Raw genomic sequence first — 46488 nt, 5'->3', positions numbered from 1 at the left:
GCTCATGCCTCTTCTCCTACCGGCAGCCGCGCGGTCACGGTCGTGCCGTCAGGCGACGACACCACGTCGAGGGTGCCGCCCAGCTCGGCGGCGCGCTCCCGCATCGAGTGCATGCCGACCCCCGCTCCTGCCGCCGCCACGCCCGCCGATGTGCCCGCCGCGGCCGTGGTGGCGCGGCCGTCGTCGGTGACCGACACCAGCAGGTGCCCGCCGTCCAGCCGCAACCCTAACCGGGCCGTGGTGGCGCCGGCGTGGCGGCGGGCGTTGGCGAGGGCCTCGACCGCGATCATGTACGCGGCCACCTCCACCGCGGCGGGCAGCGCCGGCAGCTCCCGGGGCGCGTCGACGCCGACGGCCGGGCCGCCGGGCGGCCAGCCGGCGAGGTGCGCGGTCAGCGCGCCGCGCAGGCCGAGCGTGTCGAGGGCCGGCGGGCGCAGCCCCTCCACGAGGCGGCGCACGTCGGCGACGGCGGTCTCGGCGTCCCGGACGATCTCCTCCAGCAGGCCCGCCGCGGCCTCGCCGGCGCCCACCGCCAGGGCGGCCTCGGCGCGCATGGTGAGCCCGGCGAGGGTGGGGCCGAGCCCGTCGTGCAGGTCGCGGCGCAGCCGGCGGCGCTCCTCCTCGCGGGCCTGCACCAGCTGCTCACGGGAGCGCTGCAGGTCCGCGGCGAAGCGCCCGGCCTGCACCGCCGGGCCGATGTGCCGGGCGACGTCGGTGAGCAGCCGCAGGTCGCGGGGGCCGAGCGCGGACTCGCCGGGCCGCGGCCCGAGCAGCAGCGTCCCCACGGTGACGCCGCCGGCGACGAGCGGCAGCTCGACCGGGTGCGCGGGCCGGTGGCCGATCTCGTAGGAGCGGCCGCCGTCGGTGTCGATGCGCACGTAGGACAGCTGCAGCGCCTCGCGGACCGTGGCGGTGCTCGTGGCCAGCACCGCGAGGGGGTCCTGGACCTGCGCGAGCCGTTCGCCGAGCCGGGCGAGCACGGTGTACGGGTCGTCGCGCTCGCCGTACACGAGCAGGTTCACCCGGCGCTGCAGGTGGTGGCGGGCCGTGCCGAAGACGAGCGCGGCGGCGACCGCGGCCACGACGGACGAGGCGCCCAGGTAGCCGACGATGACGAGGTACGCGCAGCCGACCCCGCCGGTCAGCACGACGAACACGGCGGTGCGGCTGATCAGCAGGTCGATGTCGAACAGCCGGTGCCGCAGCACCGCGACGCCGATCGCGGCGGGGATGCCGGCGAGGGACACGCTGCCGGCGAGGTCCCACCAGAGGCTCCCGGACGGCCAGATCCGGTCCGGGTCGCGGTCGGTGAGCCCGGCGCCGAGCCGGCCGACGACGACCAGCGCGACCAGCCCGATCGAGTACGCCAGCCAGCGCGCCTGCGCGCGCCGGGCCCCGGTCGCGGTGGCCGCCTCGGCGACGACCCCGGCCGCGCCGGCCACGAACAGCAGCCCGGCGCCGGCGGTGAACACGGCCTCGGCCACCGGCGCGACGCCGTGCAGCGCGGCGACGCCGAGCGGGTTGGCCAGGCCGTCCGGGCCGACCTGGTCGTTGTGGCCGGGGCGCAGCGCGCCGGTGACCGCCGCGACCGCGCCGAGCCCGGTGACCACCCACAGCGCCCTGCTCATCCACCGGCCGGGCCGGCCGTCGGGGAAGAACGCGGGCAGCGCGGCGAGCGCGAGGTTCGCCGGCACCCACAGCCAGGTCTGCGGCCAGGCCGCCGCGGTCGCGCCCGGCAGGCCGCGGATGGCGTACTGGCCGAACGCCTCGAGCAGCACGAAGCACGCCGCGCCGAGCAGCAGCAGCCGGCCGAGGGGGTTGGCCGGCCGCTGCCGCAGCACCAGCCCGCCGGCAACCGCGCAGGCGGCGACGGCGAGCAGGTGGCTGACGCCGGCGGGCGGGGCGCCGTTGCCGATGGCCAGCCAGAACGCCACGCCCGCGGCGGCGAGGGTGGCCCAGGCTGCGCGGTGCATCGCCTCAGACCCTAACGATCACGGCGTCCCGCCGTCCCGGGACATTGTCCCGCGCAGGCCGAGCCCGAGCCCGGCGACGATCACCCATACGGCGCCCGGGTACAGCGCGCCGTACTGCGCGGGGAACGCCTGGGTCGCGGCGACGAGCAGGGCGAGCACGGCGCTGACCGCGGCGAGCCAGCGGGCGGCCGAGCCGTGCCGGAACCCGCCGGCGGCGACCGCGGCGGCGCTGAGCCCGGCGCCCGCCCACAGCCAGGCGATCGTGTTGTAGACCTCGATCATCGCCGCGATCGTGTCGGGGTCCCAGCGTTCGGGTTCGCCGAGTGCCCAGTACAGCTCGGTGCAGATGCCGCCGCCGATGAGCGTGGCCGCGGCGACGAGCCCGATCCCGGCGGCCGCGACCGCGGGCACGAGGCTGCCGGCGGGTTCCTGCACCGCGAGGTGCCGCCGCAGGCCGGCCGCGAACACGACCAGGCAGGCCGCCGCGATCACGCAGCTGACCTGGTACACCCAGACGAGGTCGCGGTGGGCGACGATCGCGGCGACCAGCTGGGCGTTGTCCTTGATGCCGTCGCCGACGTCGGCGGTGAGGTTCGCGCCGAAGCCGATGCCGAGGAGCCCGGCGAGCCCGCCGGCGGCGCCGGTGAGCGCCCAGCCGCGCCGCGGCCTGGTGCGGATCTGTGTGGTGACGTTGTCCATGCCGGTCAGCGTCGCGGCGCGGTGTCCCGGGCCGCATGAGGCGCCCGGCCCCGCCCGGCCGGGACATCGTCCGCGGCGGGCCGGCGTGGACGGCGGCCCGCCGGCCGTGGTGGGTCAGGGGGCGGCGTGGGCGGTGAGGAACTCGGTCACCGCCTTGGCCGCCTCCGGGGCGCCCTCGTCGGTGATCGTCAGCAGCGACGTGCCGTGCAGGCGGCCGGGCACGAGCGCGATGCGGCGGCGCTGGTCGGTGGTGGCGTCGTGCATCGTCTGGGCGGCCGCGGCGAACGCCGTCTCGCCGGTGGCGGCGACGTACAGGACGGGGACAGCGAGGCGGGGCGCGGCCGCGGCCGCGTCCTCGCCCGCGTAGGTGGCCGGGGCGGACAGGCTGATCACGGCGGTGACCGGCGGGCTGGCGGCGGCCGCCGCGACGAGGACCGCGGTGCCGCCGCGGGAGGCGCCGATCAGCACGACGCGCTCGACGCCGAGGGTGCGCGCGTACGCCACCGCCGACAGCACGTCGCCGGACGCCGGCCCGCCCTGGCCGCGCTGCGAGCGGCCCTCACCGGCGAAGTCGAGCGCGAGGACGCGGTACCCGGCGGCGGCCTCCTGCGTGGCCCAGGACCGCCAGGAGCAGGCGTCGGCGCTGGCCTGCGGGGCGAGGACGAGCACGGTCCGGCCGGTGCCGAACAGCAGGCCGGTGAGGAACCCACCGGTGCCGGGGAACGCCACCTGCTTGTCGTTGAGCTCGGGGTCGGCGCAGCGCCGGTCGGTCGGGCTGGGCGCCACCGGCGCCGCCGGGGATCCCGCCGCCGGTGACCCGGCGGCCTGCGGGGCGGCGGGGTCCCCGCCGCAGCCGGCGAGCACGAGCACGGCCAGCAGCGTCGCTCCGATGCGTCTCATGCTGATCTGACCCCCGGCACGCCGGGCCGGTTGCATCGGGCCACCGGACGGTCACCTGCGAATGTCACCCCCGCACCCGCCGTAGCGGCTAAATTACTCTTGGTAGGCATTTGTCCGGAAATATGCGTATCAAAGGGGTCGATAGCCGTGCTCACCAGATCCGCGCGCCGCGCCGTCAGGGCCGGTCTCGTGCTGGCCGTGGGGATCGCCGTCGTCGGGGCGACCGGCGGGACGGCGTTCGCGGGACCGGTGCAGTACTCCCGGCCGAGTCCGGACGGCGGCGCGAAGGTGCGGACCTTCGACATCCCGGCCCTCGACGGCGCGAGGAAGGCCAACGACCGCCAGGCCGGCCGGACCCCCGCCCAGCGCAAGGCCAACCCCGCCACGAAGACCAGATCCACCGCGGGATCCACCGCCAGGTCGACCGCAAAGATGAAGGCCAAGGCCAAGGCCCAAGCCAAGGCGAAGGCGAAGGCGAAGGCGAAGGTCGCGGCCGCCGCACCACTCGCCACCGCCGCGCCGCCCGCCGCGCCGCCCGCGGCCACCGCCGTGCCGGGCGGGGTCGCCACCGCGCCGGGCGGGGTCGCCACCGCGCCGGGCGGGGTCGCCACCGCGCCGGGCGGGGTCGCCGCCGTGGGCCCGCCCGGGGCGCCGGCCGGGGTCACGGTCACCGCCGTCGCCCCAACGGGCCTCGCGGTGTCGTGGACCGCCGACGTCCGTACGGCCGCGGTCGTCGACCACTTCGTGGTGACGGCCGTCGAGGACCCGGCGAGGACCTGCCGGACACCGTCGAACGCCACCACCAGCTGCGTGGTGCAGCCGCTGGCGGAGGGCGGGGCGTACACGTTCACGGTGCGCGCGATCGGGGTGCCCGGCGCCGGCGACTCGGCCCCGAGCGCCGCCTCGGCCCCCGCCACGGCCGGCGAGGTGAACGACGGCATGCTCGACACCACCGACGCCGCCGCGCAGCACGCCGCCGCCGCGCACCAGGCCGCCGCCGCGCAGCAAGAGCCCGCCACGCAGCACGACCCCACCGCGCAGCAAGAGCCCGCCACGCAGCACGACCCCACCGCGCAGCAAGAGCCCGCCACGCAGCACGACCCCGCCGCGCGGCAACCGGCCGGCGCCGTGCGGCAGGACAGCGGCAGCAAGGCCGGCTCGGTCCGGGTGGCCCAGCAGGCAGGTCGCGGTCGCAGCCTCGACAAGACCCGCGACACGCCCCGGCAGGCGGCGACAGGCGAGCCGCGCGCCCAGGCGTTCGGCGCGGCGACCGGCAGCCGGATGGGCCTGCCGCGCGGAACCGCCGGCCGGCCGGCCATGGCCGACGCCGGCCGGCGCAAGGACCGCGGGCCGACCGGCACACTCGTCCTGCTCGGCCTGGGCACCCTGTTCGCGGGCCTCGCCGCGTTCGGCGTCACCCTCGTCCGGCGCCGCTAGAGCCCTGGCCGCGGGTCACGGCAGAGCCCGGCCCACTTGTGATCTTGGCTGTTGATCGAAGTCGCGTCGTGGTCGCCTGGATGGCCACGACGCGACTTCGATCGTCACGTGGCGGGTGACGCCGGCCCCAGGGGGTTGCCGGCCGAGGGGTCAGCCGAAGACGCGCAGCTCGTAGATGCGGGTCGCGGTGTCGGTCGTCTGCGTCGGGGTGGTGACGTTCAGCCGCACGTACCGGCCGGACACCCCGCTGACCGGGTGGGTCGTGTTCGCGGCGGTGTTGCCGGTCACGGTGACCGGCGTGCTCCAGGTGCTGCCGTCGGTGGAGACCTGGATGGTGAACGCCTTCGTGTTGTAGTCGGCCGGCTCGCCGCCGGCCTGGGCGTGCGCCACCTCGAAGCGGCTGATCGCCTTGGTGGAGCCCAGGTCGACCTGCAGCCACGCGCCAGCGACGCCGGAGCAGAACTTGTCGGGGTTGCCGCCGGAGGTGCTGCCGTTGACCGCCTTCTCAGGGCCCTCGGTGGCGGCGCAGGCGGCGCTGCCGGTGGCGGGGCGGTTCAGCGCCAGGTTCACCGGTGCGGTGGCCGAGCCGTAGGCCTCCAGCTCGTAGACGCGCGTCGCGCCGTCGGCCGTCTGCGTCGGGGTGGTGACGTTGAGGCGCACGTACCGTGCCGTCGTCGACGCGAACTGGTGGATGGTGACGGGGTCGGCGTTGTTGCTCACCGTCGCCGGGGTCGTCCAGCTGCTGCCGTCGGTGGACAACTGGACGGTGAACGCTCTGGTGTTGAAGGCCGCCTGCTCGCCGCCGGCGCCGGCGTGCTTGACGACGACCTTGTTCACCGTCTGCGCGGCGCCGAGGTCGACCTGCAGGAACGCGCCGGCGGCGGGCGAGCAGAACTTGTCGGGGTTGCCGCCGGTGACGCTGCCGTTGACGGCCTTGGCGGGCGACTCGTCGGCCGCGCACGCGGCCGACCCGGAGGTTGCCCTGCCCTGGGCCAGATTCACCGAAGGGGCCGGCGGCGTGGTGTGGTTCGACGACGGCGGGGTGTCGCCGGCGCCGGTGCCCCATGTGCCGGGCGTGCCGGTCACCGTGTAGGCGAGGTTGCCGCCGTGCGCGATGTCGGCCTGCGACAGCCAGGTGCGGGTGAACGCGGTGCCGCCGAGGGACGCGGTGGCGATGTAGCGGTTGCTGTCGCTGACCGACGGTGCGGTGATGTTCAGCACGCCGCCCTGCTGGCTGCCGTACGTGCCGATGGTGACCTTCGCCGACGGGAACTGCGGGGTGCTGACGCCGTAGAAGTTGGCGCCGTTCATCAGCGGGTACAGGCCCAGCGACGAGAACACGTACCAGGCCGACATGGTGCCGAGGTCGTCGTTGCCGGTGACGCCGTTCGGGCCGTTGGTGAAGAGGGTGTACGCCGCCCGCAGCACCGTCGAGGTCTTGTACGGCTGCCCGGTCCACAGGTACGTGTACGGGGCGAGCAGGTCCGGCTCGTTGTTCGGGTTGTACGTGGTGAAGCTGTAGTAGTCGTAGGCGCCGTTGACCCACGTGTTGTGCGCGGTCCCGGACGGGTCGGTGAGCAGGTCGGCGTAGGCGAAGAACTGGTCGAGGCGGTTGTTCGCCGCGGTCCTGCCGCCCAGCAGGGAGACCAGGCCGTCGGGGTCCTGCGGGACGAGCCACTGGTACTGGTACGCGCCGGCCTCGTGGAACGTGTGCGAGCCGTCGGTCGGCGAGTACGGGGTACCCCAGACGCCGTTGGCGTTGCGGGGGCGGAAGAAGCCGATCGACGGGTCGAACAGGTTGCGGTAGTTCTGGCCGCGGGCCTCGAACATGGTCGCGTCGGCCGTGTTGCCCAGCGCCCGGGCCATGATGGCCAGGGAGGAGTCGGCGGCCGCGTACTCCAGGGTCGCCGAGCTCGGGAACTTGCAATCGTGGTCCATCGGCAGCACCGGGTTGCACGTCACGCCGGTCGGGACGTAGCCCAGCGCCGCGTAGTACGGGTTGCCGTTGCGCCCGTTGACGTTCGTCGGCACGCCCGTCGCGTTCTTGCGCAGCGCCGTGTACACCTGCGACTCGTACCCGTTGAGCAGCCCCCGCGCCCAGAGGTCGACGAGGAACGGGGTGACGGGGTCACCGGTCATGGTGTTGGTCTCGGTGTTGGCCAGCGACCACTTCGGCAGCCAGCCGAGCTCCCGGTCCACCGCGAGCAGCGACAGCCCGTAGTCGCGGGCCACCTGCGGCTCGAGCAGCGCGACGAGCTGGTTCTGCGCCCGGTACGTGTCCCACAGCGAGAAGGTCTGGTACGGCGTGTACCCCGACGCGGTGCGCACCACGTTGTCGAAGCCGCGGTACTGGCCGTTGACGTCGCCGGCGAGGTTGGGGTGCAGCAGCGAGTGGTACAGCGACGTGTAGAACGCGACCTGCCGGTCGGTGGTGCCGCCGTCGACCTCCGCCTTGTGCAGCTTGGCGTTCCAGGTGTCGCGGGCGGCGTTGCGGACCGTGTCGAAGTTGAACCCGGCGGCGCTGGTCTCCGCGGCGAGGTTGGCCTGGGCGCCGGCGATGCCGGTGTAGGACAGCCCGACCTTGGCCGTGACGACCCGGTCCGACGACGTGTCGAACCGCACCCAGCCGCCCTTGGCGCCGGTGCCGCTCGAGGCGCGGCTGCCGCCGGTGAACGTGGTGCCGGACCAGGTGCCGAACGACGCGAACGGCCGGCTGAACTTCGCCGAGAAGTACACCGTGTGCGCGGGCGCGTCGGAGCAGAACCCGGCCGTGGTCACCGACCCTTCGACGGTGTCGCTGCCGACGATCGAGATCGACGAGGACTGCGCCCCGGTGCCGCTGCCCCGCGCCTGCGCGGTGTTGAACAGCACGTTGGCCTGGGTGCTCGACGGGAAGGTGTACCGCTGCCACCCGCTGCGCAGCGTCGCGGTCAGCTCGGTGGTGACCCCGTTGGGCGTGGCCAGCCGGTAGTAGCCGGCGGTCGCCTGCTCCTGCGCGTGGTTGAGCGGCTGGCCGTAGGTGTTGGGGTCGGCGGAGTTGACCGCCCCGACCGTCGGCATCAGCGGCACCTCGCCCTGCACGGGGCAGCCGACGCCGGACAGGTGGGTGTTGGAGAAGCCCCACACCTTGCCGTGGTCGTAGTTGTACCCGGTGCCGTGCCCGGTGTCGGGGCTGACCTGCACCATCCCGAACGGCAGGGCGGCGCCCGGGAACGTGTTGCCTTCCTTCTGGGTGCCGATCATCGGGTTGACCAGCGTGGTCAGGTCCGCCGGCACGGCGGCGTGGGCCGGCGGCGCGGGCAGCCCGGCGACCGCCGCCGCGACCGCCACCAGCAGTGTGCTGAACCGCAGTCTTCTCACAAACGCTCCGATCAGGGTGCCACTCGGCGAGCCGCGCCCGCCGGCAGCACCGCTGGGCGCGCCGTGACGTGCGGCTGGTGTCGTGGGGTTGCCGTTGGGGGACGTGCGGGATCACCGGCACCGGACCCGGCGCGCCGCTCGCCGGAGCCGCCGCCGGCTCGCCGTGCCGGACGTGCTCATCGCATCTGGTGGAAGGTTGCGAGGCTTCCTTGCAGGGAAGACTGGTCGCTGTCGTGAGTTCTGTCAATACTTGACATTTACGACGGCCATCGATCCGACAGTGCGGGCACAGCAAAGGACCCGGCCGCCGTGGAGGCGGCCGGGTCCACCGGTCCGGTCGATGCGGCGCCACCCGGGCGGGTGACGCAGATCAGCTGATGACGGCGCGCAGCAGGATGATGGCGAGGAAGACGACGATGAACGCGAGGTCGATGCCGACGCCGCCGAGGCGCAGCGGCGGCAGGGCGCGACGGACCGGGGCGAGGATCGGCTCGGTCACGGCGAAGACCGCGGCGGTCAACCGGGACCGCACCGAGCCCTGCACGGACGGGCCCGCCAGGACGACCGACCAGTCCAGCACGGCGCGCGCGATCAGCAGCACCTGCAACAGCAGCAGCACCAGACTCACGATGCCGAGAACAAGACCCATGTGGTGCCTCCAAGTACGGTGCGTTACCTCAACTGTGCGTCACGAATCTGTGGACCGGCTGAGTGCCGGCTGAGATTTGGTTCATGACCGGGGCCGGCGTGCCGATGCCGCGTGTGTGAACAGGGTTGCTGGCTGGCGTCCGACGGGTGTGCTGCTGGCTGCCGGTGTGGTGCTCGTCCTGGCCGAGGCGTGGTTCATGGTGGGGTTGACCCGGCCGACGCCGCAGCTGGTGAGCTGGGTCGCGGCGCCACCGGCGGTGGGGCTGGCGGTCCGCGCGTGCTGGACCACGAGCACCGCCGCGCGGCTGGCGCCGGCAACGCGGCGATTCTGGCGGCACATCGGGCTCGGCATGGTCTTCATCGGCCTCGGCGGGGCCAGCAACGGCGTCGACATGATCCTGGGCCGGGTCGCGCCGCACCACGTCAGCGGGGTGACCGCGGTGGTGTACCTGGCGGGCCTGCTGATCATGCTGTGGGGGCTGCTGCGCATCCCCGGCGCCCAGCGCAGCCGGGGCGAGTGGCTGCGCTTCGGCCTGGACACCGCGACCGTGCTGGTGACGGTGATCACCTTCGCCTGGCACTTCATCTTCCGGCACTGGGAGCGCTGGTCGGGCGGCAACGCCACCGGGACATGGGCGGTGCTGGCGCTCGTCGCGACCGGGTCGGTGTGCGTGTTCGCGTTCATCAAGGTGGCCTTCACCGGCACCGGGCCGCTGGACCGGCGGGCACTGTACCTACTGGCGCTGTCCGGTGGCGGCGGCGCGACGGGCGGGGCGCTGACGCCGCTGCTGACGGACCGGCCGCACCTCAACGGCACCCCGGTGGTCCTGCCCCTCACCTGCTTCATCCTGTGCCTGGCGGCGGACCGGCAGCGGCGCGCGGCCGGGGTCGAGCCGCCCGCGGCGGTGCGCCGGCGGCGCCGGCCGTTGGTGCCGTACCTCGCGGTCTTCGCCACCGGGATGCTGCTGCTGGTCGACGCGGCCAACGACGGCGACGACGTGGTCGGGGTCGCCCTCGGCACGGTGGTGCTGGTCCTCCTCGTCGCCGGGCGGCAGGCCGCCGCGCTGCGCGACAACGCCGTGCTGCTGGACGCCCTCGACAGCCGGCTGCGGGAGCTGGAGGCGTACCAGCAGACCCTCGCCTGGCAGGCGACCCATGACGCGCTGACGGGCCTGGCGAACCGGCGGCTGCTCATGCAGTACACCGACGACGTGCTGCGCGCCGGGCAGGACACGGTGGCGGTCGCGCTCATCGACATCGACGACTTCAAGGGCATCAACGACGACCTCGGCCACGCCGTCGGCGACGCCCTGCTCAGCGCGGTCGCCACCCGGCTGTCGCAGCTGCGCCCCGCCGACGGCCTGGTCGCCCGGCTCGGCGGCGACGAGTACGCGCTGGTCTTCTGTGCCGACGGCGAGCAGCGGGCCCGGCAGGTCCTCGCCGGCCTCACCGCGGAGCTGCGCCGCCCCCTCGACGCCGGCGGGCACGCCCTCGTCGTCGAGGCCAGCATCGGCCTGGCCCTGTCGCCCGGCGGCCCTCAGGACGTCACCGGCGACGAGTTGCTGCGCCGCGCCGACGTCGCGATGTACGAGGCGAAGGCCCGGGGCAAGGGGCGCCGCGTCACGTACGAGCCGTCGATGGACCAGCACAGCGCCGAGCAGGCCCGCACCGCCGCCGACCTGCGCATCGCCCTGGACACCGGGCAGCTGCGGGTGTACTACCAGCCGATCGTGCGGCTGTCGGACGGGTGCACGGTCGCCGTGGAGGCGCTCGTCCGGTGGCAGCACCCGCAGCGCGGCATGATCCGGCCGGACCTGTTCATCCCGGCGGCGGAGCGCACCGGCCTCATCGTCCCCGTCGGCCAGTGGGTGCTGACCGAGGTGTGCCGGCAGGCCGCCCGGTGGCGCGACGAGCTCGGCGCCGACGCCCTGCAGTACGTCTCCGTCAACGTCTCCCCGCGGCAGCTGCGGGAGGCCGGCTTCGCCGCGCAGCTCCAGGCGACCCTCGACGGCGCCGGCCTGCAGCCGCACCACCTCACCGTGGAGGTCACCGAGACGGCCGTGTTCGACGGCGGGTCCGGGCTGGAGGAGCTGCACCAGCTCAAGCGCCTCGGCGTGCAGGTCGCCCTGGACGACTTCGGCACCGGTCACTCGTCGCTGGGCCTGCTGCGCACCTGCCCCGTGGACCTGCTGAAGGTAGACAAGTCGTTCATCGACAACATCACCGACCAGGGCGAGCACTCGGTGATCGCCGAGGCGCTCATCGGCATCAGCAACGGGCTGCGGCTGCGGGCGGTCGCCGAGGGCGTCGAGACGGAGGCGCAGGCGGAGGTGCTGCGGCGGCTCGGGTACCGCTACGCACAGGGTTACCACTTCGGCCGCCCGATGCCTGCGGAGCAGCTGCCGGCCCACATCTGCGGCACGGCGGCCGCCGTCAGCTGACCGGGTCGCGCGTGCCGGTCATCGGAATTCCGGCGCTGTGGTCGCGGGCTCTACGCTGCGGGTCATGGAGCTCGACGCGTACCTGCGGCAGTACCGGGCCGGTGGCTACCCGGTCGGCCGGGTCGAACACTCGGTCTGCGCGGCCTGCGGCGGGACCGAGTTCCGGCTGTGGGTGGACGACGCGGCCGGGTACGCGGCACGGCGGTGCGAGGCGTGCGAGGACGAGTTCGTGATGCTCGACTCCGCCGACGTCGCCGACGAGGAGGACGGGGACGAGGCCGGCTGCCCGTGCGGCGGGGAGACGTTCGAGATCGCCGTCGGCTACGCGCTGCGCAACGACGGCGACGTGCGCTGGGTGTCGGTCGGGATGCGGTGCCTGACCGACGGCGCGTGCGGCGTGTACACCGACTGGAAGATCAACTACTCGCCGGCCGGGCACCTGTTCGACCTCGCCTGACCGCGAGCGCTGCGGCCCGCGGCCGGGCACCTGTTCGACCTCGCCTGACCGCGAGCGCTGCGGCCCGCGGCCGGGCGCGCGAGGATGACGGGCATGACGCGCACCGTGCCGTTCCGGGTCGACGTCGCCGGCGAGGTCCTCGACGACCTGCGCCGGCGCCTGCACGCCACCCGCTGGCCGGAGCCGGAGACGGTGCCGGACTGGTCGCAGGGCGTGCCGCTGGACTACGTGCGGGAGCTGTGCGCGTACTGGGCCGACGGCTACGACTGGCGCGCCGCCGAGGCCAGGCTCAACGCGCTGCCGCAGTACCGCACGCTGGTCGACGGGGTGTGGATCCATCACCTGCACGTCCGCTCGCCCGACCCCGACGCTCTGCCGCTGGTGATGACGCACGGCTGGCCCGGGTCGATGGTGGAGTTCCTGAAAGTGGCCGGGCCGCTGACCGACCCTACGGCCGGCCCCGCGTTCCACGTGGTGTGCCCGTCGTTGCCCGGGTACGGCTTCAGCGACAAGCCGTCCGCCCCCGGCTGGGGCGTGGAACGCATCGCGCGCGCCTGGGTCGAGCTGATGGCGGGTCTCGGCTACGACCGGTTCGCCGCGCAGGGCCACGACTGGGGCACCAGCGTCAGCACCGCCATCGCGCAGCAGTCGCCGGCCCAGGTCGTCGGGCTGCATCTGGTACCGCCGCTCGCCGCGCCCGACCCGTCGACGCTGCACGACCTGACCGAGGCGGAACGGCGCAGCCTCGCGGACCTCGAGCGGGCCGCCGCCGTGGAGGACGGCTACTCGCTGGAGCAGTCGACCCGGCCGCAGACGATCGGGTACGGCCTGGTCGACTCCCCCGCCGCGCTGTGCGCCTGGATCGTGGAGAAGTTCCGGGCGTGGACCGACTGGGAGCACCGCACGTTCACCCGCGACGACCTGCTGGACAACCTGATGCTGTACTGGCTGCCCGGCACCGGCGCGTCCTCGGCCCGGCTGTACTGGGAGAGCTTCAAGGACGTGCAGCGGCGCTTCACCGGCGGGGCCACCGACCTCGTCACCGTCCCCGTGGGCGCCTCCGTGTTCCCGAAGGAGATCCCGCGGCCGTCGCGCCGGTGGGCACAGCGCCGGTTCACCGACATCCGGTACTGGAGCGAGCCGGAGCGGGGCGGGCACTTCGCCGCGTTCGAGCAGCCGGAGCTGTTCGTCGCCGAGGTGCGGGCCTGCTTCGCCGCGCTCACCGGCCGCCGCAGCACCTAGCCGTTACTGCCGCAGCGTCAGCACCTCGGCCGACGGGGCCTGCGTGCGGGCCAGGTACCAGGCCGCGCCGGACCGGCCGCGCCGCAGGTCGTCCAGCAGGCGCCGCAGCGCGGCGCCGTCGGGGCGGAGCAGGTCGCACACGCCGCACATACAGGCGCGGCGGCTCTGGTCGTACAGGTGGCGCTCCTGGCTTTTCAGCTCTTCCAGCGGCAGCTCGCGATCGTCGCCGGTCAGGGCGGCCGGGTCGGCGCTCCACAGCTGCCCGCGCAGCACCACGAACCGCTCCCGACGGCCGTCCCACGCCGGTCGCGGGGCGGTGATCGTGACGCCGTGGTCGCCGGCGAGGCGCAGGATCCGGTCCCACTCGACGGCGGCGGTGAGGTGCAGCCAGTGCAGCCACGCGTCGGCCGAGCGCCTCCTGCCAGACCTCGGCCCGCGGGGCGGGGACGTCGCCGTCGCCGGTGACGGGCAGTGAGTAGCCGATCGCGCCCAAACGTCGCTCCAAAAAAAATTCTGGCGGTGATGTCGGATCGCCGCCGGCCCGTTCGAGGCACCGGTGAAGGCCCATCCTCGCTCTTCGCGGAAGGAACCCAGTATCGTGCTTCCCAACCAGGTCACCCGTTCCCTGCTCGGCTACGGCGTCCTCGCCGGCCCGTTCTACGTGACCGTCAGCCTCGCCCAGGCCCTCACCCGGGACGGTTTCGACCTGACCCGGCACGCGTGGAGCCTGCTGTCCAACGGCGATCTCGGCTGGATCCAGATCACCAACTTCGTGCTGACCGGGCTCATGGTCCTCGCCGCCGCGACCGGCCTGCACCGGGCGCTGCCGGGCACGCCCTGGGTCGCGCGGCTCGTCGGGGTCTACGGCGCCAGCCTGATCGCCGCGGGCGCGTTGCGCGCCGACCCTGGGCTGGGCTTCCCCACCGGTACCCCCGCCGGCCCGGGCACTGTCAGCTGGCACGGCATCGGGCACTTCGTGGCGGGCGGCATCGGCTTCCTGTGCGTCATCGCCGCGTGCATGGTCATGGGGCGTCGCTTCGCGCGGGACGGGCGCCGGGGGGCGGCGTGGTACTCGTACACCTCCGGCATCCTCTTCCTGGCGGGGTTCGTGGGGATCGCGTCGGGCAACACCGCGCCCGCGCTCACGCTCGGGTTCGTCGCGGCGGTCCTGGTGATCTGGGCGTGGCTGGCCACGGTGTCGGTGCACCTGTACCGCGCGACTCCGCCCTGCTGAGCGCTTCGGCGGCGGCTTCTGGCGGCGGCTTCTGGCGGCGGCTTCTGGCGGCGGCTTCTGGCGGCGGCTTCTGGCGGCGGCTTCTGGCGGCGCTGGACGTAGCATCGGCGCTGTGCGTCGGTCGATCGCGTTCGTGGCCGCGTGCGCCGGGTTGCTGGCGGTCGTCGCGTACTGCGGCGACCCCGGCCCCGCGCAGCTGCGCCACCGCCCGGTGGCGATGCGCCTGCTGGGCGAGGGCGGCGACCCGCTCGTCATCATGATCGGCATCGGGTGGGCCGGCGACGGCTGGTGCTCCGGCCAGCTCACGGTCACGGCGACCGAGACCCCGACCGAGGTCCGCGTCGACGACGTCGTCGACCGGCCTCCCCGGGGCGACGGCGGCTGCGCGGGCCTCGGGGCGAGCAACGGCCGGGCGTGGGTCGACCTGACGCTGTCGGCGCCGATCGGCACGCGGACGGTGGTGCGCGCGTCGGACGGGTTCGTGCTGCCGGTGGTGCCGCTCGGGGGCTGACGGCCTTTTCCCGGTTGGCCTTTCCCGGTTGGCCTTTCCCGGTTGGCCTCTTCCGGCGGGCCTCTTCCGGCGGGCCTTCCCCGGTTGGCATGAACGTGCGAGTCGCGGCGGCCGTCGCCGGGCCACGCTGTCGGCATGGCTTACGCATATCCTCCGCAGCCGGTGTACGCGACCCGCACCACCGCCCCGGTCTCCCTGCACGTGGTCGCCGTCTTCCAGTACCTCGGCGGCCTGGCGATGCTCGGCGTCGCCGCCCTCTTCGCCGTCGCGGCGTCGGACGTCATGGCCCAGTGGGGTGGCCAGCTCGGTGCCCGATCGACCACCGCCACCTCGATCATCGGGGTCGTGGTCGCCGTCTTCGCCACCGTCGGCCTCACCGCGATCATCCTGGGCCGCAAGGTCCAGCGCGGCCGCAACTGGGCCCGCGTCGTGCTGATCCTGCTCAACGTCCTGAGCCTCGCGTCGGTGGCGTGGCAGGCGTACAGCACCTCCCCGCTGACCCCGTCCACCATCGCCGGCGCCGCGTTCCCCGTGCTCTTCCTGCTCCTGCTCAACACCCGCGCCGCCCGCTCGTGGTGCCGGTACCGCACGTACTGAGTCTTTCCGGGCAGCTGCCGCGAGCGGACGCTGCCGCGAGCTGACGCTGCCGCGAGCTGACGCTGCCGCGAGCTGACGCTGCCGCGAGCTGACGCTGCCGCGAGCTGACGCTGCCGCGAGCTGACGCTGCCGCGGGCGGACGCTGCCGCGGGCGGCGACCTGCGCACAGGCGGCGGCCCGCATCCGCACAACATGAACCGTCAGTGCTCAAACCGTCGCCCGGAATGGCCCGCTGACGTTTGGGTATCGGAACGGTCGCAGAGCGTGCTGGCGCTGGACGCGGCGGCGTGCAGCCTCGAGAATGATGGGGCAGCGCCTATCGGGGGAGGCGGCGCATGCCACGACCATACTTTTCGTTGGAAGCACCGGGATTCGGCTCTGACACTTCGCCGGGCTTTGTTGACGGCTCGGCTCGGCTCGCGGCGCAGGCCGCCGCGTGGAGCCGGCGGCGCGAGGAGAAGGCACGGGCCAGGGCGGAGTTCGCCGAGGCCCGGGCACACGGCCTGGCCGCCCGCCACGCAGCGAAGCTCACCCGCCTGCGAAACGCCCGCCTGCTGGCGGAGGCGCCGGCGCGGGCAGCGACCGACCGGCCACCTGCTGGCCGCGCAGCGGGCACCTCGGCGCCGGCAACCTCGCCGACTTCGGCGCCGCCGACCAGTCCTCCGACCCCGGCGGCGTCGCTCGATCCGTCGGCCCCTGCGCCGTCAACCAGTACCCCGACCACCCCGGGCTCGCCGGCCGGTCCGCCCACCTCGGCGTCGTCAGGGACCCGGCAGGACGCGAGCGCGTCAGGTGAGGGCGCGCAGGGCGGCCGCGATCTGCGCGACGGCGACGCCCGCGTCCTTGGTCAAAGCGAGCTTCCGCGGGAAGTTGTGGAAGGTGCCCTGATACCTGGTGGCGATGACGGGCACGCCGGCTGCGGCAAGCCGGGCGGCGTAGCGTTCGGCCTCGTCGCGCAGGATGTCGAGCTCGGCGGTGACGACGATCGCAGGGGGCAGGCCCGCCGGGTCGGCCAGGAACGGGTCGAGGTCGGGCTGGTGCCGGTCCACGCCGGGTGGGACGAACGCGGCCCAGAACTCGGCCATCTCGTCAGGCCACAGCCCGTCGTTGCCGAGGTCGGGGTAGTCCATCGCGGGACTGGTCACCGGGCAGATGAGCACCTGCGCGACGAGCCTGCGGCCGGCGTCGCGTTCCCGCCGGGCCGTCACGGCGGCGAGCAGGCCACCGGCGGAGTCCCCACCGACCGCGACGGTGGTCGGGTCGAGGGCGTACTGGTGGGCGGACAGCCGCAGCCACCCGATGACCGTGTCGATGTCCTCGAACGCGGCCGGAAACGGTGCCTCCGGTGCCCGCCGGTAGTCGACGGCGAGGACGGCCCAGCCGGTCTCCACGGCCAGCAGGCGGCACAGCCCGTCATGGGTGGTGAGGTCACCGAGGACCCAGCCGCCACCGTGGACGTAGAGCAGCACCGGCGCAGCCGCCACGGTGCTGTCCTGATAGAGCCGGACCGGCACCCCGTCCGCGTCGAGGTCCCGCACGAGCCGGACCGCCCGGCCGGGGCCGACCTGCTCACGGACCGCGTCGACCATCACCTGCCGCTGCGCTTCATGATCCATCGCACCAGTATGCGACGGGCCAGGTCGCCGTGCCCCACCACGCCGCCGGCCCCGCCAGGCCGCCAGCCCGCCAGCCCCACCAGGCTGCCGCCGGCCCCGCCACGCTGCCGGTCCCGCCACGCTGCCGGTCCCGCCAGGCCGCCAGCCCCGCCAGACTGCCGCCGGCCCCGTCAGACTGCCGCCGGCCCCGTCAGGCTGCCAGCCCCACCAGGCTGCTGGCCCGCCACGCCGCCAGCCCGCCACGCCGCCGACTCCGTCAGCCTGCCGGACGGGCAACGGCCACTGTGGACAGCGCGGCCTCGTTCGCCAGCCGCCCGGCAGAACCGGTCCCCGCGCCGGCAGGACTCGACCCTGGTCCGCCAACAGACATGCGCGGGCCGGCCCACGGTCCCGGTCCGCCAGCACGCACGAAGCGAACCCCTGCACGGGCGAGCCGCCCACCCGATCCGCCCACCGCAACGGGCCAGACCGCCGGTCTCACCAGACCGCCGGTCCCACCACGCCACCGGCCCGCCCACTCCCGTCCGCCCACCCCATCAGCTTCGTCACCGCCCACTACAGGTTCACCCTGGCCGACCAATCCGCCAGCCCCAATCCGCCAGCCCCAATCCGCCGGACCAATCCGCCGGACCCGATCAACCCGGCCCCGGTCAGCCACGCCCAACCCGTCACGCCCAACCGTCACGCCCAACCGCCACGCCCAACCGCCACGCCCAACCGCCATGCCCAACCGTCACGCCCAACCCGCCGCCAGGGCGGTGCGTGGGGCGGCCGCCGGGTCGGGGTGACGGGTTCGGCGGCCGCGGGGGCTGATGCGGGAGGCGGAGGGGATGCGTTACTGTGCCGCGCCATGACGCGTGGGCGGTTCCGGCTGGGCATCGACTTCGGTACGTCCACGACGGTCGCGGTGTTGCGGCGGCCGGACGGGCGGGTGCAGCAGTTGCTGTTCGACGGGTCGCCGCTGCTCGCGTCGGCGGTGCTGCTCGGGACGGACGGGCGGCTGCACACCGGGCGCGACGCGGCGCACCTGGCGCGCAGTGCGCCCGAGCGGCTGGAGCCGAACCCGAAGCGGCGGGCCGACGAGCGTACGGTGCTGCTCGGCGACGCCGAGGTCGAGGTGGTGGACCTGATCGCGGCGGTGCTGCGGCGGGTCGCGGTGGAGGCGGCCAGGGTCGCGGGGGTCGTGGACGCCGTGACGCTGACGCACCCCGCGGACTGGGGCACGGCGCGGCGGACGCTGCTCGTGGAGGCGGCGCGGCTGGCCGGGTTCGCCGGCGTGGACATGGTCCCGGAGCCCGTCGCCGCCGCCACGTATCTTGCGACCACGCAGGAGGTGCCGGTCGGTTCGTGCGTCATCGTGTACGACCTCGGCGCCGGCACCTGCGACGTCACCCTGCTCCGGCGGCGCGCCGACGGGTTCGAGCCGGTCGCGTCCGGCGGGCTCAACGACCTCGGAGGGCTCGACGTCGACGCGGCGGTCGTGGCGTTCTTGGAGGCGACGTACGGCAGCCTCTGGACCGACGCGACGACCCGCCGGCAGCTGTGGGACGACGTGCGCACCGCGAAGGAAATGCTGTCGCGCGCCAGCGGGACCGTGGTCATGGTTCCGGCGCTGCGCAGGGAGGTGCCGCTCGGCCGGGAGCAGCTGGAAGGGCTGATACGGCCGGTGCTGCGGCCGAGCGTGGCGATGACCCGGTCGCTGCTGGCCGACGCGGGCGTGGCGCGGGCCGAGACCGCGGGGCTGTTCCTGGTCGGTGGCTCCAGCCGGATCCCGCTCGTGGCGACGATGCTGCACGAGGCGCTGGGGATCGCGCCGGTCGTCGCGGAGCAGCCGGAGCTGGTGGTCGCCGAGGGCGCCCTGCCGGGCACGACCACCGACCCGGAAACCCAGACACAGCACCAGATGCGCCGCGACGCCGGCACAGCAGCATTCCCGGTCAGCAGCCCGGTCGGCAGCAGCCCAGTCAGCGGCCCGATCAGCGCGCCGATCGGCGGCCCGGTCAGCGCAGCACCGTCACTGCACGCACCGGCCAGCAACGCCGCGGCAGCCCACAGCGCAGCACCGGCCGGCAGTGCGCCGCCGTGGACCGGCCCGCCCGCGAACCCCGGCGCTGCGCCGAACGACCGCCCGGAACCAGCCGGCGGGTCGCCCACCGGTACCCGTCACCGCCGCGCACGGACCCGCCTGGTCGCCTTCGCGGCGGCCGCCGTCGTCCTGCTCGCCGGCGGCGCCGTGCTCCTGTCGCAGCTCCCCGACGGCGGCGACGACCAGACCGAGGGCAGCCTCGACCCGAGCATCGCGGCGGTGCGGTACAACCTCGCCAAGATGCCCGACGACCTGTGCGCCAGTTTCGACCTGACGCCGTTCGTCAAGCTGTACGAGCGGCTGGCCGAACCACCCCGGCCCACCCGCAGCCTGACCGGCTGGGCCGGCGAGGCGTCGTGCACCGTGGTGCGGCTGCACGGCGACGTGCGGGCGGTGTTCGGCGCGAGTCTCCGGGTCACCTCCGCGCAGGAGGCCGCGGCCGCCGACTACAGGCTGCTCGTCGGCGGCGACGCCGCGCTCAACGACACCCCCGTACAGCTGACGGGCCTCGGCGACGAGGCGGTCCTGTTCACCATGAAGGGCTCCACCGCGCAGGCGAAGTCGCAGCTGACGGTGCGGGTCGGGGTACGCGACGGCAACCTCACCTGGCATGTGCGGCTCACCGTCGACCGGCGCGACCAGGCCGGATGGACCGCGGCCGAGCACCAGCAGCTGCGCGACCGGCTCGTCGAGGTGACCCGCACGACGCTGCCGAAGGTGACCGCCGGACTCGTCTAGACCGGCGCGTTGACGATCTGAATGTCGTCGATGTACCCGCGGAAGGCGCCCGTGCCGCCCGGCTGGTCGTAGCCGACGCGCAGCTGGTCGACGGTGCCGCCGGCCAGCGCGGCGAGGCTGACCTGGACGAGGTTCCACTGGCCGACGACCAGGCGGCGCCCCTCGCCCTGCCACTGCGGGTGTGCCCTGACCCCGTACTGATCGACCGCGCCCGAGTCGCGCAACGAGCGGCCGTCGGTGAGGGCGAGGTCGATGGCGACGGACGTACCGTTGACGGACTGCGGATAGATCCAGTACGTGAGCGTCGTCCCGGCCGTCAGCGGCAGATGGACGTCGAACACCCGGTTGTAGGAGTACGAGCCGCTCGCGCTGGCGTCGGTGCCGGAGTACATGAGGGCGTACGTGCCGCCGTGTGCGAGCTCGGCCCGGCGGCCGGACTCCATGCCGGTGAGGCCGCAGCAGTACCCGGTGACGTTGCGCGCGGACTGGACGGTGTCGACCCAGGTGAGCGGCGGCGCGGCGGCGCCGAAGTCGGTGCGGAACAGCGGCCACGCCCGGCCGGCGCCGAGGACCGGCTGCAGCACGGAGTACCAGACATCGGCGAGCTTGCGGTAGCCGCCGTCCGTCGGATGGATGCGGTCGGACCCGATGTCGGTGAGCGTCAGGTTAGCGTGCAGGTCGGCGAGGCGCACCTTCCGGCCCGCCGCCGCCTTGGCCTGGACGATGCCGGGCAGTTGCGCGTTGTACGCCCGCACCCGGCTCTCGACCGTCGCGTCCGGATTCGGTACCAGCGTCGACACCACCACCGTCGCGGCCGGTGCGGCGCGCAGGATCTGGTCGACCAGGGCGCTGAGGCGGGCCGGCGCATTGACCAGGTCGTAGTTCTGCAGCATGTCGTTGGTGCCGGCGTTGAGCAGCACCACGTCGGGGCGCGCGGCGGCGACCCACGTGTCGGCCCCGGCCGCGACGGCGTCGATGCGGTACCCGGGATGGCCCTCGTTGTCGTTGTCGGCCGCGGTACCCGAGCGCTGCGAGCCGACCATGTCGACCGCGACCCCGGCGTCGTCGGCGAGATGGCGGCGCAGCGCCTCCCGGTAGCCGTTGCCGTCGGTGGAGCTGGTGCCCCAGGTGATCGACGCGCCGAGCGGCATGATCCTGACCGGCGTCGCGGCCCGCGCGGCGCCGGGAACGGCGAGGCCGCCGGCGGCGACCAGCACAAGGGTGAGGGCACGAAGGTACGAGCGCACAAAGGCTCCTTGCTCGGGCTGGCTGGCGGACCGGACCGGCGGGACAGCCTCCAGCTAAGAGCATCGATACCTCTGTGTCAACGTTGTCATATCGCACAGGGACGGGGATGAGTCGCAGCGACTGGCTTCGAGCCGATCGGTCACGGCACCCAGCGCCCAGCCGGCCCGCAGTGCCGACGTGACCGCCCGCGTCAGGCCTCCGCGATACTTCGCGTATGGACGTAGCCGGCTTCTGGGCGATCGTGGAGGGTTCCGCGCAGGCCAACGCCGACCTGTTCGAGCGGGCTGACTGGATCGCTGAGACTCTCACCAGCATTTCGGATGACGATCTGGTCGACTTCCAGGACCACCTGGACGACCAGACAGGCCGGGTGAGTCACTGGCTGGTGTGGCATGCAGCTGTACTGATCATGGGCGGATGCAGCGATGACAGCTTCAGCCGGTTCCGTGCGTGGCTGGTCGGCCTTGGCCGGGACGCGGTCGACGCCGTCGCCGAGGATCCCGACAGGCTCGCTGACCGGCCCGAGGTGCGGCGGCTTGCGGGCCGGCACTGGCGCACCTGGGCAGAAGAGGAGTACCCAGAATGGGAGGAGTTGGAGTTCGTGGCCGTCCACGAGTACGAACGCCGCTTCGGTGAGGACTCCTTGATCTACGACGCTCAGACCTCTCGCACCCAGGGCGGTGGCCCGGTGCCGCAGCGGGCACAGGAGACGCGGTGGGATCTTCACGACCCCGCCGAGTCGAGTCGCCGGCTGCCGCGACTCGCCGCGATGTTCCCGCAGACCGACCCTGTCCAGGCCCACCGGTAGCGAGCGCCCGCACCGGCGAAGACGAACATCTGCGGCGACCGGATCGCGGAACTGCCGATGTGCGTGCACGCCGTCCGGCCCGCGGATACAACCCGGCGGATTCCTGTTTGCCGGCGCACAGCGATCCACCGCGTTGTGCTCCCCGTCGCGCATGCCGCGATCCGCAACCACGTCCAGACCTCCCGAACCGGCGAACAAACGGTCCCGGCGCTCGCCTGATGGGACCCGGGCTCGCGCCGCAGGAGCCTCCTCAGCACCCAGACCGGCGCGGGACAGGTTTTGCCGCTGCTTGGCGAGGTAGCTACCGGGGACGTCGTCGTGTGCGGCGCGGCGGACGCAGGGGCGTTTTGTGCGAGTCAACCAGGGAGTGTGCATGAAGATCGTCGTCATCGGTGGCAGCGGCCTCATCGGCGGCAAGCTGGTCCAGTTGTTGCGGGCCGCCGGGCACGACGTCGTGCCCGCGTCGCCGGCGACCGGGGTCAACGCCGTCACCGGCGAAGGGCTTGCCGAGGCTCTGGCCGGTGCGCAGGTCGTCGTCGACGTGGCGAACTCGCCGTCGTTCGAGGACGCTGCGGTGCTGGAGTTCTTCCGGGCCTCGGCCGGCAACCTCGTCGCGGCCGCCCGCGACGCCGGGGTGGCGCACCTCGTCGCCCTGTCCGTGGTCGGCGCCGACCGGCTGCCTGACAGCGGCTACCTGCGGGCGAAGGTCGCCCAGGAGGCCACGCTCGCCAACGGTGGCGTGCCGTTCACGATCGTGCGGGCGACCCAGTTCTACGAGTTCTCCCACGCCATCGCGCAGGCGGGCGTCGACGACGGCACGGTGCGGATGCCACCGGCGCTGTTCCAGCCGGTCGCCGCGGACGACGTCGCCGCCACCCTCGCCGACGTCGCGCAGGCGGCCCCGGTCAACCGCATCGTCGAGCTCGCCGGCCCCGACCCCGTCCGCATGGACGAGCACATCCGCCGGTTCCTGGCCGCGCACGAGGGCACCGAGCCGATCCAGGACGTGACGACCGACCCGCACGCCCGGTACTTCGGCGCCGAGCTCGACGACACCTCGCTGACCCCGGGCCCGGACGCCCGCATCGGGGCCGTCCACTTCGTCGACTGGCTCGCCAAGCACTGACCCGCAGAAATCACGTTCGGTGACCGGGACCCCGAAACGCGTGATGATTGGTTACGGTGAATAGGTGACTACTGCGCCGAGTACGCAACTGTTCACGCAGGACTTCTGGGACGACCCGCACCCGGTCTACGCCGCCATGCGTGAGCAGGCGCCGGTGCACCGGCTGCAGCTGCCGACCGGCATGGAGATGTGGCTGGTCACCCGGTATGTCGACGCCAGGACTGCGCTCGGCGACCCGCGGCTGTCCAAGCGGATCGGCGCGACCCAGAACGCCGCGGCCCTCGACCCGCAGATCAGCGGGCCGCTGACCAGGCACCTGCTGGCCAACGACCCGCCGGACCACACGCGGCTGCGACGGCTGGTGGCCAAGGCGTTCACGGCGCGCCGGGTGGAGCAGCTGCGCAGCCGGGTGGAGCAGCTCAGCGCCGTGCTGGTCGCCGCCATGCGGGCCGGTGACCGGGCCGACGTCATCGACGACTACGCGGTGCAGCTGCCGATCCAGGTCATCTGCGAGCTGCTCGGCATCCCGCAGGAGGACCAGGCCGAGTTCCGGCGCTGGACCGGGGTGCTGGTCGCCGGGTCGGTCGACCGTTCCGGGGTACCGGCCGCCGCCGCCGCTTTCCTCGCGTACCTGCGCGACCTCATCGCCGCGAAACGCGCCGAGCCCGCCGACGACCTGCTCAGCGCGCTCATCGCGAGCACCGACGAGGGCGACCGCCTGGACGAGGACGAGCTCACGTCGATGGTGTTCCTGCTGCTCATCGCCGGGCACGAGACCACCGTCAACCTCATCGGCAACGGCATGTGGACGCTGCTGACCCGGCCCGAGGAGCATCGGCGCCTGCTGCAGGACCCGTCGCTGATCCCGAGCGCCGTCGAGGAGTTCCTGCGCCTGGAGTCCCCCGTGGAGACCGCGACGTTCCGGGTCGCGATGGAGCCCGTCACGTACGGTGGCGTCACCATCCCGGCGGGTGGGGTCGTGGCCATCTCGCTGCTCAGCGCGGACCGTGACCCGGCGCGCTTCCCGAACCCGGCCGAGGTCGACCTGGGCCGCCCCGAGAACCAGCACCTGGCGTTCGGGCACGGCATCCACTACTGCCTGGGCGCTCCCCTGGCCCGGCTGGAGGCGCAGATCGCGTTCCGTGACCTGCTGGCCGCGTTCCCCGGCATGCGCCTGGCGGTGCCCGCGTGCGAACTGATCTGGCGCCCCGGCGTGCTCATCCACGGCACCACCACCCTGCCGGTCCACCTGCACTGACCGGACACGCCCGGCCACCCAGGACCGGACACGGCCCGGCCACCCAGGACCGGACACGGCCCGGCCACCCAGGACCGGACACGGCCCGGCCACCCAGGACCGGACACGCCGAGCCGCCCCTGCCCTTGCACAGACAGAGGCGGCCCGGTACCAGCGATGCCTACGGAAGGACCCAGCGCTGGTTCGCGCCGGCGAAGCAGTCCCAGATCTGCAGGCGGGTGCCGTCGGTGGACACGTTGCCGGTCACGTCGAGGCACTTGTTCGAGGCGGGGTTGCGCAGGGTGCCGTCGGACTGGGCCTGCCAGACCTGGGCGCCCGTGCCGTTGCAGTCCCAGAGCTGGATCTTCGTGCCGTTGGCGGTGCCGGCGCTGGTGACGTCCATGCACTTGCCGAGGGCGCGCAGGGTGCTGTCGGACGCGACGGTCCAGTTCTGGGCGTTGGTGCCGTTGCAGGTGTACAGCTGCACCGCGGTGCCGTTGGCGGAGGACGCCGCGGCCACGTCGACGCACTTGCCGGCCAGGCCGGTGATGCGGCCGGTGCGGCCGGCCGGGCCGGTGGTCGGGTTGCTGGTCGGCTGGGTGCCGCCGGTGGCCGTGGTGTAGATGGCGCTGACCAGCGAGGTGCTGGTGTTCGTGTCCTGGGACAGCTCCCAGTTCATGATGCCGCCGGCGTTGGCCATGGCCCACGTGGTCTTGCGCTTGATCGTCGGGATGCCGTTGTAGCACTCCTGCACGCCGTTGATGGTGGTGCAGTCGCGGTTGGCGTTGGCCGGGTCACGGTTCACGAGGTCGCTGTACGTGTAGTACCCGGGCCGGGAGTAGAACGGCACGCCGAGGACGGCCTTGTTCGCCGGCAGGCCGCGGCCCTTCCAGAAGTTGACGGCCGCGATGGACCAGTCGTAGTTCGCGTGCGGGCTGCCGCCGTCGTACGCCATGATGTTGAGCCAGTCGACGTAGCCGAACACGGCCGGCTGGACGCCGTTGGCGGTGCCGCCCTCGGAGACGACGGCGGCGGTGAGCAGCTTGCCGCGGCTGTGCATGGCGGTGCTCAGCTGCGACATGAGCGCGGTGTAGTTGTTGCCGGACGTGCCCGGGTCCGGGTACTCCCAGTCGATGTCCACACCGTCGAGGTTGTACTGGTTGACCAGGTTGACGATGTTGTTGACGAACGCGGTCCGGGCGGTCGCGTTGCCGGCGAGGCCTTCGAAGCCGGAGTCGTTGCCGTCGTTCCAGCCGCCGACGGCGATGGAGACCTTGACGCCGGCCGCGTGACCCTGCGACACGATCGACTGCAGCTTCGACGGGTTGTCGAGGCCCTGCAGGCTGCCGTTGCTGTTGGGCAGCACGAACGCGTAGTTGATGTGGGTCAGCTTGCTGTACTGGATGCTGTTGGCGCTGCCGGCCCACGACGGCATGTAGCCGACGCTGCGGAAACCGTTGGGCAGGACCGCCGCGTCGGCCGCGGGCTGGCTGGCCAGGGCGACGATGCCGCCGACGGCGGCGGTGGCGAGGGCGACGGCGCCGGCGGCGAAGGCCGAGCGCCGGGCCCGATGGCGTCCGGGACGGGCGGTCCCGGGCTCCGAGGTGGGTGAGGAGGACAAGAGGGTGCTCCTTCGGATGGCCGGCCGGCGGCGGACGGGCAGGGTGGGGTGCCCGGAAACCAAACGACGAAGCGGCGCCACCGGCACGATGACAGGTGGCTGAAACGATAGGAAAGTTAACTATCGGATGTCAATGCAAGTCGTGAAGAAAGTCCGTACCAGCGGGTATTCATGCACTAAAATGCTGTAGGCCGACCACTGAGAGCAACGCCAGCTTCTCCGCCGCGTCGGTGCCCGGCTGCGGCGTCAGGACCAGCAGCTTCTGCCCGAGGTCCGGCGTCACCAGGGTCTCGCAGTCGACGTGGACCACACCGACCTGCCGGTTGACGATGCGTTTGCGGTCGGAGCGGCGCACCGCCACCTCGTGCTCGCCCCACAGCGCCGCGAACTGCGGGCTGACGGCGAGCAGCCGGCGCACGAGACCGTCGACGTCCGCGTCGCCGTGCCGCCGCGCCGCGGTCGCCCGCAGGTCCGCCACCGACACCCGGCCGTGATGCTCGGCGTCCTCGGCGGGGTACACCGCGCGCCACGCCGCATCGGTGAACCACCGCCACACGTGGTACCGCTCGTCGCCGCGGAACCCGGTCTGGTCGCCGAGCAGCAGCATCGCCATCCGGTTCTGCGCCAGGGTCTCGCCCAGGTCGGACACGACCGTGGCAGGGGTGTCGCCGAGCAGGTCGAGCATCCGCAGCAGCCCCGCCCGCGCGTGCGTGCCGGAGGCCCTCGGCGGGGTGACGCCGGCCAGGTGGAACAGGTGGTCGCGCTCGTCCTCGGTCAGCCGCAACGCCCTGGCCAGCGCCGACAGCAGCTGCGCCGACGGCTGCGCGCTGCGGCCCTGCTCCAGGCGCACCACGTAGTCGGTGGACATGCCCGCCAGCAGCGCGACCTCCTCCCGGCGCAGCCCGGCCGTGCGCCGGCGCGGCCCCTGCGCGAGCCCGACGTCGGCGGGGCGGATCGCCAGCCGACGGCGGCGCAGGAAGTCGGCGAGCTCGTCACGTTGCATGCCCCCATCGTCGCGTCCCGGGGCCCGGCGCAACCAGGGACCGGCGCTCCTACGAAGACCGCTCCGCTGTCACCGCCCCGCGGGCGGGGGCACCGTCGAGGCATGCAGAACACCATCATCGGCCTCGGCGCCATGGGCATGTCAGGCATGTACGGCCCGGCCGACCGCGCCGAGAGCATCGCCACCGTCCGCGCCGCGATCGACGCCGGCGTCACCCTCATCGACACCGGCGACTTCTACGGCATGGGCCACAACGAGCTGCTCATCCGCGACGCGCTGCGCCCCGGCGACCGCGACAAGGTCCGGCTGAGCGTGAAGTTCGGCGCGCTGCGCGGCCCCGACAACGCGTGGGGCGGCATGGACACCCGCCCCGCCGCCATCCGCAACTTCCTCGGCTACACCCTCGTCCGGCTGGGCGTCGACCACATCGACGTGTACCGGCCGGCCCGCCTGGACCCCGCGGTGCCGATCGAGGAGACCGTCGGCGCCCTGGCCGAGCTGGTGAAGGAGGGCTGGATCCGCGAGATCGGCCTGTCGGAGGTCGGCGCCGACGTCATCCGCCGCGCGCACGCCGTACACCCGATCGCCGACCTGCAGATCGAGTACTCGCTGCTGTCCCGCGGGGTCGAGGACGACATCCTGCCGACCCTGCGCGAGCTGGGCATCGGGATGACGGCGTACGGGGTGCTGTCCCGCGGACTGCTGTCCGGGCACTGGCGCGCCGACCGGGCGCTGGCGCCGGGCGACTTCCGGGCGCACGGGCCGCGCTTCTCCCCCGAGAACGTCCAGCACAACCTGGCACTGGTCGAGGCGCTGCGCGCGGTCGCCGAGCGCAAGGGCGTGACCGTCGCGCAGCTGGCGATCGGCTGGGTCGCCGCGCAGGGCACCGACATCGTGCCGCTGGTCGGCGCGCGGACCCGGGAGCGGCTCGCCGAGGCGCTCACCCCCGTCGCGCTGACCGCGCAGGACCTGGCCGCCGTCGAGGCGGCGGTGCCGGCCGACGCGGCCCACGGCTCGCGGTACCCGGAACCGATGATGGCCCACCTCGGCACCAGCCGCTGACGTTCCGACGGTGCGTGACTGACCGTTCGCACCGTGTACAGGCATTGATCGCTCCCTTACCGTTCGAGGCACCACGACGCCTCGACGGTGGGGAGCGAGCAGGACTTCCGCCGCACCGCGGAGCAGCTGCTGCGCGCCAACTGCCCCTTACCGCGCCCTGACCGCCCCCGGACCGCGCCCCGGATCCGTAAGGTCCGGACTCCCGGTGCCGAACTGGTCATCGTGGGCCCGAACGTACGCCGGATGTCCCGCCTGCTGCTGCCGGCCGCAGGCGGGCTCGCCGGACTCGCCGTCGCGTTCCTGGTGATGCAGCTGATCACCACCGGGGCGTTCGAGAAGCTGGAGGCCCGTCAGGTCGCCCAGGACGCCGGCCGGATCCAGATCGGCCTGAGCTCGCAGGCACAGCTGCTGACCGCCTTCGGCGCCACGAACGCGGTGTGGGACAACGCGTACCACGACGTCGGCACGGGCGACCGGGCCGGCTTCGCCGCGGACTTCCCGCCGGAGGCCCAGAGCTCCGCGAACGACATCGACGGCATGTTCGGCATCGGCGCCGACGGCACCCTGCGCGTCGGCGGGATGACAACCGGCGCGCCCACCCACGGCACCCCGCCGGAGCAACTGCGGGACCCGGCGGTGCTGCGGCAGCTGTTCGACCCGGCCGCCGCGCCCGGCGTGTCACGGTGCGGCATCGTGTCCGCCGACGCGCCGTACCTCTTCTGCGGCGTCGGCACGTTCCGAAGCAGCGGCGAGGGCGCCCCGTCCGGCGGGATGATCATGCTCAAACGCCTCGACGGCGCCCGGGTCGCGCGCCTCGGCCAGGCCCTGGACCTGCCGTTGCGGCTCACCCCGCGGGCGCGCACCGGCACCGACCCGCAGCCCCCGCTGCACAGCGAGCTCGGCGACCTGCGCATCGGCACCAAGGTCCTGGACGGCGACCACATCGCGGTCGAGGCCGTCATCGACACGGTCAACGGCGGCAGCGTCGTACTGGAGGTCGTCGCCACCCGCCCGATCCACGCCGCCGCCAGCGCGACCGCGGTCAAGCTGTTCGCCTTCGTCACGGTCGCGACGGTCCTGCTCGTCGTCGGCATCCTTTGGGGGGTACGGGCAGCGCTACGCCGGCGGGTCGGTCCCCTACGGCGCACCACCGAGCAGATCGTCGCGTCCGGCGACCACCGGCTACGGATCAACCCGTCGGGCACCGACGACATCGCCGTGCTGGGCCGGGCCATCGACGCCATGCTCGACGCGTTGCAGGAGCAGGAGCGCAGCCTGGCCGAGGAGCGCCTCACCAAGGAGTCGCAGCTCATGACGACGAACGTGCGCCAGCAGCTCGCCGAGCAGACCGTGCGCCGCCGCGCGGGCGAGGTCATCGACGAGACCAGCGCGTCGGCGCTCGCGGAGATGTGTACCGTCATGGCGGAGGCCGACGACGTCCTCGCCGCCGCGGACGCGATCGAGCAGCAGGCCGCCGCCGCGGACCGGGTCACCCGCACCGTCATGGACCGCGCCGCCGACGCCGGCTCCGTGATCAGCGCGGTCACCACCAGCCTCGGCCGCGTCGACGGCATCGCCAACCTCATCGCCGGCGTCGCCGGCCAGACGAACCTGCTCGCCCTCAACGCCACCATCGAGGCCGCGCGCGCCGGCGAGGCAGGCCGCGGCTTCAGCGTCGTCGCCGGCGAGGTGAAGAACCTGGCGACCAAGACGAAGGAGTCCACCGGCGAGATCACCAGCACCGTGGAGGCCCTCGGCACCGACGCCTCCGCCATGGCGGGTGTCATCACCGACATGAGCCAGGGCGTCAACGCCGTCGGCGACGTCACCGCCCAGCTCACCGCGGTCGCCGCCCGCCAGCGCGCCTCGGTCGAGCAGCTCGTCGGCGCGGTGCGCACCGCCATCACCCGCATCGAGAGCCTCGCCCAGGTCACCGACCGCCTGGAACGCCGCCGCCACAACCGCGCCGCCGTCGAGGGCACCGTCCTGCTCACCCAGGGCCCCGTCCGGGCCGAGGCCGACCTGCTCGACCTGAGCATCTCCGGCCTGCGGTGCGCCTCGAAGTCCGGCTGGCGCCCCGACCTCGAGACGGTCGTCGACCTCACCCTGCTCCTCGGCGACGAACGCCTCCAGCTCCAGGGCCGCGCGGTCCGCCACCTCGACACCGACACCGCCGGCGAGGTCGGCATCGAGTTCGTCAAGCCCTCCCCCGACACGGTCACCACCATCGACCGCTACATCACCACCCTCGTCGGCGACGAGTAACCGGTACCGGCGCTTTGATTTACGGTCTTCCGGCGGCGTTCTTGGTCCACGGTTTTCCACAGGCGCAGGCCGGGGGTGGCGCCGCGCCGGTGCGGGTCGCACGCTGGTGCCGGTGTTCGACGAACAGGCCGGAGTGGCCACCCGCGCCGGTGCCCTGGCCGCCGGCCTGACCGACGAGTCCATCCGCGCCCACCTGCGCGCCGGCCGCTGGCAGCGCGCCTATCACGGCGTGTACTGGACGTTTTCCGGCCCGCCGACCCGCCCGGCGGTGCTGTGGGCCGCGCTCACCGCCGCCGGCGAGGGCGCCGTCTTCAGCCACGAGACCGCGGCCTCGCTCCTCGGCCTGCTGGACGACCCCGGCCCCGTGATCCACATCAGCATCCCCACCCGCCGGAGGCCACTGCCGTTGCCGGGGATCCGCCTGTACCACCGCCGCAGCAACCTCCTGGTGGCCGCCGCCGCCCGCGTGCCGCCCCGCACCGGTGTGGAGGACACCGTGCTGGACCTGACCCAGCAGGCCACCGACGTCGACGCCGCACTCGGCTGGCTCACCCGTGCGTGTGCCCGCCGGCTGACCACCCCCGACCGGCTGCTCACCGCGATCCGCGCCCGCCGCCGCCTGCGCTGGCGCGAAGCCCTGGTCACGGCCGTCGCCGACGTCGCCGCGGGCTGCCACTCGCTGCTGGAGCTCCGCTACCTGCGCGACGTCGAACGCGGCCACGGCCTACCGGCACCCGCCCGCCAGCGCCGCCACCGGTCCGGCCGCTCAACGGTGTACCGCGACGTCGAGTACACCGCCTTCGGCCTCCTGATCGAGCTCGACGGCCGTGCCGCCCACCAAGACCCCCGCCACGACCGCCACCGCGACAACGCCGCCACCACTGCCGGCTGGGCGACGCTCCGCTTCGGCTGGGCCGACGTCGACCACCGCCCCTGCGACACCGCCCGCATCGTCGCCCAGTCGCTGCACGCCCGCGGCTGGCCCGGCACCCCGACCCCGTGCAGGCGCGGAGCGGAGCGCCGGCTGGTCAAAGTGGGCGCTGCGGGTCGGGGCGGGGATTACTCGGGGTCGGTGGGGATGGCGAGGATGGCGCCGCGGGTGGGGCGGCGGTCGATCTCCATGAAGCGGCCGGGGCCGGCGATGGGTTCGAAGGCGGAACGCCGACGCCGGCCGGTCAAAGTGGGCGCCGCGGAGCGGGGACTATTCGGGGTCGGTGGGGATGGCGAGGATGGCGCCGCGGGTGGGGCGGCGGTCGATCTCCATGAAGCGGCCGGGGCCGGCGATGGGTTCGAAGCCGGAGCGGCGGTACACCTCGTGGGCGTCGCGGGTGGCGAGGAGGAAGCGCTGCAGGCCGGCGGCGGACAGGTCGGCCACGATGGTGTCGACGAGCCACTGGCCGAGGCCGCGGCCGCGGTGGGGGGTGGTGACGAAGACGTCGCAGATCCAGGCGAAGGTGGCGCCGTCGGTGACGACCCGGGCGAAGGCCACCTGGGTGTCGCCGTGCCAGACGGTGTACGGCAGGGAGCCGGCAATCGAACGGGCCACGACGTCGTGCGCGCGGCCGGCGGCCCAGTAGGACTCCTCGGCGAGCCAGCGGTGCACCAGGTCGACGTCGACGCGGGCCGGGTCGGTGCTGAGGGCGTACCCGTCGCGGGAGCGGTCGCTCATCGGGCGCGCAGCCACTGCAGGGCGTCCGCGGCGTGGCGCATGACGGTGATGTGGCCTGCCGCGGGGACGACCCGCAGGGTCGCGGTGGGCAGCTGGGCGGCGAGGCGGGTGGCGTGCACGCTGGGCACCATGCGGTCGGCGGCGCCGTGCAGGAGCAGGACCGGGGCGGTCACGGCGGCGAGCGGGAAGCCCCACGGGCGCACGAACGCCAGGTCGTCGTCGATCAGCGGCGCGGGGCCGGACCGCTGGGCGGCGGCCACGATTTCGCCGAACCAGGACCAGTCGGTGGACAGGGCCTCCCAGTCGGCGGGGAGGAAGCCGATGTCGAGGTCGTCGTGCGGGGTCGCCTCGTGCCGCTCCTTGGCGGCGCGGCCGGCGATCGCGGCCCCGAGCGAGGCGACACCCCCATCGGCCATCCCGGCGAAGTAGCCGTCATCGGAAAGACCCGCCGTGGAAGGCGCCGCCGCCGGCGCGTACGGGCTCAGCGACGCCACGCTCACCGCGGCCGTGACCCGGTCGGGCAGCAGCGCCGCGCAGGCGAGGGCGTGCGGGCCGCCGCCCGAGTGGCCCATGACCGCGAACCGGTCCACGCCCAGCGCGTCGGCGACCGCGGCCGCGTCGGCGGCGGCCGAGGCGACGCTGCGGTCGGGGTGCGGGGTGGAGCCGCCGTAGCCGGGGCGGTCGTAGGAGATCCAGCGGATGCCGAGCGGCTCGGACGCGGCGAACAGCGGCGACGGCGGGGCGCCGGTGTTGGGCGTGCCGTGGTGCCAGAAAACCACGTGGTCGCCGCCGCGGGTGTCGTACGCGTGCAGCACCCGCCCGTCCCGCAACGGCACCTCGAACTCGCCCCCCATGCGGCGAGCCTATCGGTCCGTGCAAAGACCCACGCCTATCGGCCCGGGTAAAGGCCCACGCCGATCGGCCCGGATAGAACCCGCGCCGGGCAGGCGGCTTGCGGGACGCATACCGAGTATGCATACTCCGTATCCATGTCCATCAAGTACGGTCTGCTCGCGTTGCTGCAGCGCGGCACGATGTACGGCTACCAGCTGCGGACCTCGTTCGAGGAGTCCACCGGCGGGACGTGGCCGCTGAACATCGGGCAGGTGTACACGACCCTGTCGCGGCTCGAGCGCGACGACCTCGTCCGGTCGCTGCCGGAGCACGACGGGGGGCAGCGACCGTACGAGATCACCGACGCGGGCCGGGCCGAGCTCGCCGCCTGGTTCGCGACACCGATCGGCCGCGGTGACCGCCCCCGCGACGAGCTGGCGATCAAGCTGGCGCTCGCGCTGACGACCCCCGGCGTGGACGTGCCCCGCATCATCCAGGCGCAGCGCACCGCGACGGTGCGGATGCTGCAGGAGTACACGCGGATGAAGCAGCGCACCGACGGCCCCGCCGACCTGTCTTGGCGGCTCGTGCTCGAATCCATGATCTTCCAGGCGGAGGCCGAGGTGCGGTGGCTGGACCACTGCGAGGCGAGCCTGGCCCGGTACGCCCCGCTGCCGACCCCGGCCCCCTCGACAGCGCCGGACCTGGCCGAGGAGACGACGGCATGAGCGTGCTCGAGCTCCGGGACGTGCACCGCACCCATGGCGCAGGCGAGGCCACGGTACGGGCGTTGCGCGGCGTGTCGCTGACCGTCCGGCCAGGCGAGCTGGTCGCCGTCATGGGCCCGTCCGGATCCGGCAAGTCGACCCTGCTCAACCTCGCCGGCGGGCTGGACGCGCCGAGCGAGGGCGAGGTCGCCGTGGAGGGCACGGTCCTCGGCGGGCTCGGCCGCAAGGCCCTCGCCGCGCTGCGGCGGCGCCGGATCGGGTACGTGTTCCAGGATCTCAACCTGCTGCCGAGCCTCACCGCGGCGGAGAACATCGCCCTGCCGCTGGAGCTCGACGGCGTGGGCGTGCGCCGCGCCCGGCGGGCCGCGCTGGCCTCCCTCGCCGAGGTGGAGCTGGAGGGGTACGCCCACCGCTTCCCCGACGAGATGTCCGGCGGCCAGCAGCAGCGGGTCGCGATCGCCAGGGCGCTGGTCGGGCAGCGGCGGCTGATCCTCGCCGACGAGCCGACCGGCGCGCTGGACTCGCAGACCGGCGAGGCGGTCCTGCGACTGCTGCGCGGCAAGGTCGACGCGGGCGCGGCCGGGGTGCTCGTCACCCACGAGGCCCGGCACGCGGCGTGGGCCGACCGGGTGGTGTTCCTGCGCGACGGCGTCGTGGTCGACACCTCCGGGCCGCTCGAAGAGCCGGAGCACCTGCTCGACGGCGCCGCGTCATGAGCGCTCCGGAGCGCAGCGGAGGGGTGGCGACGTGAGGGGCTGGCTGGTCTCGCTGCGCATCGCCCGGCGGGAGGCGCGCCGGGCGAAGGGCCGCACCGCGCTCGTGCTGTCGCTGATCCTGCTGCCCGTGCTGGGATTGTCGTTCGCCGCGGTCACCTACGACATGTTCGCCCTCACCCCGGCCGAGGAGCTGGACCGCGAGCTGGGCCGGTTCGAGGCGTCCGTGCACTGGCCGTTCGGCGGGCCGGTCACCCAGGACGCCCAGGGGTACGGCGTGATGAACCCGGGCCGTGGCGAGCCGGCCACGCCGAGCGCCGAGGGCCTGCTCGCGCTGCTGCCCGCCGGCTCCCGCGTGGCGCTGCTCGACGAGCGGGAGGTCCGGCTGCGCGGCGGCACCGGCGAGCAGAAGCTGCGGGCGCACCAGTTCGACCTCGCCGACGCCGCCTACCGGGGCCGGGTGGCGTTGCTGCGCGGCACCGCACCGGCGTCCGGCGGCGAGGTCGCGCTGAACGCGGCCGCCATGGAGTTGCTCGGGGTGCTGCTCGGCGGCACCGTCCAGCTCCCGGAGCGGGGTGAGCTGCGCGTCGTGGCCGAGATGGAGCTGCCCGGAAGCCTGAAGCCGGCCGCGGTGCTGCGCCCCGGCACGCTGCCGGTCGGCCCGCCGGAGCGGTACACCAGCTGGCTGGTCGACGCGCCCGCCCCGATCACCTGGGACCAGGTGCGGGCGCTCAACCAGCACGGCGTCGTCGTGCGGTCCCGCGCCGTGGTGCTCGACCCGCCGCCGGACGCGCCGACCTGGCCGTCCGGCGACGGCGACGTGTTCGGGCTCGGCGTGCTCGTGTTCGGCCTCGGCGTGCTGGAGATCGTGTTGCTGGCGGGCCCGGCGTTCGCGGTCGGCGCCCGGCGGCGGCGCCGCGAGCTGGCCCTCGTCGCTGCCAACGGCGGCACCCCGGCGCAGCTGCGCCGTATCGTCCTGGCCGACGGGGTGCTGCTCGGCGTGGTCGCCGGGGTGGTCGGCACCGCCGTCGCGATCGCTGCCGCGTTCGCGCTGCGGGGCGTCTTCGAGGAGCACGTCGTGCGCGCCCGCGCCGGCGGGTACCGGGTCTTCCCTGAGGCGCTGCTCGGCATCGCCGGGCTGGCGTTCGTCGCCGGGGTCGGCGCGGCGCTGGTGCCGGCGTTCGCCGCGGCCCGCACCGACGTGGTCGCGGCCCTCGCCGGGCGGCGCAACCGGACCGGGCCCGGCCGCCGCTGGCTCGTCGCCGGGCTGGGCATGCTCGGCGCCGGCGCGGCCGGCGCGGGCTACGGCGTCGTGGCGATCGACTCGACCGTCGTCATGGCCGGCCTCGTGCTGGCCGAGCTGGGCCTGGTCGTGGTCACGCCGACGCTGGTCGGGCTGGTCGCCCGGCTCGGCCGCCGGCTGCCGCTCGCGCCCCGTATCGCGGTGCGGGACCTGGCCCGCAACCGGTCCTCGACCGCGCCGGCGATCTCCGCGGTGATGGCCGCGGTGCTCGGCGCCGTCACCATCGGCGTGTTCTTCGCCAGCGACGTGCAGCGGCAGCGGGACATGCAGGTCGCCGCACTGCCCGACGGGTACGCGGAGATCACCCGCGGCTGGGGCGACCGGGGTGAACGCGCCGACCCGCTGCCCACCGCGCGGCTGGTGCAGGCGGCGACCGCGACCCTGCCGGTGGCGAGGACCGTCGAGCTGCGCGGGGTGGCCTGCCCGCCTGGTGCGTCTGCGGACACCTCGTGCTGGCTGCTGCCCGTGCGGCCGGCACACCGGCGGTGCCCGTTCCGGCCCGGCGACGCCACGCCGGAGGAGCAGCGCAAGGCGGCCCGCGACCCGCGCTGCCGCGGCAACGGGTACGTGATGTACGGCGGCGGCAACGCCACCACCATCGTCGACGACGGCTCCACCGTCGGGGTCGTCTCCGCCGCACACGGCGAGGACCTCGCCCGCGCCGAGGCCACCCTGCGCGCCGGCGGCGTCGTCGTGGCCGACCCGTCGCTGGTCGACAACGGCACGGTCCTGCTGGCCGCGCCCTCACCCGGCGACCCCGAGGGGTACGGGCACACCGTGGCCGTCCCCGGCTACGTCACCACCACCGCCGTGTCGCGGGTGTTCGTCGCGATGTCGCCGCAGGCCGTCGCCAAGGCCGGCCTGGCCGTCGAGGTCAAGGGCATCGTGGTGGCCACCAGCCGGATGCCGACCCGGGCCGAGATGGGCGCGTTCAACGCCGCGACCGGGGCGCTCGGCAACTTCTACCACGGCTCGGTCGCGTGGCCGTACCGGCCGGACGCCACCGTCAACCTGGTGGTCCTGGGCATCGTCGCGGCGGTCATCGCGCTCGGCGCCGCCGGCATCTCGACCGGGCTCGCCGCCGTCGACAGCCGGCCGGACCTGGCGACCCTCGGCGCCGTCGGCGCGTCGCCCGGCGTGCGGCGGCGGCTGACGCTGAGCCAGGCGGGGGTGATCGCGGGGCTCGGCTCGCTGCTGGGCGCCGCGGCTGGGCTCGGCGCCGGGTGGGCGGTGCTCGCCGCGCTCAACCGCCAGGCGCTGAGCAGGTGGCCGGCCGACGCGACCTACCCGTGGGCGGTGCCGTGGCCCAACGTCGCTGTCGCGGTCCTCGTGGTGCCGGCCGTCGCGATGCTCGGCACCGCGATGTTCACCCGGGCCAGGCTGCCGATCGAGCGGCGAACCTGACCGCCCGGCCACCCACCGTCACGTTAGGATGTCCCGCAAGTCCGAATAGGGAGATCCCGTGAATTCCGACGAAGAGCCCGAAACGTCAGAACTGCACGACGAGGGCGGCGCCAGCACCACCGGCTCCGGCGCGCTGATCCTGTTCGGGGTGATCGGCGTGCTGGTGATCGTCGGCTTCCTGTACTCCGTGATGACGCGCTGACGCCGCGAATGACCCGGGCTGGGGCCCCACCGTCACAGGTGGGGCCCCAGCCGTCGTTCAGGACGTGCCGCCGGGAGCCGGCTGGTAGCCGGCGGGCCGGGTGGTGAACGTGCCCCGGCCCTGGGTGCGGCTGCGCAGCCGGGTCGCGTAACCGAACAGCTCCGCGAGCGGCACCGTCGCCGTCACCACCGCTGTGCCGGCGCGGGTCGTGGAGTCGGTGACCCGGCCGCGGCGGGCCGCGAGGTCGCCCAGGACCGCGCCGACGGTGTCGTCGGGGGCGGTCACGGTGACCTCCGCGACCGGCTCGAGCACCGCCATGGTGCTCTGCCGCAGCGCCTGCTGCAGGGCGAGCCGGCCGGCGGTGCGGAACGCCAGCTCGGAGGAGTCCTTCGAGTGGGTCTGGCCGTCCACGAGCGTCACGTGCACGCCCGTCACCGGGTGACCGCCGAGCGGGCCCTCCAGCAGCGCGTCGCGGCAGCCGGCCTCGACCGCCCTGACGTACTCCTTCGGCACCCGCCCGCCGACGACCGCCGAGTCGAACCCGAACGGCTCCTGCGACGGGGTGACGTCGATGAGCACGTGCGCGTACTGGCCCGCGCCGCCGTCCTGCTTGACGTGCCGGTACAGCAGGCCGCTGACGCCCGCCACGACGGTCTCGCGGTAGGAGACCTGGGGGCGGCCGACGTTGACGCTCAGCCCGCCGGTCTGGCGCAGCTTCTCCACGGCGACCTCCAGGTGCAGCTCACCCAGGCCGGACAGCACCGTCTGCCCGGTCTCGGCGTCGCTGCGCACGCGCAGTGACGGGTCCTCGTCGACGAGCCGGGCCAGCGCTGCGGCCAGCCGGTCGGTGTCCGTGGCGACCCGCGCCTCCACCGCCACCGAGACGACGGGCTCCGCGGTGGCGGCTGCCTCCAGTACCAGCGGCGCATCCGGAGCGCAGAGGGTGCTGCCGACGCGCGCGTGCTTGACGCCGACGACCGCGACGATGTCGCCCGCGCCGGCCTCGTCCAGCTCGGTGTGCCGGTCCGCCTGGACGTGCAGGATCCGGCTGATCCGCTCGGTGCGGCCGGTGCCGGTGTCGAGCACGGTGGCTCCCTTCGTGATCGTGCCGGAGTACACCCGCACATAGGTGAGCCGCCCGGTGGTGGCGGCGTGGACCTTGAACACCAGGCCCGCGAACGGCGCGTCCGGGGTCGCCGGGCGCTGCGGGTCGACGGGCGCGACGTCCAGCGGCGACGGCAGGTACGCCACGACCGCGTCCAGCAGCGGCTCGATGCCCCGGTTCTTGTACGCCGAACCGCACAGCACGACCACACCGGCGCCGGTGCCGGTGAGCTCGCGCAGCGCGTCGCGCAGCGTGGCGTCCTTGATCGCGTCGTCGGCGACGAACTCCTCCAGGGCACCGGCGTGCAGCTCGGCGACGGCCTCCTCCAGCAGGCGCCGGCGCCGGCCGGCCTCGGCCGGGTCGGGCACGGCGACCTCGGTCATCGCGCCGTCCACCCAGGTGAACGCGCGGCGCGTCACGAGGTCGACGACGCCGGTGAAGCCGTCCTCGGCGCCGATCGGCAGCTGCACGACCAGCGGCGTGACGTGCAGCCGCGTCCGGATCGAGCCGACCGCGGTGTCGAGGTCGGCACCGGCCCGGTCGAGCTTGTTCACGAACGCGATGCGCGGCACCCCGTGCAGGTCGGCCTGGCGCCACACCGACTCGCTCTGCGGCTCGACCCCGGCGACCCCGTCGAACACGGCGACGGCGCCGTCCAGGACGCGCAGCGACCGCTCCACCTCGGCGGAGAAGTCGACGTGCCCGGGCGTGTCGATGAGGTTGATCCGGTGGCCGTCCCAGGTGCAGCTGACGGCCGCGGCGAAGATCGTGATGCCCCGCTGGCGCTCCTGGGCGTCGAAGTCGGTGACGGTGGTGCCGTCGTGGACCTCACCCTGCTTGTACGTGGCGCCGGTGCGGAACAGGATCCGCTCGGTGATGGTCGTCTTGCCGGCGTCGACGTGGGCGAGGATGCCGATGTTGCGGGTCGCGGACAGGTGATGGGTGCGCACGGCTCTGCGGCCTTTCAGGATGATCTGAACAGGGCAGCGCGATTACCCCACGCCTTCCAGCGGCGCGGGGTCCGGCCGGTGCAGCCGCGCGGGCTTACACCAGCGGGCGGGAAGACACCAGGATCACCTCGTGCCGGGACTGGGGGACGACGACGCGGTAACGCATGGCGGTCTCCTCCCCCTTCCTCAGCACGGTACGGAGATCATACTGATGCCGCGCCACTCACCGGAACCGATTTACGGCCCCGCAGCGCATAGACGCCGGCGAGCACCGTGCCGACGCAGAGGCAGGCGGCGCTCAGCCCGAGCGACCGGTGCACACCGATCGCGGCGCCGAGCAGGCCGACGGTGAAGCCGCTGCCGGCCCGCAGCCCGTTGGCGCTGACCCCGTACACGCCGATCACCCGCCCCCGGTCGGCGGGCGGCGCCAGCAGCTGCACGACGGTCTGCCCGATCGACATGGACGCGAGGTTGGCCACGCCGCCGACGACCAGCAGCCCCACCGCGAGGGGGTAGCTGGTGGTGAACGCGAAGCACAGGCTGGTGACGCCGTACACGGCGGTGCTGATCACGGCGGCGAGCACGGTCGGTCTGATCCGCCCGGTCGCCTCCAGCAGGATGCCGCCGATGACCCCGCCGGCGCCGTTGGCGAACAGCAGCACCCCGTACGCGAGGCTGGCCCCGTCGATCCCCTCCCCCGTCGCCGTACTCCCGGCGCCGAGATCCTGCGCGAAGATCGGCATCGCGGACTGCATCGACGCCCCGACGAAGAACGACCCCAGCCCACCCAGGATGATCATGCTGACCAGGGTGTGGTTGCTCCCGACCGCCTTGAGCACCCGGACCGACTCCATGAGCCCGACCCTGGCCCGCGGCGCGCCGTGGTCGCGGGTGTGCCCGGTGAACTTCGTGCGGAACAGGAACAGCGTCAGCGGCAGGTAGAACAGCACGTTGACGAAGATCCCGGCGGTGGACCCGAGCCCGAGCAGCAGCGCCGAGCCGACGACCGGCCCGAACAGCACCCCGAGGCTGCGGAACGTGGCGTTGAGCCGCACCGCGCTGGGCAGCTCCTCGTCACCGACGAAGTCGTGCAGCAGCAGCTGCTCACCGGGCCCCCACAGCGCGCCGGAGACGCCGTGCAGGACCAGCAGGACGCACGCGTGCCAGACCTGCAGGGTGCCGGTGAGGAACAGCACGCCCCACGCGACCGACACCGCCATGAACAGCGCCTGTCCCGCCTGGATGACCCGCCGGCAGTCGAACCGGTCGGCGAGCGACCCGAAGTACACCGAGAACAGCAGGAACGGCACCCAGTGACTGATGACCTGGAACCCGGACAACGCCGGCGAATGGAACTTCTCCCACAGCACCCAGTACGTGATGACATGCTCGATGTTGTCGGCCATCATGGCCAGCGCCGCCCCGAACAGGTACGGCCGGCAGTCCTTGTTCCGCAGCGCCGCGAACCTGCGCGGCTTCTGCACGGCAGTGTGGGTCTCGGACCGGCAGGCTGCGCACATGACCTCCAGCCTCCACCCGCCGCCCTCTGGCCACCCCCGCCGTTCACCCCGAAGTGATCACCGCCACTCAGAGCCTGGCCGGCACCGGGGAGGGGCTGGTCTGCTGGGCGTACCAGATGCAGAACAACAGCACGGTCCAGATCTTTCGCGAATGGTCCGCGTCGCCGCGGCGGTGGGCGGCGAGGAGGCGCTGGACGTGCCCGAGGTCCAGCAGGTGGTCCACGCCCGCCTCGGCGATGACGTCGCCGGCCCAGGCGCCGATGTCGCCGCGCAACCAGACCCTGGTCGGGGTGGGGAAGCCGAGTTTGCGGCGGTCGACGACCGCGTCGGGCACGATGCCGCGCATCGCCTCGCGCAGCGCGTACTTCGTGGTGCGGGCCAGCTTCAGCGACGTCGGCAGGGACGCGGCGGCGGCGTAGACGGCCCGGTCCAGGAACGGCACCCGCAGCTCCAGCGAGTGTGCCATCGACATCCGGTCGGCCTTGGTGAGGATGTCGCCGGGCAACCAGGTGTGCAGGTCGACGTACTGCATGGTGGCGACGTCGTCGAGGTCCTGCGCCGCCTCGAACAGCGGCGCCGTCACCGCCGTGTGCGGCTGCGCCGGGCCGCGCATGAGCCGGGCCTTCTCGGCCGGGCCGAAGATGCGGGCGTTGCCGTAGTAGCGCTCCTCGATCGGGGTGGTCGCGCGGTCCAGGAAGCTCTTGCCGCGCACGCCCTCGGGCATGACCGCGGACACGGCCCGCAGCCCGCGGCGCAGCGAGGCGGGCAGCCTGCCCACGCCGGCGAGCGCGGCCGGTTCGCGGTAGATCTCGTAGCCGGCGAACAGCTCGTCGGCGCCCTCCCCGGACAGCACGACCGTGACGTCGCGGGCGGCGGTGCGGGCCAGGAACCACAGGGGCACGATCGCCGGGTCCGCGACGGGGTCGTCGAGGTGCCACACGATGCGCGGCAGCGCGGCGATCACGTCGTCGTCGTGGACGAGGGTCGCGGTCAGGTCCACCTCGAGGGCCGCCGCGGTCTGCGCCGCCGCCTCGATCTCGCTGTAGCGTTCGTCGTCGAAGCCCACGGTGTACGTGCGGATCCCCGGACGCCGTTCCCGGGCGAGCGCGACGACGGCCGTGGAGTCGATGCCGCTGGACAGGAACGCGCCGAGCGGCACCTCGGACTGCAGGTGGGCGTGCACGCTGTCGCGCAGCGCGTCGCGCACGGCGGCGATCGCGTCCTCGGCGGGGCGCGCCGAGGGGCGCAGCGTGTGCCGGAAGTACGCCTCCTCGCGCGGCGCGGACCCCGGCGTCCAGGTCAGCGTGTGCCCGGCGGCGAGCCGGCGCACCGACGGGTGCAGGGTCGCCGGCTCCGGCACGTACTGCAGCGTCAGGTAGTGCGACAGGGCCGCCGAGTCGACGCGGGTCACGCCCCCGGCGAACGGCAGCAGCGCCTTCTTCTCGCTGGCCAGGTAGAGCCCGCCCGGCGTCCGCAGGTGGTACAGCGGCTTGATGCCGAACGGGTCGCGCACCGCGTGGACGGCGCCGGTGGCGCGGTCGCGCACGACGAAGGCGAACATGCCCCGCAGCCGGTGCACGGCGCCCGGCCCCCAGTGGTGGAACGCGGCGGCGAGGACCTCTGCCTCGCCCTCGGTGGCGAACGACGCGCCGTGGTCGCGGATCAGCTCGGCGCGCAGCAGGCGGTAGTTGTACAGCTCGCCGTTGAACACCACGGTCCAGTCGCCCCATGCCACCGGCTGGTGGCTGTGCGCGACGTCGACGATGGCGAGGCGCTGGAAGCCGAACGCGACGCCGCCGTCGACGTGCAGGGTGGTCTCGTCGGGGCCGCGGTGGCGCAGCAGGTCCAGCGCGGTGGCGAGCTCGTCGGTCTCAGCGGTACCGATGATGCCGTCGTTGCTCACGAACACCAGGAATCCACACATGGCGCCGAAGGTAGGAAGCGCCCTGTTGGGAACCGATGAAGAACCGTCGGGCGCATCGGAACCCGGCTGAGGTTTCGCAGGTTCTTCACACTCGGCGCGCGACAATGGCCGCGATGAGCGCACGGATCCTGGTCGCCGACGACGACCCGAAGCAGGCCGAGCTGATCCGGCTGTACCTGGAACGCGACGGCCACAGCGTCCTGACCGTCCCCAACGGCCGGCTGGCGCTGGAGCAGTGCCGCTCGCGCCGGCCAGACCTGCTGGTGCTGGACGTGATGATGCCGCTCGTCGACGGCCTGGACGTGTGCCGGATCATCCGGGCCGAGTCGACAGTGGCGATCCTGCTGGTGACGGCCCGCTCCACCGAGGACGACCTGCTGCTGGGCCTGGACCTCGGCGCCGACGACTACATGACGAAGCCGGTCAGCCCGCGGGAGCTGGCCGCGCGGGTCCGGGCGCTGCTGCGCCGCTCCGGCATCGGCAGCCCCGGCCACCAGCAGGTGCTGCGGATCGGCGGCCTGGTGGTCGACGCCGGCCGCTTCGAGGTCCGCGTCGACGGCGCCGTCGTCGTGCTCACCGCGAAGGAGTTCGGCATCCTGGAACTGCTCGCCGGCGAGCCGGGCCGGGTCTTCACCCGCGGCGAGATCATCAACCGGGTGTTCGGCTTCGAACGCGACGTGTCCGAGCGCACCGTCGACGCGCACGTGGTCAACCTGCGCCGCAAGATCGAGGCCGACCCGACCGACCCGCGCTACGTCCAGACGGTGTACGGCCGCGGCTACCGGCTCAGCGAGGACCCCCAATGAGCGCCCGGAGCGCGGCGGACCGGAGCGCAGCGGAGGTGACGGCATGAGCTTCCGGGTGCGGGTGTTCGGGTTGGTGCTGCTGGTGGCGGTGACCGCGATCGGGGTCACCGCCTGGCTGAGCGTCCGCCTCACCGCGCGGCAGATCGCCGAGTCGCAGCAGACGGCGACCCGCAACGAGGCCACCACCGTCGAGACGTTCCGCGAGTACGCGCAGCGCCACGGCACCTGGGCCGGGATCGACAAGGTGGTCCAGCGGACCTCCGTAGCCAACCAGCAGCGGATCCGGCTGACGAACCTCTACGGCCAGGTGACCGCCGACACCGACCACATGGACGGGCGCACCGCCCGGCCGGTGGTCAGCCAGCCGGTGCTCATCGACCCGCGCCCGACGCTGACCTTCCCGCCCGGTGAGGCCGGCGAGCAGGCGTCGCCGGAGATCGAGGCCAAGGGCGGTTACCAGCTGGCGGCGGTGACGCTGCAGAACATCGTCGAGTTCCGCCAGACCGTGCTGTTCGCCCGCTGCCTCACCGGCCTGCGCCGGCCGCCGCCGGCGGTCACCGTCAACCCGTACGGCATCCCGGTCACCAACGGCACGGGCAACGACGACTCCGGCTGCCGCAAGCAGGTCAAGGAGAGCCTCGCCGTGGAGCAGGAGGGCGACGCGTCGTTCGTCGGCGGCTGCCGCGGCGACCGGCACCCGGCGGCGTGCCTGACGAAGGCGTTCGGCGAGCGGGTCTCGTCGTTCGCGCCGGAGCCGCTGCAGCTCTACCTGGGCGCCGTCGACCAGGGCGCGGCGAGCCTCATCGGCCGGCCCGGCCTCGCCGCCGGCGGCGGGGTCCTGCTGCTGGTCGTCCTGGGCACGGCCGTCATCGCCCGGCAGGTGAGCCGCCCGGTGCGCGACCTCACCGCCGCGTCCCGGCGCCTCGCCGACGGGCACCTCGACACCCGGGTGTCCGCCGCCGGCCGGGACGAGCTCGGGCAGCTGTCGGAGTCGTTCAACCGCATGGCCTCGGCGCTGCAGGCCGCGGAGCAGTCGCAGCGCCGCCTCGTCGCCAGCGTCGCGCACGAGCTGCGCACACCGCTGTCGAACCTGCTCGGGTACCTGGAGGCGCTGCAGGACGGCCTGGTCGAGCCGGACCGGGAGCTGTTCGGCTCGCTGCACGACGAGGCGATGCTGCAGCGGCGGATCCTCGACGACCTGCAGGACCTGACGCTCGCCGAGGCCGGGCACCTGACGTACCGCCGCAGCGACTTCGACCTGGCGGACCTCGTCGACACGGCCCGGGTCGCGCATCTGGCCGTCGCCGAGGCCGCCGGGGTGCGGCTGACCGCGGAGACCGCCGGGCCGCTGCCCGTGCACGCCGACCATGACCGGCTCCGGCAGGTGCTGGGCAACCTCATCGGCAACGCCGTCAGGTACACCGACCGCGGCGGGCAGGTGACCCTGCGGGCATTCCCGGACGGGGACTCGGTCGCCGTCGAGGTCCGTGACACCGGCTGCGGCATCGCCCCGGACGACCTGCCGTTCGTGTTCCAGCGGTTCTGGCGGGCCGACCCGGCCCGCGACCGCGCCACCGGCGGCAGCGGCCTGGGGCTGACCATCGCCCGGCAGATCGTGCGCGACCATGGCGGCGACCTGGTCGTGGAGAGCACCCTCGGCGAGGGCGCCACGTTCCGCTGCACGCTGCCTTGCTGAGGCTTTCCCCGGGGCCTTGTTGCGGGTGCGTCATGACGTGCGGCAGACACGACCCGGTCGGCCGACAACGACGCCCGCACGCCGGTGACATGATCGCCGGCGTGCTGGTCGACACGGTGTCCCGCTGGTCGGTCCTCGCGTTCGCGGCGGCGCACGTGCTGGGCCTGCTCACCCACCATCCGGTGCCGTGGTCGGCCACCCTGACCGCCGCGGCGCTGCTGGTGGTCGCCGCGGCCGCCACGGTACGCGCATCGACCGGCCCCCTGCGCCGCCTCTCCCTGCTGACGGGGCTGGCGGCCGTGACGGCGTTCGTGGCCGTGACCGAGTTCCGCGGCGGCGGGCTGGGCTGGCCGTTCTTCGTCACCGAGTCCCCCGCCGGCAGCACCACCTCCCGGCTCGAGGCGGCGCTGCTGACCGCTGCGGTCCTCGGCCTGTCGGCGGCCGCCCTGCTGGCCGGTCACGGCGCCGAGGCGCGCCTGTACGCGGCGCTGCAGGCGAGGCTGGCGTGGCTGCTGCCGACGGCGCGGGCGGGGCTGGTCCCCGGTCTGCGGTCAGAACGCGGCGACCGTCGCGCCGGGGTCCTCGACCTGCGCGGACCGGCGCCGTACACCGGGGCGGCGCCCGGCACCGGCCCGGGGCTGGGTCCGGGCGTGCTCGACCTGGGGCTGCTGGGTCCGCACCCGGTCGCGCCGGTCGCCGCGTCCCGCCCTCCCCGGGATCGGCAGTGGTGGCGGTCCAGGCTGGCGGGTGCCGGTACCGTGGCCGCCGCCGCACTGGTGACCGTGGTCGCGGCCGGGCCGATGTGGCATCCGGACCCCTACGGCCAGTTGCCCCTCACCGCCTCCCGGGACCTGGCCGGGCTGCTGCTGGCCACCGTGCCCGCACTGCTGGCCGCGGCGGCCGGCACCATGGCCGCGTGCCGGAGCCTGCGCCGGTCGGGGGCGTCGCGCCGGGGCACGGCCCTGGCCGCGGCGGTGCTCGTGGTGCTCGCGGTGCCGGTCGCCAGGGCGCGGGCCGGGGAGTACCGGTTCAGCCCCGAACCGCCGCCGGCGCAGGGCCTGTACATCACGACTCTCATCGGGATCAGCGATACGCCGCAGCGCCGCCCCGCGTGGCTGCCCCCGGCGCTCGTCCACCCGCCGGGGGTCGGCGCGGGGTCGCTGGACGACCTGCTGGAAGACCTGCTGGACGGCTCGGGGGGCGGTACCTGGGACGGCTCGGCGGAAGCGACGCGGGACGGGGCGCGGGACGGGGCGCGGGACGGGGCGCGGGACGGGGCGCGGGACGGGGCGCGGGACGGGGCGCGGGACGGGGCGCGGGACGGG

Annotated in this window: 35 protein-coding genes and 1 pseudogene; 21 read left to right on the top strand and 15 right to left on the bottom strand. The window is 73.9% G+C overall.

Features of this window, described 5'->3' with window-relative positions; all coding sequences use genetic code 11:
- Positions 1-2 precede the first annotated feature (2 nt).
- The 3 genes from AB0H83_RS20865 to AB0H83_RS20855 all read right to left on the bottom strand — a co-directional run bounded on the left by AB0H83_RS20865 (position 3) and on the right by AB0H83_RS20855 (position 3572).
- Entirely contained in the window at positions 3-1973 is a 1971-nt protein-coding gene (locus AB0H83_RS20865; RefSeq protein ID WP_360096162.1) for a histidine kinase, read from the bottom strand.
- Positions 1974-1991: 18 nt separating this feature from the next.
- On the bottom strand, positions 1992-2672 hold the full coding sequence (locus tag AB0H83_RS20860) for a hypothetical protein (protein ID WP_360096159.1): 681 nt from the start codon (positions 2670-2672) through the stop codon (positions 1992-1994).
- 114 nt (positions 2673-2786) lie between these two features.
- Complete coding sequence (locus AB0H83_RS20855; protein ID WP_360096156.1) at positions 2787-3572, bottom strand: alpha/beta fold hydrolase; 786 nt, start codon at positions 3570-3572, stop codon at positions 2787-2789.
- 147 nt (positions 3573-3719) lie between these two features.
- On the opposite strand from AB0H83_RS20855, the gene AB0H83_RS20850 reads away from it, so the two are divergent.
- A complete protein-coding gene (locus AB0H83_RS20850) occupies positions 3720-5009 on the top strand; it encodes a fibronectin type III domain-containing protein (RefSeq protein WP_360096153.1) in 1290 nt (429 codons plus the stop codon).
- A gap of 150 nt (positions 5010-5159) precedes the next feature.
- On the opposite strand, the gene AB0H83_RS20845 is transcribed toward AB0H83_RS20850, so the two are convergent.
- The gene (locus tag AB0H83_RS20845; RefSeq protein WP_360096150.1) at positions 5160-8369 is read right to left on the bottom strand and encodes a GH92 family glycosyl hydrolase; all 3210 of its coding nucleotides are present in this window, start codon (positions 8367-8369) and stop codon (positions 5160-5162) included.
- Positions 8370-8739: 370 nt separating this feature from the next.
- Positions 8740-9018, bottom strand: coding sequence for a YggT family protein (locus AB0H83_RS20840; protein WP_360096147.1), 279 nt, complete (start codon positions 9016-9018; stop codon positions 8740-8742).
- A 115-nt stretch (positions 9019-9133) separates the two neighbouring features.
- Here AB0H83_RS20840 and AB0H83_RS20835 point away from each other — a divergent pair, with 115 nt between their 5' ends.
- The 3 genes from AB0H83_RS20835 to AB0H83_RS20825 all read left to right on the top strand — a co-directional run bounded on the left by AB0H83_RS20835 (position 9134) and on the right by AB0H83_RS20825 (position 13157).
- Positions 9134-11458 (top strand): EAL domain-containing protein, encoded by a 2325-nt coding sequence (locus AB0H83_RS20835; RefSeq protein ID WP_360096144.1) that lies wholly within the window; start codon positions 9134-9136, stop codon positions 11456-11458.
- Positions 11459-11522: 64 nt separating this feature from the next.
- The gene (locus AB0H83_RS20830; protein WP_360096141.1) at positions 11523-11915 is read left to right on the top strand and encodes a hypothetical protein; all 393 of its coding nucleotides are present in this window, start codon (positions 11523-11525) and stop codon (positions 11913-11915) included.
- Positions 11916-12008: 93 nt separating this feature from the next.
- On the top strand, positions 12009-13157 hold the full coding sequence (locus tag AB0H83_RS20825; RefSeq protein WP_360096138.1) for an epoxide hydrolase family protein: 1149 nt from the start codon (positions 12009-12011) through the stop codon (positions 13155-13157).
- A 3-nt stretch (positions 13158-13160) separates the two neighbouring features.
- Here AB0H83_RS20825 and AB0H83_RS20820 read toward each other — a convergent pair whose 3' ends face one another.
- The gene (locus tag AB0H83_RS20820; protein ID WP_360096135.1) at positions 13161-13433 is read right to left on the bottom strand and encodes a hypothetical protein; all 273 of its coding nucleotides are present in this window, start codon (positions 13431-13433) and stop codon (positions 13161-13163) included.
- Positions 13434-13755: 322 nt separating this feature from the next.
- On the opposite strand from AB0H83_RS20820, the gene AB0H83_RS20815 reads away from it, so the two are divergent.
- The 3 genes from AB0H83_RS20815 to AB0H83_RS20805 all read left to right on the top strand — a co-directional run bounded on the left by AB0H83_RS20815 (position 13756) and on the right by AB0H83_RS20805 (position 15499).
- Entirely contained in the window at positions 13756-14391 is a 636-nt protein-coding gene (locus AB0H83_RS20815) for a DUF998 domain-containing protein (RefSeq protein ID WP_360096132.1), read from the top strand.
- A gap of 112 nt (positions 14392-14503) precedes the next feature.
- Positions 14504-14902, top strand: coding sequence for a hypothetical protein (locus tag AB0H83_RS20810; protein ID WP_360096129.1), 399 nt, complete (start codon positions 14504-14506; stop codon positions 14900-14902).
- 135 nt (positions 14903-15037) lie between these two features.
- The gene (locus tag AB0H83_RS20805; protein WP_360096126.1) at positions 15038-15499 is read left to right on the top strand and encodes a hypothetical protein; all 462 of its coding nucleotides are present in this window, start codon (positions 15038-15040) and stop codon (positions 15497-15499) included.
- Positions 15500-16287: 788 nt separating this feature from the next.
- On the opposite strand, the gene AB0H83_RS20800 is transcribed toward AB0H83_RS20805, so the two are convergent.
- Positions 16288-17115, bottom strand: a complete 828-nt coding sequence (locus tag AB0H83_RS20800) for an alpha/beta hydrolase (protein ID WP_360096123.1) — start codon at positions 17113-17115, stop codon at positions 16288-16290.
- An 850-nt stretch (positions 17116-17965) separates the two neighbouring features.
- Between AB0H83_RS20800 and AB0H83_RS20795 the strand changes: the two genes are divergently transcribed.
- Entirely contained in the window at positions 17966-19939 is a 1974-nt protein-coding gene (locus AB0H83_RS20795) for an Hsp70 family protein (protein ID WP_360096120.1), read from the top strand.
- Here the strand turns inward: AB0H83_RS20795 and AB0H83_RS20790 are convergent.
- The gene (locus AB0H83_RS20790; protein WP_360096117.1) at positions 19936-21186 is read right to left on the bottom strand and encodes an SGNH/GDSL hydrolase family protein; all 1251 of its coding nucleotides are present in this window, start codon (positions 21184-21186) and stop codon (positions 19936-19938) included. The two genes, AB0H83_RS20795 and AB0H83_RS20790, sit on opposite strands and share 4 nt — an antisense overlap.
- Positions 21187-21401: 215 nt before the next feature.
- Between AB0H83_RS20790 and AB0H83_RS20785 the strand changes: the two genes are divergently transcribed.
- The 3 genes from AB0H83_RS20785 (at position 21402) to AB0H83_RS20775 (ending at position 24379) form a co-directional block, all read left to right on the top strand.
- Positions 21402-21995, top strand: a complete 594-nt coding sequence (locus tag AB0H83_RS20785; protein ID WP_360096114.1) for a DUF4240 domain-containing protein — start codon at positions 21402-21404, stop codon at positions 21993-21995.
- 373 nt (positions 21996-22368) lie between these two features.
- Positions 22369-23121 carry an NAD(P)H-binding protein gene (locus tag AB0H83_RS20780; RefSeq protein ID WP_360096111.1) on the top strand — a complete coding sequence of 251 codons (753 nt, stop codon included), beginning with the start codon at positions 22369-22371 and terminating at the stop codon, positions 23119-23121.
- A gap of 64 nt (positions 23122-23185) precedes the next feature.
- Complete coding sequence (locus AB0H83_RS20775; protein ID WP_360096108.1) at positions 23186-24379, top strand: cytochrome P450; 1194 nt, start codon at positions 23186-23188, stop codon at positions 24377-24379.
- A 160-nt stretch (positions 24380-24539) separates the two neighbouring features.
- On the opposite strand, the gene AB0H83_RS20770 is transcribed toward AB0H83_RS20775, so the two are convergent.
- Together AB0H83_RS20770 and AB0H83_RS20765 are read right to left on the bottom strand one after the other, a co-directional pair.
- Positions 24540-25979 carry a glycosyl hydrolase family 18 protein gene (locus AB0H83_RS20770; RefSeq protein WP_360096105.1) on the bottom strand — a complete coding sequence of 480 codons (1440 nt, stop codon included), beginning with the start codon at positions 25977-25979 and terminating at the stop codon, positions 24540-24542.
- 169 nt (positions 25980-26148) lie between these two features.
- Positions 26149-26982, bottom strand: coding sequence for a helix-turn-helix transcriptional regulator (locus AB0H83_RS20765; RefSeq protein WP_360096102.1), 834 nt, complete (start codon positions 26980-26982; stop codon positions 26149-26151).
- A 102-nt stretch (positions 26983-27084) separates the two neighbouring features.
- On the opposite strand from AB0H83_RS20765, the gene AB0H83_RS20760 reads away from it, so the two are divergent.
- From AB0H83_RS20760 to AB0H83_RS20750, 3 genes and pseudogenes are all read left to right on the top strand, one after another.
- Positions 27085-28044: an aldo/keto reductase gene (locus AB0H83_RS20760; RefSeq protein WP_360096099.1), complete on the top strand. Its 960-nt coding sequence runs from the start codon at positions 27085-27087 to the stop codon at positions 28042-28044.
- A gap of 87 nt (positions 28045-28131) precedes the next feature.
- Positions 28132-30309 (top strand): methyl-accepting chemotaxis protein, encoded by a 2178-nt coding sequence (locus AB0H83_RS20755; protein ID WP_360096096.1) that lies wholly within the window; start codon positions 28132-28134, stop codon positions 30307-30309.
- A 106-nt stretch (positions 30310-30415) separates the two neighbouring features.
- Positions 30416-30487, top strand: a pseudogene (locus tag AB0H83_RS20750) (hypothetical protein); the annotation flags it as partial.
- A gap of 1023 nt (positions 30488-31510) precedes the next feature.
- Here AB0H83_RS20750 and AB0H83_RS20745 read toward each other — a convergent pair.
- Both AB0H83_RS20745 and AB0H83_RS20740 read right to left on the bottom strand, forming a co-directional pair.
- A complete protein-coding gene (locus AB0H83_RS20745; protein ID WP_360096093.1) occupies positions 31511-31978 on the bottom strand; it encodes a GNAT family N-acetyltransferase in 468 nt (155 codons plus the stop codon).
- On the bottom strand, positions 31975-32832 hold the full coding sequence (locus AB0H83_RS20740; RefSeq protein WP_360096090.1) for an alpha/beta fold hydrolase: 858 nt from the start codon (positions 32830-32832) through the stop codon (positions 31975-31977). The genes AB0H83_RS20745 and AB0H83_RS20740 overlap by 4 nt, the downstream gene beginning before the upstream one ends.
- A gap of 135 nt (positions 32833-32967) precedes the next feature.
- On the opposite strand from AB0H83_RS20740, the gene AB0H83_RS20735 reads away from it, so the two are divergent.
- From AB0H83_RS20735 to AB0H83_RS20720, 4 genes are read left to right on the top strand one after another with little or no spacing between them, the layout of a single operon-like run.
- Complete coding sequence (locus tag AB0H83_RS20735; protein ID WP_360096087.1) at positions 32968-33540, top strand: PadR family transcriptional regulator; 573 nt, start codon at positions 32968-32970, stop codon at positions 33538-33540.
- Positions 33537-34256, top strand: a complete 720-nt coding sequence (locus AB0H83_RS20730) for an ABC transporter ATP-binding protein (RefSeq protein WP_360096084.1) — start codon at positions 33537-33539, stop codon at positions 34254-34256. The genes AB0H83_RS20735 and AB0H83_RS20730 overlap by 4 nt, the downstream gene beginning before the upstream one ends.
- A 31-nt stretch (positions 34257-34287) precedes the next feature.
- Entirely contained in the window at positions 34288-36960 is a 2673-nt protein-coding gene (locus AB0H83_RS20725; protein ID WP_360096081.1) for an FtsX-like permease family protein, read from the top strand.
- Between the two features lie 58 nt (positions 36961-37018).
- Complete coding sequence (locus tag AB0H83_RS20720; protein WP_360096078.1) at positions 37019-37162, top strand: hypothetical protein; 144 nt, start codon at positions 37019-37021, stop codon at positions 37160-37162.
- Positions 37163-37219: 57 nt separating this feature from the next.
- On the opposite strand, the gene fusA is transcribed toward AB0H83_RS20720, so the two are convergent.
- The 3 genes from fusA to asnB all read right to left on the bottom strand — a co-directional run bounded on the left by fusA (position 37220) and on the right by asnB (position 42661).
- Positions 37220-39217, bottom strand: a complete 1998-nt coding sequence (fusA, locus tag AB0H83_RS20715) for an elongation factor G (RefSeq protein WP_360096075.1) — start codon at positions 39215-39217, stop codon at positions 37220-37222.
- Between the two features lie 203 nt (positions 39218-39420).
- The gene (locus AB0H83_RS20710) at positions 39421-40701 is read right to left on the bottom strand and encodes an MFS transporter (protein WP_360096072.1); all 1281 of its coding nucleotides are present in this window, start codon (positions 40699-40701) and stop codon (positions 39421-39423) included.
- 103 nt (positions 40702-40804) lie between these two features.
- Positions 40805-42661 (bottom strand): asparagine synthase (glutamine-hydrolyzing), encoded by a 1857-nt coding sequence (asnB, locus tag AB0H83_RS20705; RefSeq protein ID WP_360096069.1) that lies wholly within the window; start codon positions 42659-42661, stop codon positions 40805-40807.
- A gap of 104 nt (positions 42662-42765) precedes the next feature.
- Here asnB and AB0H83_RS20700 point away from each other — a divergent pair, with 104 nt between their 5' ends.
- From AB0H83_RS20700 to AB0H83_RS20690, 3 genes are all read left to right on the top strand, one after another.
- Positions 42766-43467, top strand: a complete 702-nt coding sequence (locus tag AB0H83_RS20700) for a response regulator transcription factor (RefSeq protein WP_360096066.1) — start codon at positions 42766-42768, stop codon at positions 43465-43467.
- Positions 43468-43510: 43 nt separating this feature from the next.
- Positions 43511-45163, top strand: a complete 1653-nt coding sequence (locus AB0H83_RS20695) for an ATP-binding protein (protein WP_360096063.1) — start codon at positions 43511-43513, stop codon at positions 45161-45163.
- 101 nt (positions 45164-45264) lie between these two features.
- Positions 45265-46488 (top strand): hypothetical protein (locus tag AB0H83_RS20690; RefSeq protein ID WP_360096060.1); only part of this gene is annotated, 1224 nt, incomplete at its 3' end.

The sequence above is a fragment of the Dactylosporangium sp. NPDC050688 genome (assembly GCF_040654515.1).
Taxonomy (GTDB): domain Bacteria; phylum Actinomycetota; class Actinomycetes; order Mycobacteriales; family Micromonosporaceae; genus Dactylosporangium.
Note: the sequence above shows the minus strand (reverse complement) of the source record. Positions and strands in the feature narration are given on the sequence as shown.

Excerpts from the sequence above, each read along its gene's own strand:
- AB0H83_RS20730 (WP_360096084.1), top strand. The coding sequence starts at position 33,537 with ATGAGCGTGCTCGAGCTCCGGGACGTGCACCGCACCCATGGCGCAGGC.
- AB0H83_RS20830 (WP_360096141.1), top strand. The coding sequence starts at position 11,523 with ATGGAGCTCGACGCGTACCTGCGGCAGTACCGGGCCGGTGGCTACCCG.
- AB0H83_RS20795 (WP_360096120.1), top strand. The coding sequence starts at position 17,966 with ATGACGCGTGGGCGGTTCCGGCTGGGCATCGACTTCGGTACGTCCACG.
- AB0H83_RS20805 (WP_360096126.1), top strand. The coding sequence starts at position 15,038 with ATGGCTTACGCATATCCTCCGCAGCCGGTGTACGCGACCCGCACCACC.
- AB0H83_RS20865 (WP_360096162.1), bottom strand. The coding sequence starts at position 1,973 with ATGCACCGCGCAGCCTGGGCCACCCTCGCCGCCGCGGGCGTGGCGTTC.
- AB0H83_RS20700 (WP_360096066.1), top strand. The coding sequence starts at position 42,766 with ATGGCCGCGATGAGCGCACGGATCCTGGTCGCCGACGACGACCCGAAG.
- AB0H83_RS20825 (WP_360096138.1), top strand. The coding sequence starts at position 12,009 with ATGACGCGCACCGTGCCGTTCCGGGTCGACGTCGCCGGCGAGGTCCTC.
- AB0H83_RS20855 (WP_360096156.1), bottom strand. The coding sequence starts at position 3,572 with ATGAGACGCATCGGAGCGACGCTGCTGGCCGTGCTCGTGCTCGCCGGC.
- AB0H83_RS20800 (WP_360096123.1), bottom strand. The coding sequence starts at position 17,115 with ATGGATCATGAAGCGCAGCGGCAGGTGATGGTCGACGCGGTCCGTGAG.
- AB0H83_RS20765 (WP_360096102.1), bottom strand. The coding sequence starts at position 26,982 with ATGCAACGTGACGAGCTCGCCGACTTCCTGCGCCGCCGTCGGCTGGCG.
- AB0H83_RS20780 (WP_360096111.1), top strand. The coding sequence starts at position 22,369 with ATGAAGATCGTCGTCATCGGTGGCAGCGGCCTCATCGGCGGCAAGCTG.
- AB0H83_RS20860 (WP_360096159.1), bottom strand. The coding sequence starts at position 2,672 with ATGGACAACGTCACCACACAGATCCGCACCAGGCCGCGGCGCGGCTGG.
- AB0H83_RS20740 (WP_360096090.1), bottom strand. The coding sequence starts at position 32,832 with ATGGGGGGCGAGTTCGAGGTGCCGTTGCGGGACGGGCGGGTGCTGCAC.
- asnB (WP_360096069.1), bottom strand. The coding sequence starts at position 42,661 with ATGTGTGGATTCCTGGTGTTCGTGAGCAACGACGGCATCATCGGTACC.
- AB0H83_RS20735 (WP_360096087.1), top strand. The coding sequence starts at position 32,968 with ATGTCCATCAAGTACGGTCTGCTCGCGTTGCTGCAGCGCGGCACGATG.
- AB0H83_RS20695 (WP_360096063.1), top strand. The coding sequence starts at position 43,511 with ATGAGCTTCCGGGTGCGGGTGTTCGGGTTGGTGCTGCTGGTGGCGGTG.
- AB0H83_RS20785 (WP_360096114.1), top strand. The coding sequence starts at position 21,402 with ATGGACGTAGCCGGCTTCTGGGCGATCGTGGAGGGTTCCGCGCAGGCC.
- AB0H83_RS20840 (WP_360096147.1), bottom strand. The coding sequence starts at position 9,018 with ATGGGTCTTGTTCTCGGCATCGTGAGTCTGGTGCTGCTGCTGTTGCAG.
- AB0H83_RS20760 (WP_360096099.1), top strand. The coding sequence starts at position 27,085 with ATGCAGAACACCATCATCGGCCTCGGCGCCATGGGCATGTCAGGCATG.
- AB0H83_RS20745 (WP_360096093.1), bottom strand. The coding sequence starts at position 31,978 with ATGAGCGACCGCTCCCGCGACGGGTACGCCCTCAGCACCGACCCGGCC.